Raw genomic sequence first — 57,671 nt, 5'->3', positions numbered from 1 at the left:
ATATTTAGTAGAAAAAAGATGAAAAACGTGATCATCGAAATGTCTAACAAAAAATTGTTAGAATGGCTTGGTATTGACCCCAATACACCGAAAGATAAACTTTCAGAGGTTACGTACTTTGCATGTATGAAAATATTGGCTGAAAGTTTGGGGAAGCTCCCCTTGAAAATGTACCAAAGCACGGAAAACGGAATAGTTAAAAGTGACAAATCTGATGCTTATAACATATTGAAATTAAGGCCGAATCCGTACATGACAAGTGCTATCTTTTGGTCAACTGTAGAAATGAATCGAAACCACTACGGTAATGCTTATGTCTGGTGTCGTTTTTCCGGACCGCAATTGAAAGATTTGTGGATTATGCCTAGCAAAGATGTGCGGTTAGTCTTTGATGATGATGGGATTTTTGGCGAAGAGGATAAAATTTATTATAGGTATACTGACAGTCGTACGAGAAAAGAGTATGTATTTGGCAGCCGCGAAGTCATGCATTTTAAAACATCAATGACGTTTGACGGTATAAGCGGAATTCCTGTTCGTGAAATTCTAGAAAGCACTGTGGACGGCGCTTTAGAGAGTCAAAAATTTATGAACAATCTTTATAAAACAGGACTCACAGGCAAGGCAGTCTTGGAGTACACCGGGGATTTAGATAAATCAGCAAAAGAAAGATTGGTCAAAGGTTTTGAGGATTTTGCTAATGGGTCAAAAAATGCGGGTAAAATCATTCCGGTACCGTTAGGAATGAAGTTGGTACCTCTCGATATCAAGTTAACGGATAGCCAATTTTTTGAGCTAAAAAAATACACAGCTTTGCAGATCGCGGCCGCATTTGGCATCAAACCAAACCAAATAAACGATTATGAAAAGTCAAGTTACGCCTCAGCTGAAGCGCAAAACTTGGCTTTTTATGTTGATACGCTTCTTTTTCCATTAAAGCACTACGAGGAAGAGATTACGTATAAAACCCTAAGCGAGAAACTTATCCAAAAAGGTTATTTTTGGAAGTTTAATGTTAATGTTATCCTCAGAGCGGACATTAAATCGCAAATGGAGGCTTTATCAAAAGGCGTAAATAACATGATATACACCCCTAATGAAGCAAGGGGTTATTTAGATTTGCCGGCTACAGAGGGAGGAGGTCAACTGTATGCCAACGGTAACTATATTCCTATTACCGACGTAGGCAAGCAATACCAGAAAGGAGGTGGTGATTAACAATGGCCAAACGCATAAAAGTAAAAGGTCCCATTATTTCAAGAGATGAAAAATGGATTTATGACTGGTTTGAATACGATAGTACAACAGTTGATGATATCGAAGGGGAATTACCTACTGACGGATCTCCTATCGAAGTCGCAATTAACAGTCCTGGCGGTTATGTTGACGAAGGCAGTGAAATTTATTATTTGTTAAAAAATTATAAAGGACATGTTACAACCGATATTGTGGGTACCGCTGCATCAGCTGCGTCTATTATAGCAATGGCGGGTGATACAGTCCGTATTTCACCGACAGGTCAAATCATGATCCATAACGTTTCAGGGGGAGCAAGAGGCGATTACCGAGATTTATATCACGAAGCAGGAGTCCTAGAGAATTTCAATAAATCAATTGCCAACGCATACAGGTTAAAAACTGGAATCTCCGAAAACGAATTACTAGATTTCATGAACAAGGAAACGTGGTTGAATGCCCAGCAAGCAAGGGAAATGGGATTTGTCGATGAAATCCTTTTTGACAACGGAAAATTAGTTGCAAGTGCTCAATCTGGAATGATTCCTATAGATGTTTTAAATAAAATGAAAAACATGAAAGACCAGTTGTCTATAGGAAATCAACCAGAAACTATCAACGAAAATAACCTGAATGATAACCAATTGGAATTTGCAAAAGCAAAATTAAAAAACACTATTTTAGGAGGCTATAAATATGCCAAAAAGCATTGAAATGAAACAAGAATTAGAGGCTTTGATTAATAAATCCAAGGTAATTCTTAATAACGCGGGCGCGACTCTTGAAGAAATTCAAGCAGTTAATAATGAAATCGAGGTTCTTCAAGCGAAAATTGCGGTACAAGAGAAAATTGAAGCCGATGAAAAGGCCGCTGCTGTAAATTTACCACCTGAGCCTGTTAAACAACCTCAAGCACAGGACAATGCCGTGAAAAAATTCATGAATGAAGTCCGTACCAAATTTAAGAATGCCATGAGTGAAGGCAGCAATGCCGATGGCGGTTATACAGTTCCGCAGGATATCCAAACGGAAATTAACGAGCTGCGAGAAAGCAAAGACGCTGCTCAAAATTTAATTACTGTTGAACCGGTAACAACATTAAGCGGTAGTCGAGTATTTAAAGCCCGCGCCCAGCAGACTGGTTTCGTTGAAGTTCCTGAAAACGGAAAAATCCCAGAAAAGAATACTCCACAATTCACGCAATTGGCTTATAAGGTTAAAAAATATGCGGGGTTCTTCAAGATGACAAACGAGGTTTTAAAAGACTCTGACCAGGCTTTACGATCCACTTTAGTTCGATGGATTGGCGATGAGTCCCGTGTAACTCGTAACAAATTAATTTTTGCTGAACTTGCAAAAAAGGCGAAAACTGCTATTACTGGCATTGACGGCATCAAAGATGTTTACAACGTTCAGTTAGACCCTGCTTTCCAGAGCACATCCGTAGTAGTAACCAACCAAGACGGATTTAATTGGCTGGATAAATTAAAGGATAGCGATGGTAGGTATTTATTACAACCAGATCCGACATCATCAACTAGCAAATTATTATTTGGAGTATTACCTGTTAAAGTGTATTCCAACAAAGATTTGGCAACCGATACTACTAGTGGGAAAAAGGCGCCGATAATCATTGGAGATTTGAAAGAGGCTGTTGTACTGTTTGACCGTCAAATTACAGAAATCATGGCATCTGACGTTGCCATGGATGCTTTTGAAACGGACAACACTCTTTTCCGTGCGATTGAACGTGAAGAAGTAAAAACTCGTGATGCAGAAGCGTTTGTATACGGACAAGTAGTAATTTCCTAATTTAAGAGGGTTTAATCGCCCTCTTTTATTTTTTATTGGAAGGAGGTAAACCTATGAATGTGCGAGCTCTGATTGATTGTGTCGGTTTAGATTATGATCTAAAGGCAGGCGATACTGCCAATCTAAAAAAGGACACGGCTGAAAAATTGATTACTTTTGGTTATGTGGAAAAAGAAAAAGTAGAAAAAGAAGTAGAAAAAGAAGTAGAAAAAGTAGAAAAAGAAGTAGAAAAAGAAGTAGAAAAAGTAGAAAAAGAAGAAGAAAAAAAGCCTAAGGAAACGAGGGCAAAAGAATGATCATAGAATTAGAGGAAACAAAATCATGGATGCGCATTGACGGCGCAGATGATGATCCAATTCTCGACATCATAATAGGAGCGGCGGAAGAGTATTTAGAAGGTGCTACGGGGCGGAAGTTTGACAGCACTGTTAACCGCGCAAAAATCTTCTGCTTTGTCCTGGCAACTGACTGGTTTGAGAATAGGGAGCTAATCGGTGTAGGACCGTCTGAAAAGATGCGCTTTTCCATTCAGTCCATGTTGGCCCAGCTGCAGTATGCGCCTGTGGAGGGTGAAAGCCAGTGAACCCAGGGAAACTAGATAAGCGCATAATCTTTTTGGAGAAGTCAAAAGAGAAACAAGCAGTCGGCGGCCATAAGAAAGATGAATGGAATGATGTGTGCAAGGTATGGGCTAATATCAAGCCTCTACAAGGCCGTGAATACTTTTGGGCTAAGCAAGTCCATGCTGAATTAACTATAAAGGTGACAATCCGTTATCGAACTGAAATCCTTCCTAGTATGAGAATCAAATATGGTGAACGAACTCTCGAAATTATCGCCCCTCCTATCAACATTGACGAGAAAAACTGCTTCCTTGAACTCTTATGTAAGGAAGTGATCTGATTTGGGTCGTTATGAAATTGAAGGTATGAAGCAGCTCGAAAAAACGATTAAGCAACTTGGAGAGTTGCCACAAAAGGTTGTTACCAAAGCCGCCAGACAAGGAGCAAGTGTAGCATTAAGAGCGGCTAGAGCAAATGCACCAATCGACAGTGGAGACCTTAAAAAGGGGCTAAAATTGGTCGGAGAGCGCTCGAAAATCAAAGGGAAAAAAGTCTATCAAGTATCATTTGATAAAAATAAAAATGATATTTTCGTTAAAGAATCTAAAGAAGGTAAAAGAGCCTATTATCCTGCCTCTCAAGAATACGGTTATCTCGACCGCGGAGGTGGATACGTACCGGGATTTAGATATTTAAGAAAATCGCTAGAGGATAATAAAAGGCAAGTTGAAGAAAAAACTGTTGAAGTGATGACAAAAGAAATCGATAAATTGAAGTGAGGTGCTTTACGTGTTCGAGCAAGCATTAGAAAGTGAATTAGGTCAAATCGATGACATAGAAGACAAAATTTACGCTTTAAATGCTGAAGAGGGCGTTAAAGCACCTTACATCATTTATGTGTCGTCTGATGGCTTACAGGATAAGAGTCTCTTAGGCTATTTGTCTAGTAGAGAGGTAGATTGTGAGATTAATGTTATCCACACTACTTATGCCGAAATGAAGGCTATAACCAAAGAGGTTCTAGCGAAAATCCTATCATTCCAGGGGCGTATAATCGGCGAAAATGGTCCGTTTATCCAGAATGTAACTTACCACAAACCAGTAGAACTATATGAACAAGAAGTAAATCTATACCGTTGTGTAATAGATTGCAATTTTAAATTTTAAGGAGTGATCACATGACTGCACAAGCAGCATTAGGAACAAAAATATTAGTCGGAGCGGCTAGTGTTGTTGATTTAACAAGTATCGGCGGTTTGGAGCTTAGCGCTGACACTAAAGAAACCACCACTCTTGACAGTGTGGATGGCTACAGAACATTTATGGGAGGGTTAAAGGACGGAGGAGATGTAAGTTTATCCGGATATTTTAATCCTGGTGATACAAACGGTCAGGTCGCTTTATATAATGCGTTCGGAACCAGTGCTCTTACGCCATTTACAATCCTATTTCCGTTCGGTGCATCTTGGACATTTAATGGTATTGTAACCGGGATTAAAACAGGAGCTGATTTAGAGGATCCAGCAAGTTTCGAAGCGACTGTAAAGGTTAGCGGAAAGCCAACACTAGGATTAACTCCTAGCGCTGGATTATCAGCTCTAACACTAACTGGCACAGGCGGAGCATTGACACCATCCTTTAATAAAGATGTGCCACTGTATGCTTTCAGCGGCGTAACAGCATCATCAGTGACCGTCACGGCGACCGGTGCTGGACAAACAATTGCCCTGTTTGTGGATGGAGTATTCCTCCAGAATCTAGTGAGCGGCACTGCATCCGGTGCAATTAATATCGCAACTGTCGGATCTAAAAAGGTTACTATTATCGCAAATGAACCAAGCAAAGCGCCAAAAATTTACGAGGTAACTTTGGTTAAAACAGCTTAAGGCTAGGGATTTATTTCTCTAGTCTTTTTATTTTGGAGGGATTAAATTGAAAGTCGAGATTAATATGGCATCCCCTGTTTCAGCAACTATAAAGGTTGATGATAAAGAACTTAAAGGGGTAACAGGTATTAAATTTGAAGCAGCCGTAGGATTAAATGTTCCATCTATAACACTTTCTTTAATTCCGAGTGAAATTAATATCGCAATTGAAAATGCAATGGTATTTGAAGAAAAAAATCTTGATCAGTATAGCCCAGAAGAATTACTAGAAATGGTTTCAAAAAAATTAACAGGAGTGAAATAAATGTCAGATAAAAACGATGTAATCATTATTAATCTTGACCGTCCACGTGTGCTTAGGTTTGGTCATAAAGCGTTAAAAAAAATGACTGCTACATTAGGTAAAGACCTTGACACAATAAATGTTAACGGCAACGACTTAGATGAACTTGAAAAAATCATGTACTTCGGATTACTCTCTGATGCAAAAGAGCACAATGAAAATCTTAAATTAGAAGACATGGAAGATTTGCTAGATAGAGTGGCAGTTTGGTCAGAAATCATGGAAAAAATGCAGCAGGCATTAAACGCTGCATTTGGACAGTTTGAAATAGACCCAAACTTGCAACGGGTTGCGGAGAAAAGCCAGAAAACCAAAAAGCAAAATGGAACTGGGAAGAAAGCTTAAAAACCGCAATCCATCTAGGAATCCGAATTTCAGAATATGAGGAAATGACTCCTCATGAATTGAGTCTGTTCATTGATCAACATAACGAAAAGATAAAGTTTGAAGTCGAAGAAAAAATCACACTTGTCTATCTGGGTGCATATTGGCACCGTGTTGAAAAAATGCCTAGCTTAGACAGTATTTTGAAGAAAACACAGCCTGCCAGAAAAAAAATGACTGACGAAGAAATGCTTAATAAAGTTAAACAGCTAAACGCAGCATTTGGAGGAACTACATACTAAAAACAGGGGGTGATTAATATCGCAGTAGTACGTAATCTCATGGTCCGCGCTGGCGCAGACTTTAGCGCCATGCGGACAGAAATGCAACGTGCGCAACAGAACATCGCGCAATTTAAAAATAAAGTTAATGGCATGATCAAAGGTATCGGAGCTATGATAGCGGCGATAGGAATCGGCAAAGCTATTAAAGATTCTCTCGATTTTTATGATTACCTTTCCACGCAAGAAAACAAGCTTGCCGTTATCATGCGACAACGGATGGGAGCTACAGCCGAGGCAACCGACAGTATTAAAAAGTTTATTTCCGCACAAGAAGCGCTTGGAGTTGTCGGCGTCGAAGTGCAAACTGCCGGGGCCCAGGAGTTAGCCACATATCTGGAAATGTCTGACTCTCTTAAAACGCTCATTCCAGTAATGAATGATATGGTTGTGCAGCAGTTTGGATTTAAAGCATCCGGTGAGCAAGCTGTAAGCATAGCAACAATGATGGGCAAGGTTATGGATGGTCAGGTAGGTGCGTTATCACGTTACGGATACACGTTTGATGAAGCACAAGAGAAAATCCTGAAATTCGGTAACGAGCAACAAAGAGCTGCTCTACTAGCTGAAATTGTCCGAGACAGTTTAGGTAACATGAACGAGGCGATGGCTAATACTCCACAGGGACGGGCGGCTCAGCTGGCCAACGAGTTTGCCGGTCTAAAATATGAAATCGGGGTTACCGCCTCGATATTTCGAGATATATTAATGCCAGTGCTCTCTAGAGTGATAAGCTTTGCAACAGCAGTAGCGGTGCGACTCCAACAGGTCGGACTGTTTTTTAATGCTTTGTTTGGCAAGTCATCTAAGTCGTCTACGGTTTCCCAAGCTAAGGCAACTAATGTACAGACGGCAGCCGTTGGTGGCCTAGGTAATGCGTATGATAAAACCGGCAAAAAGGCGAAAAAAGCAGGACAAGAAGCTAAAAAGGCAGCAGGATCAGTAGCGGGATTTGACCAAATTAACTCTCTTGCCGATAAATCAGCGTCATCCGGAAGCGGATCTGATACGGGTGCAGGCGGCGGGGCAGGCGGGGCAGACGGCGGAGATTTCAGCATGCCGGATACAGGGCCATTGGAAAGCAGTCTTCCAAAAATCAGCGAAAAAGTTCAAGCTTTGGCTGATAAGGTCAGAGGATTCTTTGGAGGAGTTAAAGACTTTTTTAAAGGGGTTGGCTCCTTTATCGCTGAACACAAAGATATCATCATTTCTGTTTTGGCAGGAATTGGTGCGGGGCTTGCAACGTTTGCAGTAGCGACGTATGGACCAACCGCAGCATTTGCGGTATTGAGTAATACATTAAAAGTAGGAGCTGCCATTATGAACGGTTTGAAAGTAGCTATGGCATTTTTACTTTCTCCGGTTGGCTTAATTGTAGTTGCTGTTGCAGCTTTAACAGCGGCATTTGTTTATTTTTACCGGACAAACGAGGGCTTTCGAGATTTTGTTAACAATATCTTAGATAAAATCAAAGATGCTGCAGTTTATTTGTGGCAGAACGTCTTGGTCCCGTTAGGCGAGTGGTTGGGGACAGTGTTTGTTGCAGCTTGGGATGCCATAACAGCATCAGCTACTTGGTATTGGAAAAATGTATTAGTACCCTTTGGTGCCTATTGTGTTAAATTTTACAATGAGGCATTGAAACCATTAGCGAAAATCCTCGCAGATGTTCTGGGTACAGCGTTTAAGACGGTTTCTGAGTTAGGTAAGTCCTTTTGGAAAAATGTAATGGTTCCATTAGGGGATTTCCTTAAGTCGAATTTTAAACCAGCAGTGGAGGCGATAAGTGCAGTACTTAATGTCTTATGGAAATATGCTATACAGCCTCTAGCTGAATACATTGGAAATGCGTTTATTATACAATTCAAAATTTTAACAGCTGTCGTTGAAAACCTATGGAAGAATGTTTTTAAACCATTAAGTTCATTTGTAACAGGTGCCTTAACAAGTGCCTTTCAATCTGCTGGTGAAACTATCGGTCATTTAAAGACCTATTTCAAAGGTTTAATGGACTTTATAACTGGAGTATTTACTGGTGACTGGTCACGAGCTTGGAATGGAGTAAAAGATACTTTCGCTTCTGCATTTGGGGCTTTATCAAGTATCGCTAAGACACCTCTTAATGCGATTATCGGTATGATTAATAAGGTAATTGATTCATTAAACGGGCTAAATATTAAGGTCCCAGATTGGATTCCGGGTATGGGCGGTAAGTCATTCGGGTTTAGCATTCCGCATATTCCACGCCTTGCTCGCGGTGGTATTGTCGATGGTGCAACTAATATGGGCAACTACATCGCCGGGGAGGCTGGAAAAGAAATGATTGTGCCTCTAGAGAATACAGGATTCGTTGATAAGTTAGCCTCTGCATTAGGCACTGCCGTTATGTCAGCAATGCAGTTTAATAAATCAGGTAATCAGCAGCAAGGTGATCTAGTAATTAAAATTGATGGCAGCACAATGGCAAGGGTGTTAAATCCCTATCTGGCCCAAGAAAAGAATAGAATCGGCAACACAATGATTAAAACAATATAAGGAGTTGGTAATGTGGCTCTTATAAGTATCGGCGGGGTTGATTTACCGACTCCTACCGATTTAGATGTGGGCATAATGGATTTGAGTAAAGCAGAGAGAAACGCAAACGGCACGATGATTATTGAGAGGATAGCTACTAAGCGAAAACTTGGTATCTCATATGCTTTTTTAACACGGTCAGAACTGAGTCAGGTACTTGGAGCGGTATCTCCAGTCTTTTTTTCGGTTACTTATCTGGACCCCCAAACAAATAATTACCGCACAGGCCAATTTTATTGTGGTGACAGAAATGTAGGGATGATGGACTTTATTAACAGTGTGCCACGCTATAAAGATATTAAATTTGATTTGATTGAAAAATAGGGAGGAGGTTGTAAATGTATCCAGTTAATCAGCAATATAAAGACGCCATTTACGCCACCTCTCGGCTTAATAAAGCTAAAGTGACCTTTGACATTACGGACAAAACGATGGACTCTGACACCGTCACAGCAACGGCTACAAGCCTATTTCCATTATGTAATTTGTCGCAAGTGACCAATAAGATGAAGGATGTCCAGTACAATTTCTCCACCTTAGAAAATGATAGATTTAAGCTTGATGGGACATTTTGCTTTGCCGATGGCGATTACAATTTTCGCGAGTACGGATGGTGGTCAGACACCTTGTGTGACGCAGCAGGCGTGTTTACCCCTAACCAGGTATTAACTCTTAGCTTTGGCAATATCCACTCTATTGCTGGCTTAACGTTTACTTTTGACATAGCAAACAATGAGTACGCAGTGGATTTTGACATTAAGATTTACAATTCGGCCGGTACATTAATATCTACTGAAAATGTGGTCGGGAATACTGAAACAGCCAAGACAGTTACAAAAGATTTTTCTAACTTTAAAAAGATAGAAATTATTATAAAAAAGTGGAGCAAGCCATATCGCCGTGTGCGGATCATCGAGGTAGAGTTTGGTGTTACTAAAGTCTATACAGATGATAATTTAGTTAGAGTCTCTCTTGTGGAGGAGCTTGATTTATCATCTGGTACACTCCCATCTGCAGAGTTTAAGTTTACGGTGGATAACTCAAATCGTGAGTTTAATATCTTGAATCCAACGGGCTTTTATAAATTCCTGCAAGAACGACAGACGGTTAGATTAGAGATTGGATTGGAGTATAACGGAGGCATTGAATATATCCCCGTTGGCCAGTATCTACTCAGTGAATGGGTAAGTAACGAGGACTCTCTCACTGCGTCATTTACGGCTAGGTCAAATTTAGATGCCCTGGCAGATTTTGAATATGAGAATCTAGTAGCAAAAACCGGATATAATCTTTCACGGCTTGCTCAAGATATTTTTAGCATTTGCAAAATAACAAATTACAGATTGGACTCATCATTGTCATCGATTAGCACAAAAGCACTTGTTAAAAAGACAAATTGCAAAAATGTTATTCAGATGATTGCGATTGCCGGCAGATGCGGAGTATTTATTGATAGACGTGGAAATTATGTTATCGCCAAGACTCCAAGTCTTATTAATCCTGTAGATACTATATCGCTTGATGCTATGTACACAGAGCCTAAGATTACACTTGAAAAACCTTTGAAATCCGTAACAGTAAAGTTTTACGAGGGTAGCGGCATGGAGATACCAACTGAGACAATGTCTGGCAATAACATCTTTCTTACTGGCGATAATGTGGTTGTTGATAACACTCTAATCAACGACTACATACAAGCCCAACTGATAGCGAATTGGCTGTTAAACCTGAAAAACAATCGAGCGGTTTACAGCGTAGATTGGCGAGGAAATCAAGCACACGAATTAAATGATGTGGTATCCATACAAAACTCTTACGGTGCCAATAAAAACGTTATAATCACAAAAAACGAGCTTAATTATGAAGGCTATCTGTCGGCGAAAATGGAAGCTAGAGGGGCGGTGACATAATGGCATGGATAACCCCGAAGACAAACTGGAAAGCCACTGACTATATTAATTTTACCGATTTTAATAGGATTGAAGACAATATTTTAGATGCAGCTAATTCATTAAGGGCGCTGGGATATAGCATCCCGGGATTTACGACAGTTTCAAATCGGACTAATAAAAGTTATGACGATTTAGCAAGTATTAACCGCATTGAAAACAATCTTCAGTTAATCCGCGCTAACTCCACTACACCGGCAGGGTGGCAGGATAAAAAAACATGGATTGTTGGGATGGCTTTTACTTTTAGTGATGCGAATAGAATCGAAAATAATACAAGACTGCTAAAATCAATAATTAAATCGCAAATTTACCAATCATACACTCGTCTATCAGATTTGACCACAAACGACGACTTTCAATACGCGCTGCCTTTTAACACTTATTATCATGACTCTAGGGCTCATTTTGTTATTGATAAAAGTGAACTAACAGGGATGGGGTTAGCTGCAGGCGATAAAATCACAGCACTGTCATTTTACATCACAGAGAGACCAGGGCGTGACATTAGTAAATTTACCATGGCATTAGCCCACACCAATAAAAATACAGCAGATGATTTTATTAATAAATCCCTCGATGAGTTTACGATTGTTTACGCTTCAGATCCTGTGATGTGGTATACATTTTTCGTAAATCAATGGCGAGAGTTTGTGTTTAGCACGCCGTTTATATGGGATGGGAATAGTAACATATTAGTCTGCTTAATAAAGGACGGTACAGACTACGCAATTGGCGGCAGAGTAAGGTATGTAAATGTTAGACCAAACATCATAACAGGATTTTTTAGTGACTCGTCTAAAATTTATCCTTTTGACAATGCGACCAATAGGCTGCCATCCACAAATTTTGTGCCAGACATGATGATTACAGCAAATAAAGCTTAAATTAAGGAGGTTTTTATATATGCCAAATCCAAATGATGCTTACCAGCCACGTACAGGTAAGGTATATAAAAGTGATGGGACGGTGGTAAATGAGGCTGATGGAATCCAGCCAGACGGCTCTCGGCTTATGCAACTAACTGGGAGAAAAGTTGGGTACCAGCGAGTTGGAGTAAACCAATCTTTACCAGCAAACGGAATTACCTCTATTGTTTTAAATGTAGGATTGGGCACTAAAGCAATACATTTATCATGGAAAGCTAGTGCTTCAATTAGTGTACAGCTTGTTGCATGTGATGCTAATGGTGCTGTCTATTTAAATGGTCCCGTTATTTCAGCTGCTGGTATAGCAGGATATACAAATGGTGGGTTTGTGGTTTCTGAGTATGGTGGTGCTCCATATGTCGCTATATTAATTCAAGATAAATCAGCATCGGCTAACACTATAAATTTAATTGATTTATGGACTACTAATGGCTAAAGGAGGCGATGACTTTGAAAATCGGTGATGTAGTTAATATTTTTGGAAATGATTATGTGATTATTGATATTCAAATCGATGAAAACGGAAACCAAATTGTTTCTTATGCTCCCGTAGAACATCCATAATTATATACAGCTTATGGCGTTCTTAAGTTGCATAAATGCGTATAAATAAGTATAAAATCATATACATGTGTATTGATATTTACTCGTCTTTGTAAGACAATTATTACCATGAGGGGGCGGTAATTGTGGCAGCAATGCAACGAGTAAATATCACAGTAGATCACGAAGTATTAGAGCAATTTTTTAAACTGGCAGAAAAGAAGGGAATCAAAATATCTCCCTTTGTAAATGCTAAGCTGAAGGAATTTATTGAAGACGAAAAATTGATAGAGGAATTAAAACGGAAGCACTCAAAATAATGGGTGCTTTTTAATTTGAATAAAAGGAGAAAATAAAATGTACTCACAAATCGAAAATAATTTTAAGTATCATCCACCAAAATCACAAGAAACGGTATTAGCACATGAAGCTGTTAGGAATGAGTGCAGGCATTTAGCAAACACTTTAGATACTTTATTACCAAACAGTCGTGAAAAATCTTTGGCTATGACTAAGTTAGAAGAAGTTATGATGTGGGCGAACGCTTCAATTGCAAGGAACTAATTAATGCAACTTATGGCGAATACGCACCTATAGGTAAAAACCCTCATAAACCCTTATGTATCAACGGTTTGAGCATTACTGCCCTGTACTTATAAAGACGTTCTTAAGCTGTATAAGAATTGATTCGAAAACATAAAAAATCCCGGCTGGTTAACAGTCGGGATCATCTTTATCCGAAACGATTATATCGCCAGGCTCAACTTGGAGATAGGTACAAAGCTTTCCGATAAGCTGCTTTGGGAAATGCTCCATGTCATCATTGTACATTTTTCTAACCGATTCAAAACGATATTCAATGTCTGTAGAGCACTTTCTTACCGATATTTCTCTTTCGTCTAAAAGAGCTTTTAAATTCGACTTTACTTTCATACACATTCCTCCTTTATTTCTTATTTTACTATACTCCAAAAAAGAGTCAATAGTCCTATTTACTCTTTTAAGGTGTCAGAATAAGATTAAGACAAGAAGTGACACCAAAAAGGAGTATAGGGGGAATAAAGGATGAAATTGTCAGAATCATGGGAGCATTACTTGCCAGATAAACAAATTGCTGGTTACTCGCCTAATACCTTAAAACAGTATAAGCTTCAGGTTAATTTAATGATCAGATACATGGGTGACATCAAAATTGAGTCAATTATTACACCGGATTTAAAACGTTATATCGCCCAAAGAAAAGACACCTTAAAGACCAATAATAGCCTGGCGCATACTATTAGATTTATCAGAGGTTTTTTCAGATGGGCTCATGAAGAAGGGTACATCGAAACAAATCCAGCGGGTAAAATTAAAGAACCTAAGGAAAGTAAGCGGGTACCAAAATTTATCCCAGAGGAAATTCTGTATCGACTGGATGCTGCATGTGAAGGGCCAAGAGAAAAAGCCTTAAACTCTTTGCTTTATGCGACAGGTTGCCGTGTTGGGGAAATACACCGTATGGACAAAAATCATATCAATTGGAGCGACAGGTCAATTATTGTACTTGGAAAAGGGGACAAAGAAAGAGAAGTATACTTTGATGTCAAAACGGCATACTGGCTTCAGGAGTATTTAGACACCAGGACAGATGATTGCGACTCTTTATTTGTTACTTTACGAGATCCACGGAGAGCAACTATCGATACGTTAAGACGGTGGATTAAAGACATTGCCAAACGCGCTAGAATCGATATTAACATATACCCTCATCGTTATCGTCATAGCTTTTGTACGCATCTAATCGACAGAGGAGCACCGATGGAGGTCATCAGCCAACTGGCAGGGCATAGCAGGATAGATACAACAAAAATTTACGCAGCCCTATCAGGGGAGCGCAGGAGAGAACTTTATAGAAAATATTTTTAGAGTCCTTCCCAGGGCTCTCTTTTTATTTTGAATCAGGAGAGTGAGTTATGTTTGGAAAATTAACAGATGTTTTTCAAAAAATGGTCATTAATAAAAGTCTTGTGTTGGGGGCTCTCACCGGTACGGTAGGGGCTTTTTTTGATGCTGTATTCGAGGCTAAAGGGTTCGAAAAAATGCACATGTATATAGCAGCCTTGCTGGCAATTGTTGTTGGTCTCGATTACGTCGTAGGGGTTCGCGTTGCAAAGAAAAATGACACATATAAAAGTAGTGTGGGCAACGATGCTGTTATCAGAGATGGGTTAATATTTGCAGTAGTGGCCATGGCGTGGATATTTGACCAGCTGCTCAATACCGGTGCTTTTGTCTTTGCTGTCCTGGCATTTGCTTTTATCTATCACAATTCGCAGTCATTTGCGGCAAATCTATATGTTTTAGGCTGGGACAAGTATTTTCCAATGTGGTTGTTTAAAATCTTGAAATCTGAGATCAACGCAAAAATAAAAAAATATAGCGATAGAGGAGAGGATAAGTAATGAAAATATTTCTTGATGCAGGACACGGTGGTAAAGATAGCGGTGCCGTAGGATTTGGCTTAAAAGAAAAGGATTTGACGTTAACAATCGTAAAAAAAATTGGTAAGTTATTAGCTGATTATGAAGGTGTAGAAGTGCTTTACAGCCGAACGGATGACAGATTTTTAGAGTTATCAGAGCGTGCAGCATTTGCAAATAAAGCAAATGCAGACTTTTGCCAGTCTATCCATATTAATGCGACGCCATCTGGTACCGGGTTTGAATCATTTGTCCATACAAGTGCAAGCGCTAAGTCGATTGCTTACCAAAATGAGATACATCCCGAGATCATGAGAGCTATTGGTGACGTACAGGACCGTGGTAAAAAGAATGCCAACTATGCAATGGTGCGCCAACCTAACATGCCATCTATCCTGACAGAAAGTTTGTTTATCGACAATCCTAATGATAACAAACTATTACAGCAAGATTCATTCTTGGATAAAGTTGCTCAAGGGCATGTCAATGGATACGTTAAAGCATTTGGGCTAAAGAAAAAGGCATCCGTTCAGCCACAAACACAGCCGGTGGTAACAACAAAAAACGGATGGAAAAAGGAAAACGATAAATGGTACTTTTATCAAAACGGCAATAAAAAGACTGGATGGCTCATGGATAAAGGCAGCTGGTACTACCTAGACGGCTATGGCGAAATGCTTACTGGATGGCAGTTCCTAAAAGGTAAATGGTATTATCTTAATCCGAACGGCGATATGCGAATTGGATGGCTACGTGTTAACGACAAGTGGTATTATCTCAATGAGGATGGCAGCATGGGCACCGGTGAGATTACTGTAAAAGGAAAAAAATATATATTGCGGGCGAATGGCTCACTGATTGTTACCACTCCAGATGGCGTGGTCATAGAGTAAATATCAAAGCCCCTTCTCTTAATTGAGAGGGGGCATTAGTAATTTGTTCGGAAGATGAACTATTGGTTTTTATATACAGGTTCGTGTCCATAGACATTTTCTGAATTGATTTTAGACATTTCTCGTGATATTGACTAAGCCCTTTTAATGGATATGCCACTTTCAACAATTTTCTTTCCGTTTTTGCTGATTTCAAATACTTGGTATTTATTCAAATCAAACATCCTTTCTTATTTCACAATATACGTCCAATTTAAAGTTTAATTACATCAAAAGGTTTACCCCAATCAGCGACCATCTCTGATTCATCTTCGATTTCTTCGTAATTATCCACTACATTCCAAACCACGTTGTACTCATTGCCCTCCGCATCGATGCCGACTGCTCGGTAGTATGGTTCTCTTCCTGGCACACCGTCGATGTAGGGGTCCTGAGTTAAAGTGATTTCCTTACCTTCAAATGTTACTGTCATTTTCTTTTCCTCCCTTTTATCGGTTAATCTTTCCATTCCTTCTTTAGTTACGAGCCAAACCTTCCCGCTTTTCCTTGCTTCGTGCGCTTCAAAACGACCACGGTTGCACCATTGCGTTACTGTATTTTCGGATAATCCCCACCTTTCCGCAGCCTCGCGTGAGGTAAAGACGACGAAAAGTGGATTAGTATTTTCTTGCATAAAATCCTCCTTTTTGTTTGTATTGTTTTCATTACATTTAATATACATCTATTTTGTATTGTTTGCAATACATTTATACAAATACTTTTAAAAGTTTCGTTCGACAAAAACAGACAAAACAAAAACCCCTCAATCACGAGGAGTTTCTATCTTTTGCTTTAGTCTATACGTTGCCACTTGCTTTGCCTGTTCCGGTGTGCTGCCGTAGCAGTGCCAAACTGTCCATTGTCCGTCAGATGCTGCGGCCATGTATGTATCTCCATAATCCCACACTACATATTTAATCTTCCCTCTACGATAATAATAAAGCCAGTACCAAAATTCGCGTATCCACCACGGTAATAAAAGCCACATTGATATCTCCTCACCTTCTCAATACAAAATTCGCCATGTTTACATCTGTTCCCTATTCGACTTTATGACTTATTAGTGACAAAAATAAAAAGCCCACAAAGGGCTTAAAAAGGTAAATCCTCACTTTCAGCAATTGCCTTTAAATGCTCGTGCTTTTCTAGATCCTTCACCAGCTGTGTTATGTCCTGGTTACCTTCCACAATCACTTTCTCCAATTCTACATGGTAGGACATATCCTTTTTGATTTGTTTCCAAAATTGTAGAGCCACATATTCAGGCTTTTTACCTCGCGGTTGAAAGGATCCTTTTTGATACATCCTACTGGCACCGATGTAATGTATCTCGATTATAATTGTCATCTCCCGAATATCCCGATCATAAGGGCCATAACTGCCCATATAGTTCCGAGGATCCTGTAGGGATTGTTGAGTTTTTTCCAAAAAACGGGTGTCATTATATAAGGCACAAAGATCCACCCCAGGACTTTTAATACCTGATTATTTTTTACAGGATCCTTTGAATGCTTTTCTTTAGTCTTATAGACAACAGGTTCGCTAAAAGTGCCCCGCAGAAATACTTCATAATATTGTCCATCCATTTTTACTAAAGATTCTTGGCCGTTCGAAAAATAGATAGCAACAAGCATTTCTTTTGAAGTAACTTCTTTTGTAATTGATTTATTTTTGCCCTTAGCTGTGGTAACCCCGGCACCTGCTCCAATCAGTGTACCGATGCCTGGCGCAATTGCCGTACCGATAACCGCACCAACAGCTCCTTTAGTGCCGGCACCGATCATGCTCTTTTTAGTATTACCTTTTGTGGTGCTGGTAGTGCTGCTATCCTCGGTCATGATTTCGTAGCGCTCCACAGTCTCTTTATTGATGTGGAAGTCGCCAATAAACATCCTACCCTTTAACACTTTGATTTTTTGTCCTTCGTAGGCCCCAGCGATTATTTTATTTATGTTCATTCTTCTTCCCCCTTAATTAAATCATCTATTTTTATATTAAGTACACGCGCTAAGTAAGCGGATTGTATTAAATCGGGTTGGGTTTCATTTTTTACCCACCTGGAAAAGGTCTGATCAGATACTCCGATTTGTTTCGCTACATATTTTTGTATTAATCCTCTTTCCTTTACCCAATATTTAATTCTGTTATAAAACATATGTATTCACCCACTTCTACTTTACCTATTCTAGACATTTTTGTTTTTTCCTTTGAAAAATTTTGAAAATAATTATAAACAAAAATATACATTTTAATTGTCATAAAACAGTATTACCGCTAATACCATATAGTAAATAAGCAAAGGAGGGATAAAGTTGAGTAAAAATAAAGTAGTTAAACCTGTTTCCCTAAATACTACGAAAGAGGAGGATGCCAAAATTTTAAGCTTTATTGCTAACTTGAATTTCAGTGGTTATGTAAAGGAATTGATTTTGGCTGATATTGACAAGAGAAACCAGCCGCTTAGAATCGTTCAAAAGAGTCAAAATGGGGGGATTAAGATTGTTGTGGGTAAGTAATACCCCTCCTCCATCCACAAGTGATGTGTAACACTGTAACACGGTTGACGCTGTCAATTGTCATGACGATTGGAAAGGGGATACGAAAGTATGATAGAAGGGAAAGGGTTAGGTGGAAAGAGAATCAATCGAATCAACGCATCGTTTACCAATAAAGAAGATGGAGATATACAAAAGTTGGCTACAGCCTGCAATATGAAACCTGCAGAGTTGGTATGGATATTATCTAGACGATGCCTGTATGATCCTGTAATTGTGGATGAGATGCAGAAGGAATATTGTACGCAATCAGCATATAAAATTGTCCTAGTAAATGGAGAGTATATATTAAGGGGGCGCGAGGACCTATGATATGGAGCAGTTTTATCATGGGCGGGATGACCGTTTTAATGACCTACGCTTTATTTTCAAGTGATCGTGACGAAGAAGATGAACTGGATCCAGAAGAAGTAGACAATATTGTAGTTAACGATTTTTCAGGCCGTCATGTTACATTATCTTGTCAGACCTGCAGGAAACTAAAAAAGCACAAAGAAGTTGAGCAGAATTTATATCAATGTACTAAGTGTAAAAGGCATGTGGACTTAAGAGCATCGTAAAGTAATTTTGATTCAAAAATTAATTTTGCACATATTTTGCATTTAGCGTTTAGGTTACATAGGTAGGGTGCAGTCATATCAACGTTTTGTTGAGTTGAGTATGAGAGCCACGCAGTCCCGCCAATTTTGAGGCTAATAATACATATTTAACCGCACGGTGAATTTTTTACCCGTGCGGTTTTTACCATTTTAATGAATAAATTTGCTCTTTGGCTTGTGAAACTTTTATGTGGAACAAGTTATTCGGGGTGTGACAGGCACTGTGCCATGGACGGAGATAATGCAGGATGAAAATGTTGACATGAAGGATCGGCTTCGGTCGTCTGAATATATCGCTAAAACAAATGGTGCATTTGTAAAGAAAAAGGAATTAAAAGCTGCACTTGACGGTAAAATTATTTTCGGATTTGAAGATCCTACAATAGATGATAGTTAATAGAATAGGCTGTAAAGTTAATATTAATATAAATTACAATAAATGTTAATCGGAAAGCATTGTTATACCTTTATGTATGTAAATGGAATCTCACTGCTTTTTTGTATTATCAAAATTAATATCAATGAACTTTGAGAATTGTCCAGCGCAAGTGCCCTTCGCTCTCCACCCTACGATAAGTCAACATCGGGCAGCAAAGCTCACCGTGTTTCCAATACTCACTTGGAACACTCCAGGCCATACGCTGCTGATCAGGGCGCTTGCGCTGTTCTTGTGCCGTGCCGGAAGGTTATGCAATTTTGATTAGCTTATTCAGGTTCTCATAAAATGACGTCTTGAAGAATTTCTATTTGGATGCAAGAAAGGAGAAATAGCATGGATTGAAGGGCAGCTTACATTTTTATAATGGGTAAGTTTAGATTGGTATGAAAATTGCAACTATTATAAATAATCTGATTCAAGTTTAAAATGATGGGAGGAACTAAACGAAAAATTCTCTTCATAAAAGGTAAATTGTAAGCACTTTCAAATGGAGCTGATAAATGAATATAGTGACTAAAGGAGAATTGATTGAATTGGAGAATACTACTCTTAAACGTTCACTTGGACTCTGGGCAATCGTTATGCTTGGTTTAGGATATATGACACCAACGATTGTGTTTGATACATTTGGAATCGTATCTAAAGAAACAAATGGTGTGGTACCGCTCGCGTATCTAGCGGCACTGGTTGTGATGTTGTTTACGGCGATTAGCTACGGGAAAATGGTACAAGTATTTCCAAGTGCGGGTTCCGCCTACACCTATACAAGAGAAACGATGAGTCCGCATCTTGGCTTCATTGTCGGCTGGGCAGCGCTGCTTGATTACATTTTACTTCCGATGGTAAACGCCTTAATTATTCGGATTTATATGGTATCGGTATTTCCGGATGTTCCGGCATGGATTTGGGTTGTCGGTTACGTTGCCGCAGTCACAGCTATTAATGCATGGAGTATGGGAAAAACATCCAGTTTAAACTCATTGCTGGTAATTTTTGAGGTCGTTCTGATTGCAGCTTTTATTGTCCTAGCATTTCTCCAGCTTTCCAAAGGGATGGGCCAAGGAACCATTTTCACAACAGAACCGATTTTCCATTCCAACGTCCACCTTGGAGCCATTTTGACGGGAGCAACAGTGGTTTGTTTCTCGTTTATTGGATTTGATGCTGTCACGATGTATGCGGAGGAAGCGATTGATCATAAAATAATGCCTAAAGCGATTATGTTGACGGTTTTTATTGGCGGCGCAATCTTCTTCATTTGCAGCTATTTTGCCCAAGCCTTATTTCCGGATGTTTCAGGTTTCAAGGTAACCGATGATACGTTACCGGAAATTGGCTTGTTTGTCGGTGGTACAATCTTTAAGTTGATTTTCCTTTCGGGGGCCTTTGCGGCAACAGTGGCTTCGGGACTTGCCTCCCATGCGAGTGTATCAAGGCTTTTGTATGTTATGGGAAGAAATGGTGTCCTGCCGAAAAAGGCCTTCGGCTACGTTCATCCAAAATACCGGACTCCGGTTTTCAATGTAATCCTCGTTGGAGTTGTATCACTGCTTGCTATTGCTCCGAGCCTAGAGTTAATTTCTTCCTTTATTAACTTTGGTGCTCTTATAGCGTTTACCTTTGTTAACTTATCGGTTATAGCGCATTTCGTCTTCCGTTTGAAAAAATACAAAACACCAAAGGATATTTTCTCTTACCTTATCATGCCAATTCTTGGTGCCGGTTTAACGGGAATTCTATGGTATAACTTACAAGCCGATGCACTCTTCGGGGGGATCGTTTGGATTGTGATCGGTGTCGTTTATATGGTTTTCCAGACAAAATTCTTTAAAATCAAAATTGCCGATTTAAATATTGATGATGCTGAAAAAACTTCATCGCTCTAAATTGGAATCCTACACAATTATGAAAGTTACCAGAGCCGGGCTTGATGCCTGGCTTTTTTGCTGTTTAGAAGGGTGGTCAGGAGGTTGTGAGTAATACGGTGAAGTGACAAGTAAATCGGCAAATCCGACGAGTAAAATGGAAAAGTAGAGGAGTAAACTCACCATTTAGACATAAATGTCAAAAGGGAAGTAGAATCGTTGGAAGTTCAGGAGGACGATAAGGTTATTCCTAGGATGGTACTTGCCTATATTAAGGAAGATATGTTTATTGCGGGAAGTAATTAAGACGTAAGGTCCCCTCCCTTCCTCTTTTTTTTGGATATTATTTCAAAAATTCTGAATTAAGTGGTAGTATTAGAGTGACAAGGTTTTAAGGGGGAAGTAGTGATGTTTTCCGTGGCGAAAGAAAAAATAAAGCCAATTATATCAGTGGCAGTGGATGAAAGTGAAGGGATTTTGCGCTCGACCTTAAGTAACCTTAAAGAACCATTTTTATTTTTAAAAAAAGAAAATCATTTATTTGCCTATGTGGTAATGGGGAAACTTGAAAAAGCGTCTTCATCGGTTGAACGCCTGCTTGAACACGCAAAGCCGCTCGAAAGTATCTGCCATCTCAATGAACATATTTCCTTGCCCGTTTTGTTTCAAATTATCGGGGAACCGTTTGCGATGATCAAGGGTGAGGATGAAAAACTCTTAGGTTACATTCGCAGAGAAGATGTTCTGGCAGAGCTTTTTAAACAGGAGAATAAAAGTGTCGACTTACTTAAAATCATACTTACCTCGATTCCGATGGGGATGTTTATTTTAGACAAAGAAAAACGAATCATTAATTGCAATGAGGCTGGTTTAAAAATGATTAAATCGACAGCAGAGAAGGTGTTAAATTTCCCCGCTGATACTATATTTAGCAGCGAACACATTAACAAAGTGTTTTCAAGCGGAAAGACGCTTCTTAATCACCTTGAAATAACCAATGGAATGGGGGTTCTCGTCGACTATAGTCCCATTTTGAACTACGAAAACGAAGTGGACGGGATTATCATTGTTGTGCAGGATTTGCCAATGATCGAGGAAATGGCGCTTGAAATTGAATATATAAAAGACTTGAATAAGGACTTAAACGCGATTCTTTCAAGTATTTATGATGAAATTCTAGTGGTGAATGCTAAAGGTGAACTGATTCGATTCAGTGAAAATATCATTCGGGATTTTTGGAATGTGGATTTAAATGAGCTAATTGGGAAAAACATTCTTGAACTTGAGGACTGTGGACTTTTTACTCCATCTGTCACAAGGCTCGTCATGGAAAAAAAGAAAAAGGTTTCCGTTGTCCAAGAGACACATAACGGCCGAAAAATACTTGCTGTTGGGAATCCTGTGTTTAATGAAAAAAATCAACTGGACCGGATTATCATCGCTTCACGCGATATTACCGAAACTACACGGCTGAAAAGCGAACTGCAGGAAATCAAAAAAATATCCGAACAATATAAGAAAGAATTAGATGATTTTAAGAGCAAGGACCGTTTTTTTAAAAAGTTGATTTATTGCAGTCCAAAAATGGAGAAAATCATGAATCAAGTAAGGAAAATTGCCGACTTTTCTTCGACCGTCCTGCTGCACGGAGAATCAGGGGTCGGAAAAGAGGTAATTGCCCAAGCGATTCATCAATTAGGGAAGCGCTCTCAAATGCCATTCCTGAAATTAAATTGCGGCGCGATCCCGGAAAATCTGCTTGAAAGTGAATTGTTTGGCTATGCGAAGGGTGCTTTTACAGGGGCCGATAAAAATGGAAAAGACGGTTATTTCAAACAGGCGGATGGAGGCATCCTGTTTCTCGATGAAATCGGTGAAATGCCTGTCCATTTGCAGGTAAAGCTACTGCGCGTCCTTCAGGAGCAGGAATTCATCCCTGTTGGCAGTACAACGACTACAAAAGTTAATATACAAATCATCGCGGCAACGAATAAAAATTTAGCGAAAATGGTGGAGGAAGGAAAGTTTCGGGAAGATTTATATTACCGCTTAAATGTCATTCCAATCTATATTCCGGCGCTAAGGGAGCGGACGGAGGACATTTCCCTGCTGGCATTTCATTTTCTTCAACAGCTGAATGAAAAATATGACCGAAAGTATCATTTAACCCCTGACGCCATTAATGTGCTTGAATTTTACCCATGGCCGGGTAATGTGAGGGAGCTTCAAAATATCATTGAAAGGTCGGTAGTGACCGCAGACCATACGGCAATTGATGCCGAATTTGTCAGTCAATTTTTATCATTAAGTTATGAACATAAAAAAATGAAGCCTGTGATTACCCGAGTGATTCCGCTCCAGGATGCCATCGATCATGTGGAGGAGCAGCTAATTATCATGGCGATGAACCAGTACAAAACAACGACAAAAGCAGCAAAAGCTTTAGGAATCAGCCAGTCCTCCGTCAGCAGAAAGTTTCAAAAAATAGTGACGGAGAAAAATAGAAAACTTGAAAACATGTCTACACTGTAATTCAAAGCTGTTTCAGATTTTTGAGACAGCTTTTGCTATGCATTGAGAAATAGGGTAATGCAATATTGAATAGTATTCATCGTCATTTTTACAAAAGACGCTATTTTGCTAGCTTTAAGAGTTGGCATGCTTTTTGCATTAATTGTTAGTGAGGGTGAATAAAGGAGGAATTTAAAATGGTAGAGATCAAAAAGCGTGTTGTTAACATTAAGATGTTTATTGATGGTGAGTGGAAGGATGCCGAAAATCTACAAACACGCCCAGTGATAAATCCTGCAAATGGAGAAGTGATTTCCTATGCCCCTGAAGGGACTGTAGCGGATGCTCGTGCGGCTATTTATGCGGCGCGCCATGCCTTTGAAGCTGGTGTTTGGTCAGGGATTTCCGCACAGGAAAGAGCCTCTTATTTATTCAAAATTGCTGACAAAATTGATGAATATGCTGCAGAGCTAACTGAACTCGAAACAATGGATAATGGGAAACCATTACGGGAAGCGGGTTTTGATGTCGCAGATGCGGCTGCATGTTTCCGCTATTATGCAGGACTGATTACGGCGCCTGATGGCCAGACCTACCATGTTGCCGATCCTATGCAGGCAATGGTTGTCCGGGAGCCTATTGGTGTATGTGGTTTGATTGTTCCTTGGAACTATCCGCTGTTAATGAGTGTTTGGAAAATTGCCCCAGCACTTGCAGCAGGAAATACGATTGTCTATAAACCATCTGAAGTAACCCCCATTACTCCGAAAAAGTTGTTTGAAATTCTTGAAGAAGTAGGGTTACCAAAAGGGGTTGCCAATATGGTGATGGGTGCTGGTCCTGTGGTCGGAAATGAAATCGCTTCCCATCCGGAAGTCGATATGGTCTCGTTTACAGGCGGTACTAAAACAGGCAAGCATATCATGAAAACAGCTGCCGATACGATGAAAAAGGTATCGCTCGAATTAGGCGGTAAATCACCGAATATTATTTTTGCTGATATGGATCTTGAATTAGCGGTCGATTATGCCTTGTTTGGTATTTATGCCGGTTCCGGTCAAGTATGTTCAGCGGGATCAAGAATTCTTGTTGAGGAAAGTGTATACGATCAATTTGTTAACCGATTTGTTGAACGGGCAAGGAAAATCCAAGTTGGCACAGGCAATGACTCGTCCACGGAAATGGGCCCGCTTGTGAGCGAACAGCATTTGGAAAAAGTGCTTCATTATATTGAACTTGGAAAACAGGAAGGGGCCACGCTTGCTTGCGGTGGAAATCGAATCGTACGAGATGGCTTGGATAAGGGCTACTTTGTCGAACCGACTGTTTTCATTGATGTGAAGCAAAAAATGAGAATTGTGCAAGAGGAAATCTTCGGACCGGTTGTCGTCATTCAAAAGTTCAAGGATGAAGAGGAGGCGATAAAACTTGCAAACGGAACCGTATATGGGTTAGCCGGTGCTGTTTTTACGAATGATGGCGCCAAAGCGTTACGGGTCGTTAAAAAGCTGCGTGCAGGGATTACATGGGTGAATTCCTATCATCCTACGTATAACGAAGCACCTTGGGGCGGCTATAAACAAAGCGGGGTTGGCCGAAGTCTTGGAACATTTGGACTCGAGGAATTCCAAGAGATTAAACAGATTAATATCAATTTGCAAGTCGAACCAGTTGGCTGGTTTTCAAACTAAAAGCTGATGTACGGTTTAGCAGCATGCACTAGCCCGCGCATAGGAAGCTGGAGCTAGACAAATTAATCACTAGGAGGAACAAGTCTATGAGAATGGATATAGATAATAAGCAAAAACAACAAGTAACTGAATATATTAATAAGGTTCTAGAGTTAATAGAAAAAGAGGAAATTAATGAAGCAGAAGCAGCATGGATTACGAAGGAAACGGTGGATGGTTTCCGCGAACACGTAAATCCAGGATTCCTTGAATACCGTAAAACCGTTACGGAGGGCGGTCAATTTGCGGCAGTCGAATGGTCGGATAATGGCTCCTGTTTTAAGGATGTAAATGGTAAAGAGTATATCGATTGTCTCGGCGGCTTTGGCATTTATAATGTAGGGCACCGCAATCCGAAGGTTGTTAAAGCGGTAACGGATCAGTTAAAACGGCAGGCCCTTCATAGCCAGGATTTACTTGATCCACTGCGGGCAATGCTGGCAAAAATTTTAGCGGACATTACCCCTGGCGATTTGAAGTATGCGTTTTTTACTAATAGCGGGACAGAAAGTGTCGAGGCTGCTCTTAAACTGGCAAAAATGTACAGCGAGCGAACGACATTTATTTCGACAACACGGGCCTTTCACGGAAAAAGCTTAGGTTCATTGTCAGGAACGGCAAAAGGAATGTTCCGTAAACCATTCCTGCCATTAATTCCAGGCTTCCGTCATGTGCCATTTGGCGATATCGACATGATGCGGAAAACATTCGAGGTATGTACAGCAGTTGGGGAAGATGTGGCAGCCGTTATTTTAGAGCCAATTCAAGGGGAAGGCGGAATCATCCTGCCTCCGGAAAACTATTTAAAACTAGTTCGCGAGCTTTGTGATCAATACGGATCATTGTTAATTTTTGATGAAGTGCAGACAGGTATGGGACGAACTGGAAAAATGTTTGCAGCTGAGTTGTATGATGTGGTTCCGGATATTATTTGTCTTGCCAAGGCGTTTGGCGGCGGTGTGATGCCTGCCGGGGCAATTGTCGCCAGAGAAGAGGTATTCAAAAGCTGGTTTCCGAATCCATTCATGCATACGACAACTTTTGGGGGAAATCCACTGGCATGTGCTGCTGCAATTGCGACAATTGGCGTGCTAATCGAAGATGATTTACCGGAAAGGGCCGGGGAAGTTGGCGCTTATTTCCTAGAAGAGTTGAAGCAGGCTTCAAAGGGTCATGAAGATAAAGTTCAGGAAATCCGCGGCCAAGGCTTAATGATTGGCATCGAATTCCACCAGGATGAAATCGGCTATGAAGTATCAAAGGGAATGTTTGACCACGGCATCCTTGTGGCAGGTACGCTGATTAACTCGAAGACCATACGCATCGAGCCTGCACTGACGATTTCTTATGATGAGGTTGATAAGGTGGTTAGCACGTATAAAGAGGTATTGAGGAATGTGAATTTATAGAAGAGAGCCATGTCAAGGCGGCAGGTGAGCGTGGTCTCATGTTACTTAGCGCCGGGCTTTATGGCAATGTCATACGCCTCCTTATGCCGTTAACCATCACAGATGACCAGCTTGAAGAAGGATTACAAATTCTTGAGGAAGCAGTGGAAATCATTTATCAAAATAATTCTGCATTATTGGTCGGGGGGGAATAAAAGTGGATGTCATCAAGCAAAATTATCAAATCTATCCGATGTATCTAAATGGCGATTGGGTTGGCAGTGGCTATGAAGTTTTTACCGAAATTATCAATCCCGCAACAAAAGAAGTGATTGGCGCTATACCAACGGGCGGCGCCTATGAAGCAAAGCAGGCCGTCGATGCGGCCCATAAAGCTTTCAAAATCTGGTCAAAAAAGACTGCTGAAGAGCGCTATCACCTTCTGATGAAATGGTTTTATTTAATAGAAGAAAACAAGCAAGAAATTGCTCGGATTATGACGATTGAGCAAGGAAAGCCATTAAAAGAGGCACTTGGAGAGGTTCAATACGCGAATGGTTTTATCTGCTGGTATGCGGAAGAAGGTAAACGGGTATACGGTGAAACGATTCCAGCCTCCCATCCCAATAAGAGAATACTTGTTAGGAAGGAACCGGTTGGTGTCATTGCGGCGATTACTCCGTGGAACTTCCCGGCAGCAATGATTACAAGAAAAGTAGCGCCAGCACTCGCAGCTGGATGCACTGCTGTAGTAAAACCAGCAAACCAAACGCCGCTAACGGCTTTAAAAATGGCGGAGCTTGCACATGAGGCGGGGATTCCTGCAGGTGTATTTAATGTGATTACGGGGCGGTCCTCAGAAATAGGCGATGTATGGCTGAAAGATCCACGCGTAACTAAGGTTACCTTTACAGGTTCAACCGAGGTCGGCAAAAAGTTGATGCGCGGCGCCGCTGAAAATGTAAAAAAGGTATCACTAGAGCTTGGCGGAAATGCCCCGTTTATAGTCATGGATGATGCCAATCTAGAGAAGGCCGCTGTCGGACTTGTCCAATCGAAATTCCGCAATGCCGGTCAGACTTGCATTTGTACGAATCGTGTGTATGTGCAGGAAAATGTAGCCGATAAATTCATTAAGCTTTTTCAAGCGGAATTAGAAAAGCTAAAGGTGGGTAACGGGCTTGAAGAAGGAACCGATATCGGGCCATTGATTGATAAAGCAGCCTATAAAAAGGTGGAGGGAATTGTTAAGGATGCACTGAAAAAAGGTGGAAAGGTCACATACAGCGGACTTAAACCTGCAGATGCCAACGGCTATTTCTACGTCCCGACCATTTTGACCGATATTCACGATGAGATGGAATGCATGAGGGATGAGATTTTTGGCCCGCTCGCGCCAATCTCAACCTTCAAAACGGAAGAGGAAGTCATCGAACGGGCTAACAATTCCAGTTACGGCTTGGCGGCCTATGTCTATACGGACAATTTAAGCCGCTCCTTCAGAATCATGGAGCAGCTGGAGTACGGAATTATTGGCTTAAATGATGCCCTGCCATCAGTCGTTCAAGCCCCATTTGGCGGCTACAAAGAGAGCGGTCTTGGCCGTGAAGGCGGGCACTACGGAATTGAAGAGTTTTTAGAAGTAAAGTATATATCGGTTGGGTTAGATATGTAAAAAACTAAATATAGCATATTTTGAAAAAGTAGCTGCCTAATTCGAACTATGAGCGAAGCGGCAGCTCTTGAATTTCTAAGAGATTGTGGACAATTTAAAGTGTATTACAAGCAACTTTTCGGAATTGAAGTAAAATCTTTTGTTACAGAAGATAAACATTTTAAGAAGGTAAAAAATATGTGTAACCAATTTCATTCCAATGGAATCTACCGTTAATAAATATGAAGCAGTCATTGCGACTGTTTTTCTTAATGCGTTAATATAAGATGTTTAAGAAAAGCAATATACATTTAATAATGCCTATCCAGCGAGATACAAAGAAGGCGCAAGGTTCTTCATGTGAGCGTTTTTTTAGCCGAAGTTTGTCTTAAATAATATTTTAAATATAAATAATGCAAAATTATTTAATACAAAGAAAGGATGATAATCTATGGCTCATACCCGTTTGTTTGAAGATCTTATCAAAGCAGTGTCACTAGCTAAAAATAATGACCAGGAAGGAGAGCAAAATAAAGTATCTAGGAGAGATTTTTTGGCTAAAGCGGCAGTCACTGGAACAGCACTCATGCTTCCAAGTTTTGTTTGGAGCACGGTTACCACTGCCGCACAAAGGTCATTAGCCCCACGGATTGTTATAATTGGTGCGGGGCTTGCGGGTTTGACCTGCGGATATCGCCTTAAACAAGCTGGATACAACACACAAATATATGAGGCATCAAATCGGTTGGGCGGAAGATGCTGGACATTAAGAGATTATTTCGAGCAAGGGCAAATCGCCGAGCATGGTGGAGAACTAATCGATCAAGAACATAAGGAGATACGGCAGCTTGTCCAAGAACTGGGGCTGAAATTAGATAATCTTGTCCAAGCAGAGCCCAATGACACAAAAATAATAAGTTACATCAATGGAAGTCCCTACACATTTAAACAAGCTACGGACGATATTAAAGGAATATGGCAGCAGATTCACGGTGATTTGGTTGCAGCAGGGTATCCGACCACGTATAAAAGCTATACGAAAAGAGGCTGGGATCTTGATCATATATCAATCCTTGATTGGATAAGAAAGTACGTTCCAGGAGGTGTAAATTCAAACCTCGGAAAGTTGCTGGATATTGCGTACAATATCGAGTACGGTGCCGATTCAAGCGAACAAAGCGCTTTGAATTTGATTTATTTACTAGCATTCTCAGGGCAGGGACAAATGAGATTATTCGGGCCTTCCAACGAAAAGTACCGTGTACGCGGAGGAAATGATCAAATTGTAAGTTTATTAGCCCAACAACTGGAAAGCCAAATCCAGCTAAATTCAGAATTAACCTCTATTAAACTTTCAAAGGACAATACTTATATACTGACGTTTAAAAAAGATTCAGGCTATGTTGATGTAATAGCCGATCAAGTCGTTGTTGCCATCCCATTTTCAAAGTTGCGAAATGTGGATTATTCAAAAGCGAATTTTAAGCCAGTAAAACAGATTGCCATTCAAGAATTGCAAATGGGAACAAACACAAAGTTACAGGTTCAATTTACGAAACGATATTGGCAGCAATTCAATTGCAATGGAGATACTATTTCTGATACGGGTTATCAAAATACCTGGGAAGTTTCAAGATCTCAATCTGGTGATTATGGGATTTTAGTTAACTATACAGGTGGGAAAATCGCAGCGAAAAAAAGTAACTGGACCAACCCGATAAATGCAGCCAATCAATTTTTAAATCAACTGGAACCAGTGCTGCCGGGTATTACCAATACGATGAATAAAAAGGTGGTACCAACAATTGATTATTGGACGGGAAACCCGTATACCTTAGGTGCTTACTCCTATTGGGGAGTTGGACAGTATACGAAATTTGCTGGAGTAGAAGGAGAGCCTGAAGGAAACTGTTATTTTGCGGGGGAACATACTTCAATTGATTTCCAAGGCTTTTTAAATGGTGCCGTAGAATCCGGGCAGCGCACTGCACAAGAAATACTTAAATATATTAAGATTACTAAATAATATAAAGTAGTTCCAAGTTGAATTTAGAAGTATGGATATGCTCCATGAATCATAGGACTCCACCGTAATTAAAGAGGTATTTATTGAAATAAACCCATTTCTAGTTTAATTAGGAGGAAATTTATGCTAGAACGGAGCCCATCGGTATTAACTTGGAAGTTTATGACAAGGGTATTTCAACATTTTAAGGAAGGGGTCATTATAATAGATCCCGAGGGAGAAGTGCTTATTTTAAATACAGCTGCAAGGAAAATGTTGGAGATTGATCATGCCGTTCATACCATAAAAGAGCTGCCAAGTGAGATTCAACATATGTGGGAACATCGTCACCAGCGTTTCTCCAATATGCATGCTCTTGAAGTTGAAGTGGATGTAATCCCTGGTTTTGGTGACGGTATGGCACTCATAATGAGAAAACCGAACCAATCTATACCAAAAGGGCAGGTAGGGAATCAAGATGAATTCCAGGTACTGATGGATTTATCCGTTGATGACATCATGATTGCAGATGGACAAGGTAAAATCCTTCGAGTCAATGATCGGTGTGAACAGTACTATAATTGTTCGAAGGAGCAATTGATTGGTAGAAATGTACGGGATTTAGAGTCTGAAGGAGTTTTTTTTCCTTCTGCCATCTCCCTGGCTATCGGGAAAAAAGAAAACATTACTATTCTTCAGGAAACGGTTAATAGAAAGCGTCTACTCGTGCAAGTTAATATCCTATGGGAGAAAAACGGCGAAATCAGCCGCCTGATTTGTACCTCAAAAGACATTTCAACGATACACCTTCAATCCATCCTTCCATCCTTACAAAGTCATCTTGACTTTATAGAGTTTCTAAGACAGGAGAATTTCGTCATAAAGAGTGGGAGAATGAGGACCTTTTTCAAATTTGCTTCGAAAGTCGCTCAAACAGATTCTACCATTTTGCTATTGGGAGAGTCGGGGAATGGAAAATCGGAACTGGCAAGGCTTATTCATAAAATGAGCAAAAGACAACATCAACCATTCATTTCTATAAACTGTGCCGCAATACCTGAAACGCTAATGGAAAGTGAAATGTTTGGTTATGTGGAAGGGGCTTTTACGGGTACAAAACGCCAAGGAAAGAAGGGTTTTTTTGAGCAGGCAAACGGAGGAACGATTTTTCTAGATGAAGTAGCGGAACTTCCCTTGTCACTTCAAGCAAAACTTTTGCACGTTCTTCAGAATAAATCTTTTTACCGCGTTGGCGGTTCTGATCTCATTCAGGTTAATATTAGGGTGATGGCTGCTACAAATCACAATTTAGAAGAATTAGTCGAAAGTGGAAAATTTAGAAAAGATCTTTATTATCGACTTCATGTCATTCCATTAGCGGTTCCAACATTAAGAGAACGCCCAGAGGATATTATCCCTCTCCTTCTAACAACATTAGAGATGTTAAATGCTAGAGAAGGTGTTGAGAAGCAATTTTCAACTGACGTGTTGTCTTTATTAAGCAGATATCACTGGCCTGGGAATGTAAGAGAGTTGCAAAATATGGTAGAGTGGTTATATATTGCTTCCGAAGGAGAAAACATAGAAGTAGATGCGCTGCCGTCTAAAATTAAAGAGTCGCTCCTTGGCATTAGTGAGGAATTGCCGATTATTATTAAAAAGATTATTCCTTTAAAAGATGCAATCGACTTGGTTGAAAAAGAATTAATCAAAAAAGCACAAACGATGGTAACAAGCACCTATAAAATTGCTGATCTTTTAAAAATTAATCAATCTACGGTAGTTCGAAAGTTAAACAAAATGGATATGTTATAATGCTTTGCGGTATTATTGCTAATGCACAGTAAAAGAGACGTCCACTATGCCTTTCGCATACGTTTTATTATTTTCATGATGTGGAAACGCATTAAAAAACTATTACAATATTAAGATATAAAGCACAAAATCCCCAAGGATTCTGTGTTTTTTTATTTCTCTTATGATTGGCACGAATCTTGCGTGTAGGTAGTTATATGAATTAAAGGAGGGAACTTTATGAAAAACAAAAAACGATGGTGGAATGTTTTTGTTGTTTTAAGTATTGTACTGGCGTTAACAGCCTGCAGCGGAGATAAACAATCCGCAACTACACCAAAGAGTGGTGGAAAAACGCTTAACCTGCTTACATGGGAGGGGTATGCCGATCCGCTATTTGTGAAGGGATTTGAAGAAAAATATGGGGTAAAAGTTACCGCAACCTATTTCGGGTCTAGCGATGAGCTTGTCTCCAAATTAAAAGGCGGTGGCGGTAACGTATACGATGTCATTTCTCCATCCTCCGATGTTGCCGGTTATCTTGTAAACGAGGGTCTAGTCTCACCCATCAATTTAGATCACGTCCCAAACTATCAAAACTTAGCTTCTAAACTCGTCGATATGAACGATGTCAAAAAGGATGGAAAAATATACGGCATTCCGTTTACTTGGGGACCTGATTCGTTAATTTATGATGCAGATGCCATAAAGGATCCGCCGGATAGCTGGAATATTTTTTGGGATCCAAAATATAAAGGCAAAGTTACTTTGTGGGATGATATTTCGAATATTTATCTCATCGGCCAAATGAATGGGCTAGATAAGAATGATCCATCGGCTGTTTACAATATGACGGATCAACAACTGCAGGATGCAAAGAAAAAATTAATTGAATTAAAGCCGCAGATTCGTAAATATTGGGCGACAGGCGGTGAGCTTAACGATCTCTTTTCAAATAAAGAAGTTGTCTTAGCTGTCGGTTGGCCGCTTACTCCGACAACAGTCAATGCTTCAGGAAGACACTTAAAGGAAGTGATTCCAAAAGAGGGCATTACTGGGTGGATTGACAGATTGATGATTGTTAAATCTTCACCGAATAAGGAGCTCGCAGAAAAGTATATCAATTATGTAACGGATGCCCAAACACAAAAGTTGGTTAGCGATGCAACAGGATATGGGGTTGCAAATAAAGATGCGGCAAAATACATGTCGAAAGAGCAAGCAGAGGCCATTCATATTGATGATATGGAGAATTATATGAAGAAAATTAATTTTTGGCAAATTGTGAAAGACCGCAACAAGTACAATGAGATTTGGAATGAAGTCAAAGCACAGTAAAGACAAAATACAATCTAATTTTTTGATAGTCAGACCGCTAGTTTCAGCTCACTGAAGGGAGTTGCGTTATGTCCGTTAACCTATCAACACAGGTTGGTCAGACAACCGTTCGCCAAAAAAAGAAACGCCTGCGACTTAACCCAAGGTTATTGTTGTTGCTTATACCACCTTTAATCTGGTTGTCTGTATTTTTATTTGCTCCCTATTTCACCCTTTTTTTGAACAGTTTTTGGAAGGTGGATTTTGGCACCATTGTTCATGACTTTACCTGGGACAATTATAAAAAATTTTTTACTAATGAATTGTACTACGGGACACTCTTGAAAACGTTAAAAATAGCTTCATTCGTCACCATCTTTAGTGTTTTGCTCAGTTTTCCTCTGGCCTACTTCATTTGCTTTAAGGTCAAGAAAAATAAACAGCTCATGTATACACTGGTGATTATTCCTCTTTGGGTCAGTTATTTAGTAAGGGCCTATGCATGGAAAATTGTCCTTGGCCAAGATGGAATTTTAAACAATGTGTTAATTAGCATAGGTATTATACACAAACCACTTGAAATCTTTTTATACAGCCCATATGCCGTTGTCCTTGCGTTAACACACATTTATACCCCGTGGGTGCTCATGTCTATTTATACTTCGTTAGAGCATATTCCCAGGAACTTGCAAGAGGCATCAAAGGACTTGGGGGCTGGCAGGTTTCAAACATTTTTTAAAATAATTTTGCCGCTAAGCTTGCCAGGCGTAATTGCTGGAGCAACATTTGCTTTCGTGTTGACGATGGGAGATTTTCTGGCGCCACAATTGTTAGGCGGAACAAGCAGCATGATGATCTCAAATGTCGTATATAGTCTTTTCGGGGTTGCCAACAACTGGCCGCTGGGTTCAACCATTGGAATCGTGACTCTTTTCTTAGTTCTCCTGATTCTAGAGGTTACCCATCGATTGGAAAAAAGGACTTCTAGTTTTGAAAATGGCAAAGAAAATAAGGGGGTGTAATTATGGGGAAGACATCACGTTTCGATTGGATTTCTTCAAGTCTTAGAGCTTCCTCTGCGCTCATCTTTCTGTTTATTTATCTGCCGATGATAGTTGTGGTGGTTTATTCTTTTAACGGCAATGCTGTAAATACTTTTCCTATACAAACCTGGTCCACAAAATGGTACGGTGTCATGCTGCAAGATAGCGCTCTGTTGGCGTCATTAAAAAACAGTGTTTTAGTAGCTGTCCTAGGTACCATTATTGGGTTATTTCTTGGTATTCCTGCCGCCTTTGTGGTTGATCGTTTCCGTTTTCCAGGAAAAATCATCTTTGAGCGGATTGTCCTTTTGCCGATGATTTTACCTGGAATTATCACAGGTGTGGCGATGATGAGTGTCTTTATAATGATGCGGCTTGAATTGTCGTTAACAACGATTTTCATCGGTCATGGTACCTTCCTTATCGCAGTGGTGATGACGCAGGTGTATGCTCGGCTCAAGAGATTAGACCAGGCTATCGAGGAAGCATCAATGGATTTAGGGGCTACAAGGATGAAGACGTTTTTCTATGTTACACTGCCTAACATCAAAACAGCGGTGATTGGAGCAACTTTACTATCATTTACCCTATCGTTTGATGAAATCGCTGTTAGTTATTTCTTGACAGGAAGGGACTTGACCCTGCCTGTCCAGATATGGGCCATGCTTCGCAGAGGAATTACACCCGAAGTGAATGCAATTTCGACGCTCATCTTCCTTTTTTCAGTGGCTATGATTGTTATTGTTACGATATTGAATCGAGAAGTTGAAAAGTAGGAAGGAGTATGGAGATTGGATTATATTGTGAAAATTCAACGAGTGGAAAAGGGGTTCGGAAAAGAGCTTGTTGTCAAAGGGATCAATCTTGACATCAACCGGGGAGAATTTCTAACCTTGCTTGGTCCAAGCGGATGCGGAAAAACAACAACCCTTCGAATGATTGCCGGGTTTGAGGAACCGGATGCCGGAGAGATTTGGATAGATGGGAAACCTGTCTCTGGTACTCCTCCCTATAAACGGGACGTAAATACCGTCTTTCAAAATTATGCTTTATTTCCGCATATGACCATCAATGAAAATATTGCTTATGGATTAAAAATGAAAGGTGTTCCAAAGACGGAGCGAGCGGCCAGGGTAAAAGAAGCATTAAGACTCGTTCAACTTGAGTCCTTTGGGGATAGAAAACCGCGTCAGCTAAGCGGGGGTCAGCAGCAGCGTGTAGCTGTGGCACGGGCTTTAATCAATAATCCAAAGGTATTACTCCTTGATGAGCCTTTGGGCGCGCTTGATTTGAAGTTAAGAAAGCAAATGCAAATCGAACTGAAACATCTACAGCAGAAATTAGAAATTACCTTTATCTATGTAACGCATGATCAAGAAGAGGCACTTACCATTTCAGACCGCATTGCCGTCATGAATAAAGGGGTGATCGAACAGGTTGCAGCCCCAAAAGAAATCTATGAAAGTCCTTCTACCAAATTCGTTGCAGATTTCATTGGGGACACCAACTTGTTTGAGATTGAAGTGTCACCAACAATGGAAAATGTTGTTTTCCTCGATTTGTTAGGAACAAAGGTGGGCGGAAGGATTCGGGATCGGCACTCTCTAACCAAACGGAATTATTTGTCGGTTCGGCCAGAAAGGGTAAGGATTCTGGCCATCGGTGAAGAGGCTCCATACTTTCTAACAGGGACAGTAGAAGAACTCATTTATGTAGGTTCCTTTATTCGAACGGTGGTACAGCTGCCACAAGGACAGAGAATAGTAGCTATGTGGCAGAGCAAAGGAGATCAGACTTGCCAACCCGGTGATCAAGTGAGGGTCACATGGAAAGAGGAAGATGGGATAGTCGTCGGTCAGTAAGAAAAAGAAAGACCACTTGCCTAATTGATACTTACCACTCGGTTTCCAGCCTTTAAGTCTAGCTCGAAGCGCAGCAAGCGATAACTGCTGGGATATCAGGTTTAAAAAGAAATTTTGGGTTTTTTAAAAAATACTTGAACTATTCAGAAAACTATTATAAAATGAAAATCAACTTCATCCGATCCGCTTAAACAGCTGAAGGCTAGTGAAGTATAGATTGAAACATTCATCATATTGACTGATAAGTTTCCACTCCCGGCCTTAGCAGGTTGGTTTAAATGGAGCGCAAGCCAGTCCAAAACACATTTTTGTGTATTTGGGCTGGCTTTTTATGTTTTTGTATACAAATTTTTAATAAGTGGAGGAGGCAGTATGGGAGGAGCGTTAGAAGGTGTAAAAGTACTAGATTTAACAAGGGTGCTGGCTGGTCCTCATTGTACGATGATTTTAGCAGACCTCGGCGCAGATGTCATTAAAGTAGAAGGCCCTGGGGGCAGCGATGAGACGAGAAGCTGGGGGCCTCCGTTTCAAAATGATGTTAGTGCCTATTATTTATGTGCCAATCGTAATAAGCGGAGCATCACTGTCAATCTGAAAACGGAAGAAGGAAGGGAAATTATTCGGACATTGGCTAAAGAGGCGGATGTTCTCATTCACAATTTTAAGACGGGATCAATGGAAAAATGGCTGCTAGACTATGATTCTTTGAAAAAAATTAACCCGCAGCTCGTATATTGTTCCATCACAGGATTTGGGGAAACAGGACCGTTCCAGCATTTACCAGGCTATGACTATATTATCCAAGGTATGAGCGGACTGATGAGCATAACTGGGAGTGAAGAGAGTGGGCCTATAAAAATAGGCGTGGCAATGGTTGATCTTTTGACAGGTCTGTATTCTGCTATTTCGATTGAAGCGGCGTTGTATGAAAGGGAAAAGTCCGGTCAGGGTCAAAAAATTGACATGTCACTTATGGATACAGCCGTTAGCTCGCTTGCGAATGTAGCTAGTAATTATCTCATTTCAGGAAATGTTCCACGGAGAATTGGAAATGATCACCCTAACATCGTTCCTTATTCAACATTTAAAGCACTAGATGGTGAAATCATAATCGCAGTGGGGAATAACCGGCAGTTTGTCTCATTATGTGAAGTGGTGGGATATAGGGAGCTAGCGGAGGATGAAAAATTTCGTACAAATGAAGCTAGAGTTAAAAATAAAGAAGAACTGACAAGAATTTTGGGGAATCTGTTGCAAGTGAAATCTGCTGATGAGTGGATGGAGCTATTTTTGGAAAAAAACATCCCATGTGGTCCGATTCATTCCATGGATCAAGTGTTTGAACATCCGCAGGTTACCGCTCGTGATATGGTCGTTCAAGTCAATCACCCGGAAGCAGGGTTAGTAAAACTTGTCGGTTCACCTATTAAACTATCAAGAACAAAGGTGAAAATGGAACGACACCCTCCGATGGCAGGGGAACATAACAGTGAGGTTCTTCAACAAGCTGGGTTCTCTTTAGAGGAGATAACACAATTAAAAGTAAATAATATCATTTAAAAAACCAGGAGGTATTAGCTATGAATTTTGATTTCACAGAAGAGCAAGAGATGTTAAGAAAAATGGTGAGAAGTTTTGTCGATAAGGAAATCATCCCCAATATGAAGGATTGGGATAAACAGGGACATTTTGACCCTATTATTTGGAAGCGTTTAAGTGAATTAGATCTGATGGGGGTTTGTATCCCTGAACAATATGGCGGGAGCGGTATGGATTATAACTCCCTTGCCATTGTTTGTGAAGAACTGGAAAGAGGCGACACAGCCTTTCGTACGGCAGTATCCGTTCATATCGGGTTAAACAGCCTAACTCTATTGCAATGGGGAACTGAGGAACAAAAGCAAAAATATCTCGTTCCACAGGCCAAAGGTGAAAAAATTGCTGCTTTTGGATTAACAGAACCAGGGGCTGGTTCAGACGTGGCATCCCTCTCGACAACGGCCATTAGGGACGGTGATGATTATATTCTAAATGGGTCAAAAACATGGATATCCTTATGTGACATTGCCGATTATTTTATCGTATTTGCCTATACAGATAAAGACAAAAAACATCACGGGATTTCCGCATTTATTGTGGAGCGCACCATGCTTGGCTTTTCTTCTAAAGCAATAAAAGGGAAATTAGGAATCCGATCTGGAAATACAGGTGAATTGTTCTTTGACCAGGTAAGAGTTCCAAAGGAAAATTTACTTGGCAAAGAGGGGGAAGGATTCAAAATTGCTATGGCCGCACTTGATAATGGCCGCTTTACGGTTGCCGCTGGGGCTGTTGGTCTGATTATGGCAAGCTTAGAGGAAAGTGTAAACTATTGTCATGAACGAAAAACATTTGGTAAAGAAATTGGAAAACACCAGCTGGTTCAGCAAATGATTGCCAACATGGAGGCGGGATTGCAAATGAGCCGTTTATTGGTTTATCGTGCGGGCGAGCTTAAAAATAACGGGAAGCGGAATACAAGGGAAACCTCTCTTGCAAAATGGCAGGCATGTGATTTTGCAAATAAGGCGGCTGATGATGCCGTACAAATTCATGGGGCATACGGTTATTCAAGTGAATACCCTGTTGAACGATTCCTTAGAAATTCAAAAGCACCTGTTATTTACGAAGGAACAAGGGAAATCCATACGATTATGCAGGCAGAATATGTACTTGGTTACCGTGCAGATAAAGTCTTAAACAACATGCTGCCAGCATGGCCATTTGAAAAGGAAACCGTAAATAACAGTTAAATGTAGGGCTCCTTGATTGGAGCCCTTATTTCGAAACGATGATTCATTTAGTAAGTGATTCATATTGTTTATATAAGTCTTTTAGGGCAGCAATCAGGGCATTATTTGCCTTTCCTAAATAGCCTGTTTTTAACTGATCAAGAGGAAGTTCGATTCCATTCCGTAAGCTATGACCTTTTAGAAGCCTGTTGATAAAATCCCTGCCATGTTCAGTAGCCAAGGTACAAGACGCATCCACAATTACACCATAATGTTTATCGATTTCTGCAGTAATGGTTAAGGTTTCGAAAACATTTTTGGCAGCCATCCCTGTTGGCAGCTTGGCATGTCCGGCGATAAAAATTGTATTCAATCATCCCACTCCTAAATAGCATTTATTTTTAGAGTAATATAAAAAAAGTAAAATAGGTAGACATAAATGAAAATGATCAATTAATTAAAGCTTTTGATAGAGTCATTAATGGAAGGGAGAAACCGAAAAATGACATTAACCACTTTGAACTTTATTAATGGAGAATGGGTTTCTGCACAAAATGGTGGTTTCATAAGGAGTATTAACCCTAGTGATTTTAATGAGGTAGTTGGAACCATTGCTGATTCAACTATCGAGGATTTAGATGATGCAGTTCAGGCGGCAAAGAGAGCGGGAGTAAGCTGGATGAAATTATCAGCAGTTGACCGAGGAAACTTTCTCCATAAAGCGGCTGATATATTGGAAAACAATGTGGATGAAATTGCGGAAATTGCTACAAGAGAAATGGGGAAAGTTTTACACGAAATGAAAGGGGAAGTAAAGAGGGGAGTTGCCATTTTAAGGTACTTTGCGCAGGAAGGAATGCGGCAAACCGGTGAAGTATTGCCATCTGCTCAAAGTAATAATTTCTTATATACAAAAAGGGTACCGATTGGAGTTGTTGGGATCATTACGCCTTGGAATTTTCCAGTCGCGATCCCACTATGGAAAATAGCCCCAGCTCTGATTTATGGAAATACGGTAGTATTCAAGTCAGCATCAGAAACAGGAATAACTGCCGCAAAATTGGTTGAAGTTTTCAAAAAGGCAGGCATACCGGCAGGTGTCATAAATTTTATAAACGGAAAAGGATCCGTTATTGGACAAGGAATGGTAGAGCATAACGATATTCAGGCCATTTCTTTTACTGGTTCGAATGAAGTTGGTAAACAGATTGCTGTCGGTATGGCAGCCCGCGGAGCAAAATACCAGCTGGAAATGGGTGGGAAAAACCCTGTCATTGTTCTAGAAGATGCTGATTTGGATCTTGCTGCGAATCTTACGGTGTCAGGAGCTATGAAACAAACAGGGCAAAGATGTACAGCTACCAGTAAAGCATTTGTTCATAGCTCTGTTTATGACAGGTTTAAAGAGCGAGTAATAGAAAAAGTTCAATCATTGAAGGTAGGACCTGGTCTTTTCAATAAAATTGACATGGGTCCATTAGCATCTAAAAATCAACTTGATTCAGTCGTTGACTATATTGATAAAGGATTAACAGAAGGAGCTACCCTTTTGGCAGGGGGAAGGATTCCTGTGGAAAGTGAATATACAAATGGCTTTTTCATTGAACCTACTGTTTTTGGGAATGTAACCAATAACATGGTTATTGCAAAAGAGGAAATCTTTGGTCCGGTTTTATGTTTGATAAAGGTGGAAAGCTTTAATGAAGCCATCGAGCTTGCAAATGATAATATGTTTGGGCTTAGTGCTTCACTGTTCACTAAAGATTTAGCAAAAGCGTTCATCTTTGCGGATCAAATTGAAGCAGGCCTTGTTCAAGTCAATGGTGAAACAGGCGGTGCGGAACCACAGGCGCCATTTGGCGGAATGAAGGCATCAAGTTCACATTCCAGGGAACAAGGGCAGGCGGCGAAGGAATTTTTTACAACGATAAAAACAATCACGATTACTCCTTGAATGAAAAAACGAAAATAATTAAAATATAGAAAAAACAAGGCTCTTACGTTGTGTATATGTACACATCCGTAAGAGCCTTGTTTGAATTTCATGTTAAAAGAATTCTTCAAAAAATGTATTTCGCAAGTAAAAAATTCATTCTATCTTTTTGTTGTGAGAATCTAAAGATTTCCTATAGATAAATATTTAGTTTCCAAGTAGGGTTCAATCCCTTCGAGCCCGCCTTCGCGGCCAATTCCACTTTCCTTCATGCCGCCGAATGGAATGTGAGCTCCGGATGGTGCCCCGTCATTCCAGCCGATAATGCCAAAGTCCAGATTTTCACTTAAATATGTTCCGGTTTTATAGTTATTGGTAAAGAAATAGGCAGCTAAACCATATGGAGTACTATTGGCAATCTCTACTGCTTCCTCTAAATGTTTAAAGGTAATAATCGGAGCGACCGGACCAAACGTTTCTTCCTTCATAATGTTCATATCAAGCGTAACATTTGATAAGACAGTAGGGGAGACGAAGAAGTAACCTTGCTCCTTATCGGCGTTGAATTGATTTCCAGCTAGGACCATTGCCCCTTTTTCAATCGCATCATTTATTTGGTCGACGATTTTGTTGAAGCCCTTTTCGTTAATAATAGGTCCTACCTGTGTATCTTTATCAAGTCCATTGCCAACTTTTAATTTTTTTGTGGCTTCTGCTAATTTGGTAGAGAAAGCCTCAGCAAACGTTTCATGGACAATGATCCGGTTTGCACACACGCATGTTTGTCCCGCATTCCGAAACTTAGTGAGGAGCGTTTGCTGGACAGCAAAATCCAGGTCCGCATCTTCGGCAACGATAAGAGGAGCGTGCCCGCCTAATTCCATCGTTACATGTTTCACCGTATTAGCGCTGTTTTTGATTAATTGCTTTCCGACAGGAGTAGACCCAGTAAACGTAATTTTGCGAACATATTCACTGCTTGTAAAAAGGTCGCCGACCATCGAGCCAGAACCATTTACGTATTGGATGACATTAGTAGGAATTCCAGCTTCGTGGGCAAGTTCAATTAATCTGATCGTTGTTAAAGGTGTTTCGACTGCCGGTTTTACAATAAATGGGCATCCAGCCGCCAAAGCAGGTGCTGCTTTTCTTGTCATCATCGCCGCCGGGAAATTCCACGGCGTAATCGCAGCCACTAAACCAATCGGCTGTTTGGTAACAGCGATTCTTTTTGTTTCAGAAGACGCAGGGACTGTTCTTCCGTAAATGCGTTTTGCCTCTTCTGCATACCAATCAATGTAGCTTGTGGCATAATCTACTTCACCGAGTGATTCACTCAACGGCTTGCCATTTTCCAATGTCATGATTTCAGCGATTTCTGCTTTATGGTCTTGAATGATTTGTGACCAGTTTCTTAATAATCGGGAACGTTCATGGGCATTCACCTTTGCCCATTTTTTAAAGTTGTCATGCCCGGCTTTTAGTGCTTGCTTGATTTCTTCTTTTGTATTAATGCGGATTTCTTTAATAACTTGACCTGTTGCCGGATTCTTCACTTGTAATAGATCTGCCATTATATACACCACCCAATGTTTTTATGAAGATAACCCGATCCTTCCAATACCGGACCGGGTGTCTCTAATTCTTATTCAAAAGCCTTTTCCAAAATCGCTAATCCTTTTGCTAATTCTTCATCTGTAATTACTAATGGGGCTAAGAAACGAATTACATTGCTCTTTATTCCGGCTGAAAGGAGTAATAGTCCATTTTCGTTTGCATAATTGATAATCTGTGATGTTTTCGTCTTGTTTGGTTTTTTGCTGGAACGGTCTTCCACTATCTCACAAGCAACCATCGCACCCAAACGGCGAATATCACCTATAAAGTCATGTTTTGTGCTGAGGTCTTGTAATTTCGCTTCAATTTTTTGCCCAAGGATTTCAGCTTTCCCCACTAAGTTTTCTTCGTCCACAATATCAATTACGGCTAAAGCTGCAGCACAGGCGACAGGACTTCCTGAATAAGTACCGCCAAGCTCACCGGGATCCGCAACATTTAGGATTTCTGTTTTTCCAACAACCCCACTTAACGGCAGACCAGCCGCCAACGATTTTGAAACCGTGATTAAATCAGGAATTACATCAAAATGTTCGATGGCAAATAATTTGCCAGTACGGCCAAATCCAGTTTGAATTTCATCGGCTACAAACACAATTCCATTGTCCTTACAGAAACGGCTCACACCTTGTATAAACTTTTTCGGTGGAATAATAAAACCGCCTTCGCCTTGAACAGGCTCCATGACTACACAAGCAACCATTTCCGGAGCAACTGTTGAGATAAAGAAATCTTCAAAGTCTGAAATGACCTGATCCACATAATCTTCTTCTGTCATCCCGGCTGGTTTATGGTACATGTACGGAAATGGTGCTTGGTAGATTTCCGGAGCAAAGGGACCAAACCCAAATTTATACGGCTTTACCTTGCTTGTCATGCCCATTGTTAAGTTAGTTCGTCCATGGTAGCCGCGGACAAACGAAACAACTGCGGGTCTTTTCGTGTAACGGCGGGAAATTTTAATCGCATTTTCCACTGCTTCTGCACCTGAGTTAAAGAAAATCGCTTGTTTGTCAAAATCCCCAGGAGTGATTTGGCATAACTTTTCAGCAAGATTAATATAACTTTCATACATGATAACATTGAATCCAGGATGTAAAAACTTATCTACTTGGTTCTTGACTGCTTCGGTTACCTTTGGATGACTGTGGCCTACATTTAACGTCCCAATTGCCCCTGCAAAGTCAATCCATTCATTGTTATCAATATCTGTTACGGTTGCCCCGGAGGCATGCTGGGCAAAGTTTAAATTACCGTTGCTTACACCCTTTGGGACATATTTTTTTCTTTTTTCTTGTAATTTTGCTGTTTGTGAATAAGAAACTGGCATCCTGATCGCCCCTTCATTTACTTTCTGAATTATAAGAAAAGTATCACAAGAATCTGGTATAATGAAAAGTACCAAAATTGAAAAAAATAGGTACCAGATGGGGAGTAATAGAATGTTCATACTCATCGATAAACAGAGTGGTTCGAATTATATTTACCAACAAATATACGAAGGGATCAAAGAAAATATTTTAACAGGAAAGCTAAAATCAAATGAAAAGCTTCCTTCAAAAAGGTCATTAGCCAAACAATTAAATGTCAGTATTAATTCCGTCAGCTTTGGCTATGAACAGCTGCTTGCTGAGGGGTATATCTATACGATTGAACGAAGCGGATACTTTGTTGAAAATATTACTGAGTTTATTGAACAAGAGAAACATTGGAAACAAAAGCTGCCAAGTGAACTAAAGGAGGAACCTGTCGACAGAAATGGGTGGGTTTCACTGTCCCATATGGCATCAGATACTTCTTTATTTCCTTTTAAGGAATGGCTGAAGTGTCAAGAGAAAGCAATTAAATCGTATAAAAGAGAACTCTCGGAATTGTCTTATTCCCAAGGGCCGTATGTTGTAAGAGAGACGATTTGCCGCATGATTGCTTTGACCCGGGGAGTCAATTGTGAGCCGGAGCAAATCATCATGGGGGCAGGAACACAGTTATTGGTAGGTCAATTGATGGAAATGAAAAGCAAAGGAACAATTGTTGCAATCGAAAACCCGGGGTATGCCCGCTTTTACCAGCTCCTGAAAAAGATGAATTTAACTGTTCACCCTGTTTCATTGGATGATCAAGGTATTAAGATGACCGTGATTGAGTCTGTAAAGGCAAATGTGGTGTTTGTCACCCCGTCCCACCAATTCCCTACAGGTAAAATTATGCCAATCTCCCGACGAATCGAGCTGTTAAACTGGGCAGCTCAACGCGAAAACAGATACATTGTTGAAGATGACTATGATAGCGAATTTAAATATGGAACAGACAATATTCCATCCTTGCAAAGTTTAGACCGAAACCAAAGAGTCATCTACATGGGGACTTTTTCAAAAACAGTACTGCCAGGCCTGCGGATTAGTTATATGGTTTTGCCACCTGAGTTCTTAAGGGAATACAGGGAGCATTATTCAAACTTCATCCAATACAGTAACTCTCTTATGTTATTCACGTTGCAGTTTTTCATTGAAAGCGGTGAATATGCAAGACACGTAAAACGGATGAACCATCAGTATGATACACGAAGAAAATTGTTAATCACGGAGCTTCAACAGCGTTTTCGAGAGGAAATCGATATTGAAGATGTTTCGGCAGGCCTTCATTTTCTCGCCCATTTTCATACGGGGAAAGGGTATCAGGAAATAGAAGAGAGCGCCTTACGGTTAAAGCTTGAAATCTATTCGATGCGGCGGTTTATGTTAGAAAAGAGCGTTAATTACGAAAACAGGATTAGTTTAGTTTTAGGATTTGCTAATCTTAGGGAAGAAAATGTAGCTGGAGCTGTGGAGAGATTGTATGATGTTTTTCATTAAATGTTGCTATTGAAATGAGTAGGCTATGCCATGGATAAAGGACATTATGTGGTCCAAGGTAGTACTTATCTATTGCAAGCAAAGGGGTGGTTTCTTTGCTCACAAAACAAGCAAAAGAAACACCCCCTTGATATCTGCTCGTTTACAATCCAGATAAATGGGGATATAGCCACTTCAGTTTTCACAATCTAAATCCAGCATTTAAATCTGGTAATCCAATTACAATCTATGAGATTTTACATGTTTCTCAATAATATAATGCATTGAATTTACTAAAATAGCACGGGGGTTCAATATGATCCTAGAACAATTAATATTAGAAACGAATCAGATTGCTGAGCTTAAACATTTTTATAAATACGTTTTGGATTTACAAGTACCCGAGGAATCGTGGAATAGTTTTATAATAAAGGTTGGTTTTACCCAATTAATGTTTACGGAAACAAAACATAATAACGAACCATTCTACCATTTTGCTATTAATATCCCCTCAAATAAGTTAGAAAAGGCAAAAGCATGGATAACAGAACGTGGTGTCGAACTGAATATAGAAGATGATAAGGATGAGGTCTTTTTTCAAAGTTGGAATGCCAATTCAATCTATTTTGAGGATCCAGCGGGTAATATTGTCGAGCTGATTGCGCGTCATAATTTACCTAATGCCAGGGAAGGCAAATTTACTTCAGATGATATGTTGAATGTTAGTGAAATAGGTATTGCCAGAGAACAAGTCCTTCCATTAGTTAGGGTATTAAATGAAAAGGGAATCCCAAGCTGGAGAGAAGAGGATGAAGATTTTACTCCAGTTGGTAATGAAGAGGGCCTAATAATTGTAGTGAAAAGAGGCCGTCCCTGGTACTTTTCAAGTAAAAATGCGGAAATATATCCAGTAACTCTTTTCATCAAGGAAGTTGGGGAGTTACATCTTTAATAGATATAAGAAATGTATAGCCAAGGGATATGCCCCTTGGCTATACATTTCTTACAGGCGGTAACTATAAACACTCGATAATAGCCTTTGTAAAATTATTTTGTGAGTGATGCAATCTTTAGAAATCGCCGAAATTACCTTACTCTAGAAACATATATATTGCACAAGGTGTTTTAAATTTAATGTCATTCATAACAACGCTAATTTTCCAATCGAGATCTTATACAAGATTAACTCCAAAGTGCATAAATCCCTTGATATCCAAAATATATACCAAACACGATTAATGAAACACCAGAAACAATAGAGATAGCCATTAAACTCCTAAGATTTAGAAGTTTTCGAAATCCCGAAATAAGTGATGCAATAAATAAATCCCAAAAGATAAGCCCAAGAAAGATCATACTACTATACAACAAGATCATTTTAGTACCGTCCGTTTGGATTGTTTTAGCTAAGATCGAACCATAGATCCCCAACCAAAATAATATCGATAAAGGGTTTGTAATCGATAGGATAAACCCAGTGAGAAAGCACTTAAATAACGACTCCTTTTTTCTGCTGTAATTCAATGTAATGTTATTTGAATTTTTAATACTTTCTATTCCTGAATAAATGAGAACAAATCCCCCAAATAGCCAGAGAAAGATTTGGATCATAGGAATATCTAGAAATTGAACCATCCCTAAATAAACCAACAACATAAAAATTACATCCGCTATCAAGGCTCCTGTCCCAACAATCCACGAGTGCCAGAAGCCATTTTTAACGCCTTTATCCAAACGGGCAGAATTAACGGGTCCAATTGGAGCGGCTAATGTAAATCCTAAAATTAAGTAACTAATCAATATGCTTATGCTCAAAAAAGATCACTCCACGCCAATTGATTAACGAACTTGTACATTTTATGAGAAAAATTTAGACTCATGTCCAAAAAATTTTTTTCTTATAAAACGAGATTTATTCACTAGCACTTTTTAGATATAGAAATGCCAAATTGCTCCCAAAATCTAGCAACCTTTGGGTCGTGTCGGTTACCGCACCTTCTGGTGGGGAAAATGGCATCTGTCGATTGATTGTCCCTTGGATCGATACGGCTTCCAAAGGGATGCCTTGCCGTGTCCATCCCCTACCGGAGCCCCAAGAGAGGGGATGAATGTCGATCCTACTATTGCTGACCTGTTTATCAATTGGCTGGAAGGGTACGACGACGTAAAGCCTTGGTGCACGACGGTCAGTCTGGTCAATCCGCACGACATTCAGAGGTTTTCTAAGTATTCGAAACAGACAACGGGAGAGGACTCCCCGCCGCCAATTCCCCAGTTTCATGAGGGATTGCCGACTAATATCGAGCGGTGGCCCGATGCGTTGTTTTAGCAGAATAAACCAAGAGCGCAGGCGGCATGGTCCCTTATTTGCGATCTACTCTTTGGTGACATGCCGTACCGTGGTCCCGATTTTGAGGAGCTGTGGTATGAGTTACTCGATCTGTACTATCTCACAACAAAGTACGTCGACGAGCAGATTGGGCGGGTGCTGCGGGCATTGGAACAAAGTGACTACGCTAAAAACACCATCGTTATTTTCACGGCAGACCACGGTGAGTATGGTGGTGCAAACGGCCTGCGTGGCAAGGCGTTTGCAGTGTATGAGGGCCGCATCCATGTCCCTCTTTATGTAAAGGATCCTACAGGAAGGTTTTTACCGCCGGATCAAGCCGGCACGAGCCGTGATGGGCTTACCTCCCATGTCGATATTTTACCACTATTTTAAGCCATCATTAAAAAACGATACACATAGTGGTTTTGCCGTACAGGGTTTTTTACTGGTGCGTTTTTTTTCGTGTTCTAACTTTCATTGGCAACATTGCAAAGATATTTAACTGAAAATTCGAATGTATTTACATCACATATAATAAAGTTAATGTAGACGGGCGTAAAATGGTCTTCAACCGGAAAACAGTCCGAGAGATTTCGATATTGAAATTTAGTAATAGTATCATCCGTTTTTATGAAAAGGAGGGGTAAAATGCTGCATATTGTGGCATGTATCAAACAGGTGCCTGACACCAAAATTATCAAGATGAATCCAAAGACAAACACAATGGACCGGAGGACGGCGCCTGCAATCTTAAATCCGTATGATGCCCATGCGGTGGAAGAGGCGGTGCGCATCAAGAATAGATACGGAGGGATTGTATCCGTTGTCACGATGGGGCCGCCACCAGCGGTAACGGCGATTAAAAAATGTATTGAAATCGGTGCTGATGAGGGGTATTTGATTACCGACCGCAGATTTGCGGGAGCAGATACATTGGCAACGAGCTATGCCGTGACAAAGGCGATTGAAAAAATCTCAAAACAACAGCCTGTTGATTTGATTATTTGCGGAAAAATGTCCATCGATGGTGATACCGGGCAAGTCGGACCCGGAATTGCAAGGAGACTCGATATTCCACCGCTTACGTCTGTTAACAAAGTAATGGAAATCAATCAAGAAGAGGGATATGCCATCGTTCATCGCAAATTGGAGGACGGATATGAAGTCGTGCAATCCACATTGCCATGTTTATTTTCCGTTGAAAAAACAATCAATGAGGTTCCTTACTCTCCACTTCCAAATGTGATCAGAGCTGCCAGATATAAACCCCATGTCTGGTCAGTTGATGACTTGGAAGGAGTAGATATAAAACAGCTTGGTTTGAAGGGATCGCCAACGATTGTTTCCAAAGTATGGGCCCCGCAAAAACCGGCAGGGGGAACGCTGCTGGAAGGTAGTTCAATAGAACAAGTGGAGCAGTTGCTTTCTGTCCTGTTTGAAAAGAAAGAGCTGTTTGAGACAAAGGAGGAAATATAATTGGATTTCCGTGATTACAAAGGTGTTTGGGTGTTCATTGAACATAATGATGGGGCGGTTGCATCGGTTTCCCTCGAACTTTTGGGTGCCGGAAGAAAGTTGGCAGATAAACGGGGCGTGGAATTGGCGGGCATTTTAATCGGCGAGAATGTTAAACATTTAACAAAAACCGTTTTTGAATATGGGGCAGATACGGTGTATGTATACGATCAACCCATCTTCAAACATTACCGGACCGAAACATACATGAAGGCACTGTTGGAATGCTCGGAAAAATATAAACCGGAAATTATCCTCTATGGAGCCACCTCAACGGGAAAAGACCTGGCAAGCGCGGTGGCCACCGATCTGCCGACAGGTTTGACGGCGGATACAACGGAGCTGGATGTTGAGGAAGAAACAGGGTTGTTATTGGCGAGCCGTCCGGCTTTTGGTGGAAATATTATGGCAACGATATTATGTAAAAAATACCGACCGCAAATGGCGACAGTACGTGCAAAAGTCATGAAGGCACTGCCCCCCGAATCTGGTAGAACAGGCAATGTGGTTGAAGAAACGATTTCCCTGAAGGAAGAAGATATTCGGACAAAAGTCTTGGAAATTGTCAAGGCAACGGTTAAGAAAGTCAGAATCGACGAAGCGGACATCATTGTAGCCGGCGGTAAAGGTTTAGGAAGCTTTGAGGGATTTCAGTTAATTCACAAATTGGCGGAAACACTAGGAGGAGCAGTTGGTGCCAGCAGGGATGTGGTGGAAGCGGGTTGGATTGACCATCCCCATCAAGTAGGACAAACCGGTGTGACGGTAACGCCTAAAATTTACCTTGCGATTGGAATTTCCGGTGCGATTCAACATATAGTCGGAATGAAAAATTCCGGATTAATTATTGCCATTAATAAGGACAAAGAAGCCCCCATTTTTCAGGCCAGTCATTATGGAATAGTTGGTGATGCCTTTGAGATTGTTCCAATCCTAATCGAACAGTTTAAAAAGGCTTTATCCAGAGAGAAAATAGACAATACTAGTAAAAGTTGAAATAATATTCGCCAAACTCCGGTAAATTAAGAGTTTGGCGAGTTCGATGGGCTATTATTTTGTTTCAATCATCTTATATGGGAAAAAAGAAGCGTTTTAGGTAATAATAAATTATTTTGAATGCAACAAAAAGGATGAACCGGGGAAGAGGCAGAATACCTAATAAAGGAAAATAGCTTGGTTTGCTTTTTGTGATTTATCGATTAAGCCGAATGTATAAATCATGGAACAACTTCAAAAACAGTACCTTGGTTAAAATCAGTCACTTTCATTGAGCCATGAACCCCTAAATATAGTCTACTTTGATCCAGATTTGTTCCCAAACTAACATAATATGCTGACCCGGACCCAAAATTATAATCGGTTTCAATAATACTAAAATCATTTAGTTTACCATCTGTTCTTACCTTGGTATATGCTAAAACCCCTCTAACCGGAGGCCCGGATTCTTCATTCCGGGCAATATCGGTAAACACAACACTTCCCGTTAAAGCAGGGATTTCTTTCCCCATAAAGGCTTGCACTCCTGTAAGTGCAGTTCCCCCAAACTTATCGGGGCGGGGATCTGTATGAAAATAACTAGTTAGCGGCTGAAGACGTTTCACTGAAGTTGTTACTGCTTCATTGTAAAAAGCAATTGTTTTCGCATCCAAAGTCGAATTTTCAGAGCAGCCCTTTATAGTCGAAGTAGGAAAAGCACCTTCCCACCCTCGCCAGCCAAGGTTTATAAATCCTTTTTGTTTAGGTTCAGTGTTTCGTAAAGAAGCTTGGACAAGCTGCGTAACCGGTATTGGTTTATAATGAACGAATGAAAAGATGGTCTCAGCTAAATCCTGTCCGACATTGCCCACGTATTTGATATACTGATTATAAAACCTTTGATATGAAATGCCTGATATATTGCGGACCCCTTTGGCAATTACCGTAAGTGTATCTTGAATTGGTACGGGAAGTTCATTAAAACGTGTGACTACGGGTGGATTACCGATAAATGTATTCTTAACTAAGTCAATTTCTATTATTTTTCCGGCTATTTCCATATTATCCTGGCTTAAATTAAATGGATCATAGCCTGCTCCGCCATCTCCGGTTGTTAAAACAAGTTTTCCTGTTTCAGGTGAAAAGTTTAAGCTATTGACACCATTATGATTGAAAAATGGTCTTCTTAAGTTAAGTAATGTCCGTCGTTTTTGAGGCTGCCCATTCGATTGTAAAATCCATTCTTCAACTGTATCAATATGATTATATAGAGTTTCCCTATTTGTCCACCTTAAGTTTAAGGTTTTTGGATCACACGGGTCAGGCTTAAAATGTTTAGTCAGAGCACCCGGACCTTGTGTTCCAGCGACAGAATAATGAAGATAAAATAGACCGTTATAAGTAAATTGGGGATGAAACGCCAGCCCCAGCAATCCCCGTTCATCATATCCACCACGAGAAACTCCTGGTTCAGAAGTACCTAGTTTTATGATTTGCGGGCGTATATCTAAAAAAGTCCGTATGACTCCATTGTCTATGTAAAAGATCTCTCCTACCTGGGTTGCAATAAATAATTTTTCAATTGAGTCACCTGGAAGTATAGTTGTTTTCAAAACAGTGGGCAAATTGATCTTACTAACAATGGGCCGTAAACGAACCTTAACTTTTATCACCTAACTTTCCACTCCTTCTAATGGTTTTTTTTATAAGAATATGAGTAGAATGGTTCTATTAGTACCAAATTAGGCCGGGCTGATAAGGCATAATACATATTTAACCGCACGGTGAATTTCTCATCCGTGCGGTTTTTATGATTTAATGAGTTAATTTTCACTTTGGCTTGTGGAACTTTGATGTGGAACAAGATTTTTCGGGTGGCACTGCATTAGATCACTGCCTTTCGCAGTAAGCGGTAGGAACCAAGCAGGTAGAGCAGCGTGAAAGGGACAAGCCAATAGGCGATTTGTACAGCTGTACGACTGGTAAACCAACTAAAGATACTACTCCAAACTTCGTATTGGTTCATATAGAAGAACAATATACTTCCAATCAGAAGGAAGGCCAGCGAGGAAATAAACATTCCTTTGCCGCCAAAACGCCGTGCAAAACTCGATATTATAAAGCCTAGGAAGAACAAATTGAGAAGTAGAATCATGTAGAGAATAAATTGTTCCAAGAGCGTACCATCATTAACATATGGTAAGTGAAAAAAGTGGAGTCTAGTGCCCCAGCCATTTGTCTGTTTTTCCAAAAGCGCTAATAATAAAACCAAACTGGCAATGAGCGTGCTGTTGATTGTTCCAATTAATGTGGAGCCGATAAAATAATCGATTCTTCTGATTGACATTTCAATAGCAAAAGTAAATGGTTTCGCAACTACGGCAATCCCTGCTACAAAGGTGTAGATGAAAATAGAAGAAACACCACCAGTGTATATTCCTTTTTGACTAGTCACCAAGAAACTGATGATCAGATTAACGGCGAAACTTGAAAACAGAATAATCGCTGGAATATAAATCCATCCCCATTTATCTCGATAATGAAGTTTTAATACACCGGGAATTCTTTTCACTTCGCAATCGCTCCTTTTTGCTTAGATTTTCCATTTGTCAAATAGATGACAAGCTGCTGCAAGGATACAGGTGTGATCTCGAGTCCGATTGCCGCCGCCTGTTTTTGATCAGAGTCATTTTGGACGCGAATGACAGTGGCAGATAGCAATCCCCCAAACGGTTCACGATGCACGACTTCTTTTCCAATGAGGAACGCTTCTACCTTAGATGTTTGCCCCGTGACTGTGAAAGCCAAATCCCGTAATTCTTCAGCTTCTTGATCAATAATCAGTTTCCCGTTGTCAATGACTAAAATATGTTCAAGCAGGCTACTCACTTCATCAATCAAATGAGTAGACAGAATCACCGTTCGTGGATGTTCAGCGTAATCCTCCATCAGTCGATCGTAAAATATCCCTCTTGAAACGGCATCGAGTCCCAGGTATGGTTCATCAAAAATGGTTAGAGGAGCTCGACTGGCAAGCCCTATCACGATTCCCACTGCAGAAAGCATCCCTCGAGAAAGCTTCTTGATTCTTCGATTCAAAGGTAAATTAAAATCCTTAATAAGCGACAGCGAAAAATTGACATCCCAATTCGGAAATATAGATTTAGAAACTTCTAACACATCAAGGATATTGTAAAGATCAGGGTATTTCTGGCTCTCTTTAATAAAGCAAATTTGGCTAAGGACTTTCGCATTTTCATAAGGATTTTCCCCAAATACCTTCAAATCGCCACTCGTTGGAAAAATTTGTGCTGTAATCATCTTCATTAAAGTCGTTTTACCTGCACCGTTTCTGCCAAGAAGACCATAGATTTTATCTGCTTGAACGGAGAAACTAGTGTTGTGAACAGCTTTAAATGTTCCGTACGATTTATCCAGCTGTTTTACTTCAATCACGTTTTTCATCGTTTTTTATCTCCTCTCTGAATCATATCAGTCAACTGTTCTGCTGTAATACCAAGCCTTTCTGCTTCACGAATCATCGTGACCACATACTGTTCGAAAAATTGTTCCTTCCGTTTTTCAATTACCAATGAACGTGCCCCTTCGGCAACAAACATCCCAATCCCCCGCTTTTTGTATAAAATGCCTTCATCCACCAACAAATTGACGCCCTTTGCAGCAGTTGCAGGATTAATTTTGTAAAATACGGCGAACTGATTCGTTGAGGGAACTTGTGTTTCTTCTGGAAGCCCACCTTCAATAATGTCATCTTCAATCCGTTCTGCGATTTGGACAAAAATAGGCCGGCCATCGTCTATTAAGTTTTTCACTCCATCACCACCACATCGGTTAGTTACTTATGTAATTAACCATATAACGTATAAAGAGGTATGTCAATAACTAAAATAGAGAAATGTAAAAAATAGGTGTTTTTCTGCCTTCAATCGAGTGTATGGAAATAAGGAAGGTCAATCTTAAGTTGTAAGGGAAAAGGAAATTCCGAATGTTGATCGACCATTTCCATTCTTGTTGTATAATAATTATCAGAAAATGAAGGAGGAATTACTATGCCAAACTCAAATCAAAAAATCGTTCCGCATTTATGGTATGACAAGGAGGCAAAAGAAGCTGCCGAGTATTACACTTTCATTTTCCCAGACTCAAAAATTACAGATGTAACATCAATCCACGACACACCCTCAGGAGACTCTGATATCGTCACTTTTGAGCTTTGGGGACAGAAGTTCATGGCAATCAGCGCGGGACCTTATTTCAAAATCAATCCGTCGATATCATTCGTCGTTAATTTTGATCCATCGCGAGAAAAAGATGCAAGAGAAAAAATAGATGAGGTTTGGAACAAAATGTCCGAAGGCGGTACAGTGTTAATGCCGCTTGATCAGTATCCGTTCAGTGAGAGATATGGCTGGATTCAGGACAAGTATGGTTTGTCCTGGCAGTTAATCCTAACCAAACCAGAAGGTGAAGAGCGACCTGCAATAGTGCCATCATTTTTGTTTGTCGGTGATAAATGTGGTATTGCGGAAGAGGCGATTAGTTTTTATTTATCCGTATTTAAGAACGCAAATCAGGGACTTATCGTCCGCTACCCTAAAGGCATGGAACCTGACAAAGAAGGATCGATCATGTTCTCTGATTTTAGCATAGAAAATCAGTGGTTTGCCGCAATGGATAGCGCGCACGAGCATAAATTCAGTTTTAACGAGGCAATCTCATTTATAGTGTACTGCGACACGCAAGAAGAGATTGATTACTACTGGGAAAAGCTCTCGGCGGTTCCTGAAGCCGAGCAATGTGGCTGGCTAAAAGATAAGTTTGGTATATCCTGGCAGATTGTGCCAAGTGAGATGGACGCGATGATGAGCAAGGGCACACCTGAGCAACTTGCGCGCGTAACGAAAGCATTTCTTAAAATGAAGAAATTTGATCTTGTGGAATTACAGAAAGCATACAAGGGTGAATAAAACATTAAACGTTAATTTAACTAAAAAGCGAACATCTATTTAAAGATGTTCGCTTCCATTTTAGGGGCTTTATAAGGGAAAATCTTGTTTTACTTTGCTTTGAATTTGTGCTATTTTGATGATGATGTCGGGTAGTGTAAAAAGTCCTATCGGAAAGGAAGATCTAAATGATAGTATTGCAAGCGGACCAGATTCTTGATTCCGAAGCTGAGGTTCATTACGCTTACCATCGATCCTTAAAAACTGTAACCGGCCTGCACGCTCACGATTTTTTCGAAATCTTTCTGATTACGAAAGGGTCCGTCTATCATTTGGTAAATGGAAAAAGTATACACCTCGTCGAGGGCTCCATTGTTCTGATTCGTCCTGATGATATTCATGGTTATGAAAATGACGGAACCCTGGAATGCGAGCTGTTGAACTTAGCTTTTCCTAAAACAACATTGGCAGCGCTGTTCGCTTATTTAGGTGAGGGATTCGATGGAGAAAGGCTGTTGTATTGCGAAAGCCCTCCGTGTAACATCATTAAAAAACACGAAATTGAAAACGTTAAAGCAAGATTTCAGGTATTGACAACCTTCCCAAGTTATTCAAAAAAAGTAATCCGGTCGGAAGCCAGGGCATTGCTGGCTGATTTGTTCATTCGATTTTTTTCCGGACATGCCAAGGAAATGGAGTATACCATGCCAGAGTGGCTGAAGGGTGTAGTTCGTGAAATGAAAAACAAAGAGAACTTTACTGTCGGTCTCACCAGGTTGTATGAGCTTTCTCGGAAAAGTCCTGAGCATGTCACCCGTATGATCCGAAAGCATCTTGGCATGACCCCAACAGAATGGATCAATGAGCTTAAGCTGCAATACGCAGCTAATTTGCTTTTGCACACTGACGAATCAATCTTGTCTATTTGTCTGGAAGCAGGCTTCGAAAACCTCAGCCATTTTTATCACAGGTTTCGAAAATACTTTCAGCTCTCCCCGGCAAAATACCGTAAACTAAACCGGAAAATCGTCATTCCGCAAAGTCATTAAACAGCGCCAAAGATTGGTTGCCCGTAAGTTTGTGATTCATAAGGGAAGCCGGGAATCCATGTTTTGCCTTGAAACGTTGCAAAAGCGTCTCAAGTTGAAATTCAGGGACGGTGGATTGGGATTGTCATATAAGACCTGCTCGATACTTTTACCATATTTTATAAGAAAAGTGTTATGATCAATAAAAATGAAGAGATGGGAAGGATTAGAATGACGAATCGATTTGAGACTATCGTGATTGGTGCCGGTTCTATGGGAATGTCCACTGGATATTTTTTGGCGAAACGAGGCGTGAAAACACTACTTATTGACGCTTTTGATCCACCGCATACATATGGAAGTCATCATGGCGACACACGAATGATTCGGCATGCGTATGGAGAGGGGGCATCCTATGTTCCACTGGTTTTACAAGCGCAGAAGCTTTGGGGGGAATTGGAAGAAGAGGCAGGAGAACGTTTATTCTATCAAACGGGTGTGTTAAATATCGGAAAATCGGATTTACCATTTGTACAAGAGGTGGTTCATTCTGCCGAGACTCATTCTTTATCCCTTGAATATTTCAAACCTGACGAAATTATGAGAGAATGGCCGGGGATCCACGTTCCGGAAGATTATGTTGGCTGTTATGAATCAAGTTCCGGAGTCCTGCTTAGTGAAACGGCTATCGCAGCATACCGTAAGCAAGCTCAAGAGTATGGGGCAGAGTTACGCACCCATTCAAAGGTGCGCGATATTCAGATCCGGAATCACGAGGTCCAAGTCAAAACAGATACTCATACGTATTATGCAGATTCCCTGGTACTTACGGCAGGAGCTTGGATGGGCAAAATCTTGGCGGATACTGGCTTATCGATTCCTGTGAGACCGATTCGAAAGACCATCTCCTGGTTTGCCTGCAACGAAGAAATGTACAAATCTGATGTTTTTCCTGCGTTTAATTACCACTTTGGTGGTGAAATCTATTATGGTTTTCCAAGTTTTGATCATTCAGGACTAAAGGTCGGAAGACACGATCAGGGGAT

The 57,671-nt window shown here is 40.3% G+C and carries 63 protein-coding genes and 2 pseudogenes (1 of these 65 cut by a window edge); 51 read left to right on the top strand and 14 right to left on the bottom strand.

The features are described from left to right. Positions 1-18 precede the first annotated feature (18 nt). From ACIQCO_RS01085 to ACIQCO_RS00995, 19 genes are all read left to right on the top strand, one after another. On the top strand, positions 19-1,218 hold the full coding sequence (locus ACIQCO_RS01085) for a phage portal protein (protein ID WP_400425892.1): 1,200 nt from the start codon (positions 19-21) through the stop codon (positions 1,216-1,218). Positions 1,219-1,220: 2 nt separating this feature from the next. Next, positions 1,221-1,949 carry a head maturation protease, ClpP-related gene (locus ACIQCO_RS01080; protein ID WP_400424796.1) on the top strand — a complete coding sequence of 243 codons (729 nt, stop codon included), beginning with the start codon at positions 1,221-1,223 and terminating at the stop codon, positions 1,947-1,949. Then, positions 1,933-3,048 (top strand): phage major capsid protein, encoded by a 1,116-nt coding sequence (locus ACIQCO_RS01075; protein WP_400424793.1) that lies wholly within the window; start codon positions 1,933-1,935, stop codon positions 3,046-3,048. Before ACIQCO_RS01080 ends, ACIQCO_RS01075 begins: the two co-directional genes overlap by 17 nt. 53 nt (positions 3,049-3,101) lie before the next feature. Further along, the gene (locus ACIQCO_RS01070; protein WP_400424790.1) at positions 3,102-3,344 is read left to right on the top strand and encodes a hypothetical protein; all 243 of its coding nucleotides are present in this window, start codon (positions 3,102-3,104) and stop codon (positions 3,342-3,344) included. Continuing rightward, complete coding sequence (locus ACIQCO_RS01065) at positions 3,341-3,631, top strand: head-tail connector protein (RefSeq protein WP_400424787.1); 291 nt, start codon at positions 3,341-3,343, stop codon at positions 3,629-3,631. The genes ACIQCO_RS01070 and ACIQCO_RS01065 overlap by 4 nt, the downstream gene beginning before the upstream one ends. Next, positions 3,628-3,951: a phage head closure protein gene (locus tag ACIQCO_RS01060; RefSeq protein ID WP_400424784.1), complete on the top strand. Its 324-nt coding sequence runs from the start codon at positions 3,628-3,630 to the stop codon at positions 3,949-3,951. Before ACIQCO_RS01065 ends, ACIQCO_RS01060 begins: the two co-directional genes overlap by 4 nt. A gap of 1 nt (position 3,952) precedes the next feature. After that, positions 3,953-4,390: an HK97 gp10 family phage protein gene (locus tag ACIQCO_RS01055; protein ID WP_400424781.1), complete on the top strand. Its 438-nt coding sequence runs from the start codon at positions 3,953-3,955 to the stop codon at positions 4,388-4,390. 10 nt (positions 4,391-4,400) lie between these two features. After that, complete coding sequence (locus tag ACIQCO_RS01050; RefSeq protein WP_400424779.1) at positions 4,401-4,778, top strand: DUF3168 domain-containing protein; 378 nt, start codon at positions 4,401-4,403, stop codon at positions 4,776-4,778. 11 nt (positions 4,779-4,789) lie between these two features. Then, on the top strand, positions 4,790-5,497 hold the full coding sequence (locus ACIQCO_RS01045) for a phage tail tube protein (RefSeq protein WP_400424777.1): 708 nt from the start codon (positions 4,790-4,792) through the stop codon (positions 5,495-5,497). Positions 5,498-5,543: 46 nt separating this feature from the next. Continuing rightward, positions 5,544-5,801 (top strand): hypothetical protein, encoded by a 258-nt coding sequence (locus ACIQCO_RS01040; RefSeq protein WP_400424774.1) that lies wholly within the window; start codon positions 5,544-5,546, stop codon positions 5,799-5,801. Then, on the top strand, positions 5,802-6,185 hold the full coding sequence (locus ACIQCO_RS01035; protein WP_400424771.1) for a hypothetical protein: 384 nt from the start codon (positions 5,802-5,804) through the stop codon (positions 6,183-6,185). 59 nt (positions 6,186-6,244) lie between these two features. Next, complete coding sequence (locus tag ACIQCO_RS01030) at positions 6,245-6,466, top strand: hypothetical protein (protein WP_400424768.1); 222 nt, start codon at positions 6,245-6,247, stop codon at positions 6,464-6,466. Between the two features lie 39 nt (positions 6,467-6,505). Next, a complete protein-coding gene (locus ACIQCO_RS01025; RefSeq protein ID WP_400424765.1) occupies positions 6,506-9,040 on the top strand; it encodes a phage tail protein in 2,535 nt (844 codons plus the stop codon). Positions 9,041-9,052: 12 nt separating this feature from the next. Continuing rightward, positions 9,053-9,403 (top strand): DUF6711 family protein, encoded by a 351-nt coding sequence (locus ACIQCO_RS01020; protein WP_400424762.1) that lies wholly within the window; start codon positions 9,053-9,055, stop codon positions 9,401-9,403. Positions 9,404-9,483: 80 nt separating this feature from the next. Beyond that, a complete protein-coding gene (locus ACIQCO_RS01015; protein ID WP_400424760.1) occupies positions 9,484-10,989 on the top strand; it encodes a hypothetical protein in 1,506 nt (501 codons plus the stop codon). After that, positions 10,989-11,915: a hypothetical protein gene (locus tag ACIQCO_RS01010; RefSeq protein WP_400424757.1), complete on the top strand. Its 927-nt coding sequence runs from the start codon at positions 10,989-10,991 to the stop codon at positions 11,913-11,915. The genes ACIQCO_RS01015 and ACIQCO_RS01010 overlap by 1 nt, the downstream gene beginning before the upstream one ends. A 19-nt stretch (positions 11,916-11,934) precedes the next feature. Then, positions 11,935-12,393 carry a hypothetical protein gene (locus tag ACIQCO_RS01005; protein ID WP_400424754.1) on the top strand — a complete coding sequence of 153 codons (459 nt, stop codon included), beginning with the start codon at positions 11,935-11,937 and terminating at the stop codon, positions 12,391-12,393. Positions 12,394-12,646: 253 nt separating this feature from the next. Then, positions 12,647-12,820 carry a hypothetical protein gene (locus tag ACIQCO_RS01000; protein WP_400424751.1) on the top strand — a complete coding sequence of 58 codons (174 nt, stop codon included), beginning with the start codon at positions 12,647-12,649 and terminating at the stop codon, positions 12,818-12,820. A gap of 37 nt (positions 12,821-12,857) precedes the next feature. Beyond that, positions 12,858-13,064 carry an Acb2/Tad1 domain-containing protein gene (locus ACIQCO_RS00995; RefSeq protein WP_400424749.1) on the top strand — a complete coding sequence of 69 codons (207 nt, stop codon included), beginning with the start codon at positions 12,858-12,860 and terminating at the stop codon, positions 13,062-13,064. A 150-nt stretch (positions 13,065-13,214) separates the two neighbouring features. Here the strand turns inward: ACIQCO_RS00995 and ACIQCO_RS00990 are convergent, their stop codons facing one another. Further along, on the bottom strand, positions 13,215-13,433 hold the full coding sequence (locus tag ACIQCO_RS00990; RefSeq protein WP_400424746.1) for a helix-turn-helix domain-containing protein: 219 nt from the start codon (positions 13,431-13,433) through the stop codon (positions 13,215-13,217). A gap of 132 nt (positions 13,434-13,565) precedes the next feature. On the opposite strand from ACIQCO_RS00990, the gene ACIQCO_RS00985 reads away from it, so the two are divergent. The 3 genes from ACIQCO_RS00985 to ACIQCO_RS00975 are packed head-to-tail and all read left to right on the top strand — an operon-like array spanning position 13,566 to position 15,855. Further along, positions 13,566-14,408 carry a tyrosine-type recombinase/integrase gene (locus ACIQCO_RS00985; protein WP_400424743.1) on the top strand — a complete coding sequence of 281 codons (843 nt, stop codon included), beginning with the start codon at positions 13,566-13,568 and terminating at the stop codon, positions 14,406-14,408. Positions 14,409-14,455: 47 nt separating this feature from the next. Then, positions 14,456-14,944, top strand: a complete 489-nt coding sequence (locus ACIQCO_RS00980; protein ID WP_400424740.1) for a phage holin family protein — start codon at positions 14,456-14,458, stop codon at positions 14,942-14,944. Then, positions 14,944-15,855, top strand: coding sequence for an N-acetylmuramoyl-L-alanine amidase (locus ACIQCO_RS00975; protein ID WP_400424737.1), 912 nt, complete (start codon positions 14,944-14,946; stop codon positions 15,853-15,855). The genes ACIQCO_RS00980 and ACIQCO_RS00975 overlap by 1 nt, the downstream gene beginning before the upstream one ends. A 253-nt stretch (positions 15,856-16,108) precedes the next feature. Here ACIQCO_RS00975 and ACIQCO_RS00970 read toward each other — a convergent pair whose 3' ends face one another. From ACIQCO_RS00970 to ACIQCO_RS00950, 5 genes are all read right to left on the bottom strand, one after another. After that, positions 16,109-16,528, bottom strand: coding sequence for a helix-turn-helix domain-containing protein (locus ACIQCO_RS00970; RefSeq protein ID WP_400424734.1), 420 nt, complete (start codon positions 16,526-16,528; stop codon positions 16,109-16,111). 129 nt (positions 16,529-16,657) lie between these two features. After that, positions 16,658-16,882: a hypothetical protein gene (locus tag ACIQCO_RS00965; protein WP_400424731.1), complete on the bottom strand. Its 225-nt coding sequence runs from the start codon at positions 16,880-16,882 to the stop codon at positions 16,658-16,660. A 104-nt stretch (positions 16,883-16,986) separates the two neighbouring features. Continuing rightward, on the bottom strand, positions 16,987-17,241 hold the full coding sequence (locus ACIQCO_RS00960; protein WP_400424728.1) for a hypothetical protein: 255 nt from the start codon (positions 17,239-17,241) through the stop codon (positions 16,987-16,989). After that, positions 17,238-17,852: a hypothetical protein gene (locus tag ACIQCO_RS00955; protein WP_400424725.1), complete on the bottom strand. Its 615-nt coding sequence runs from the start codon at positions 17,850-17,852 to the stop codon at positions 17,238-17,240. The genes ACIQCO_RS00960 and ACIQCO_RS00955 overlap by 4 nt, the downstream gene beginning before the upstream one ends. Then, positions 17,849-18,049, bottom strand: coding sequence for a helix-turn-helix transcriptional regulator (locus ACIQCO_RS00950; protein WP_400424722.1), 201 nt, complete (start codon positions 18,047-18,049; stop codon positions 17,849-17,851). Before ACIQCO_RS00950 ends, ACIQCO_RS00955 begins: the two co-directional genes overlap by 4 nt. A gap of 157 nt (positions 18,050-18,206) precedes the next feature. On the opposite strand from ACIQCO_RS00950, the gene ACIQCO_RS00945 reads away from it, so the two are divergent. The 19 genes and pseudogenes from ACIQCO_RS00945 to ACIQCO_RS00860 all read left to right on the top strand — a co-directional run bounded on the left by ACIQCO_RS00945 (position 18,207) and on the right by ACIQCO_RS00860 (position 39,448). Continuing rightward, a complete protein-coding gene (locus tag ACIQCO_RS00945; protein WP_400424719.1) occupies positions 18,207-18,410 on the top strand; it encodes a hypothetical protein in 204 nt (67 codons plus the stop codon). 90 nt (positions 18,411-18,500) lie between these two features. Continuing rightward, positions 18,501-18,761: a hypothetical protein gene (locus ACIQCO_RS00940; protein WP_400424716.1), complete on the top strand. Its 261-nt coding sequence runs from the start codon at positions 18,501-18,503 to the stop codon at positions 18,759-18,761. Beyond that, positions 18,758-19,009 (top strand): hypothetical protein, encoded by a 252-nt coding sequence (locus ACIQCO_RS00935; RefSeq protein ID WP_400424714.1) that lies wholly within the window; start codon positions 18,758-18,760, stop codon positions 19,007-19,009. Before ACIQCO_RS00940 ends, ACIQCO_RS00935 begins: the two co-directional genes overlap by 4 nt. Positions 19,010-19,238: 229 nt before the next feature. Continuing rightward, complete coding sequence (locus ACIQCO_RS00930; RefSeq protein ID WP_400424711.1) at positions 19,239-19,445, top strand: hypothetical protein; 207 nt, start codon at positions 19,239-19,241, stop codon at positions 19,443-19,445. A 542-nt stretch (positions 19,446-19,987) separates the two neighbouring features. After that, on the top strand, positions 19,988-21,373 hold the full coding sequence (locus tag ACIQCO_RS00925; RefSeq protein WP_400424709.1) for an APC family permease: 1,386 nt from the start codon (positions 19,988-19,990) through the stop codon (positions 21,371-21,373). Between the two features lie 186 nt (positions 21,374-21,559). Further along, a pseudogene (locus ACIQCO_RS28190) lies at positions 21,560-21,658 on the top strand (biotin/lipoyl attachment domain-containing protein); the annotation flags it as partial. Between the two features lie 102 nt (positions 21,659-21,760). Next, entirely contained in the window at positions 21,761-23,884 is a 2,124-nt protein-coding gene (locus tag ACIQCO_RS00920; RefSeq protein WP_400424706.1) for a sigma 54-interacting transcriptional regulator, read from the top strand. Between the two features lie 176 nt (positions 23,885-24,060). Beyond that, a complete protein-coding gene (locus ACIQCO_RS00915) occupies positions 24,061-25,554 on the top strand; it encodes an aldehyde dehydrogenase family protein (RefSeq protein WP_400424703.1) in 1,494 nt (497 codons plus the stop codon). Positions 25,555-25,640: 86 nt separating this feature from the next. Beyond that, positions 25,641-27,002, top strand: a complete 1,362-nt coding sequence (locus ACIQCO_RS00910) for a putrescine aminotransferase (protein WP_400424700.1) — start codon at positions 25,641-25,643, stop codon at positions 27,000-27,002. Between the two features lie 20 nt (positions 27,003-27,022). After that, positions 27,023-27,196: pseudogene (locus tag ACIQCO_RS00905) on the top strand (4-aminobutyrate--2-oxoglutarate transaminase); the annotation flags it as partial. Between the two features lie 38 nt (positions 27,197-27,234). Then, positions 27,235-28,656, top strand: coding sequence for an NAD-dependent succinate-semialdehyde dehydrogenase (locus tag ACIQCO_RS00900; protein WP_400425890.1), 1,422 nt, complete (start codon positions 27,235-27,237; stop codon positions 28,654-28,656). A gap of 430 nt (positions 28,657-29,086) precedes the next feature. After that, positions 29,087-30,661, top strand: a complete 1,575-nt coding sequence (locus tag ACIQCO_RS00895) for a flavin monoamine oxidase family protein (protein WP_400424697.1) — start codon at positions 29,087-29,089, stop codon at positions 30,659-30,661. A gap of 123 nt (positions 30,662-30,784) precedes the next feature. Next, complete coding sequence (locus tag ACIQCO_RS00890) at positions 30,785-32,455, top strand: sigma-54 interaction domain-containing protein (protein WP_400424694.1); 1,671 nt, start codon at positions 30,785-30,787, stop codon at positions 32,453-32,455. A 219-nt stretch (positions 32,456-32,674) separates the two neighbouring features. After that, positions 32,675-33,772: an ABC transporter substrate-binding protein gene (locus ACIQCO_RS00885; RefSeq protein ID WP_400424691.1), complete on the top strand. Its 1,098-nt coding sequence runs from the start codon at positions 32,675-32,677 to the stop codon at positions 33,770-33,772. A 68-nt stretch (positions 33,773-33,840) separates the two neighbouring features. Then, positions 33,841-34,773: an ABC transporter permease gene (locus ACIQCO_RS00880; RefSeq protein ID WP_400424689.1), complete on the top strand. Its 933-nt coding sequence runs from the start codon at positions 33,841-33,843 to the stop codon at positions 34,771-34,773. A gap of 2 nt (positions 34,774-34,775) precedes the next feature. Next, on the top strand, positions 34,776-35,570 hold the full coding sequence (locus tag ACIQCO_RS00875) for an ABC transporter permease (RefSeq protein WP_400424686.1): 795 nt from the start codon (positions 34,776-34,778) through the stop codon (positions 35,568-35,570). A gap of 15 nt (positions 35,571-35,585) precedes the next feature. Beyond that, the gene (locus ACIQCO_RS00870; RefSeq protein WP_400424683.1) at positions 35,586-36,656 is read left to right on the top strand and encodes an ABC transporter ATP-binding protein; all 1,071 of its coding nucleotides are present in this window, start codon (positions 35,586-35,588) and stop codon (positions 36,654-36,656) included. Positions 36,657-37,028: 372 nt separating this feature from the next. Continuing rightward, a complete protein-coding gene (locus ACIQCO_RS00865; protein WP_400424681.1) occupies positions 37,029-38,216 on the top strand; it encodes a CaiB/BaiF CoA transferase family protein in 1,188 nt (395 codons plus the stop codon). A gap of 20 nt (positions 38,217-38,236) precedes the next feature. Then, on the top strand, positions 38,237-39,448 hold the full coding sequence (locus tag ACIQCO_RS00860; protein WP_400424665.1) for an acyl-CoA dehydrogenase family protein: 1,212 nt from the start codon (positions 38,237-38,239) through the stop codon (positions 39,446-39,448). Between the two features lie 43 nt (positions 39,449-39,491). Here ACIQCO_RS00860 and ACIQCO_RS00855 read toward each other — a convergent pair whose 3' ends face one another. After that, positions 39,492-39,800, bottom strand: a complete 309-nt coding sequence (locus ACIQCO_RS00855; RefSeq protein WP_400424662.1) for a DUF3870 domain-containing protein — start codon at positions 39,798-39,800, stop codon at positions 39,492-39,494. Positions 39,801-39,929: 129 nt separating this feature from the next. Between ACIQCO_RS00855 and gucD the strand changes: the two genes are divergently transcribed. Next, entirely contained in the window at positions 39,930-41,381 is a 1,452-nt protein-coding gene (gucD, locus tag ACIQCO_RS00850) for an alpha-ketoglutaric semialdehyde dehydrogenase GucD (protein ID WP_400424659.1), read from the top strand. Positions 41,382-41,542: 161 nt separating this feature from the next. Here the strand turns inward: gucD and ACIQCO_RS00845 are convergent, their stop codons facing one another. Together ACIQCO_RS00845 and gabT are read right to left on the bottom strand one after the other, a co-directional pair. Then, the gene (locus tag ACIQCO_RS00845) at positions 41,543-42,934 is read right to left on the bottom strand and encodes an NAD-dependent succinate-semialdehyde dehydrogenase (RefSeq protein WP_400424658.1); all 1,392 of its coding nucleotides are present in this window, start codon (positions 42,932-42,934) and stop codon (positions 41,543-41,545) included. 71 nt (positions 42,935-43,005) lie between these two features. After that, positions 43,006-44,307: a 4-aminobutyrate--2-oxoglutarate transaminase gene (gene gabT / locus ACIQCO_RS00840; RefSeq protein ID WP_400424655.1), complete on the bottom strand. Its 1,302-nt coding sequence runs from the start codon at positions 44,305-44,307 to the stop codon at positions 43,006-43,008. Positions 44,308-44,419: 112 nt separating this feature from the next. Here gabT and gabR point away from each other — a divergent pair, with 112 nt between their 5' ends. From gabR to ACIQCO_RS00825, 3 genes are all read left to right on the top strand, one after another. Beyond that, positions 44,420-45,829: a MocR-like transcriptional regulator GabR gene (gabR, locus tag ACIQCO_RS00835; RefSeq protein WP_400424652.1), complete on the top strand. Its 1,410-nt coding sequence runs from the start codon at positions 44,420-44,422 to the stop codon at positions 45,827-45,829. A gap of 134 nt (positions 45,830-45,963) precedes the next feature. Beyond that, positions 45,964-46,083, top strand: coding sequence for a DUF4865 family protein (locus ACIQCO_RS00830; protein ID WP_400425888.1), 120 nt, complete (start codon positions 45,964-45,966; stop codon positions 46,081-46,083). 41 nt (positions 46,084-46,124) lie between these two features. Then, complete coding sequence (locus ACIQCO_RS00825; RefSeq protein WP_400424649.1) at positions 46,125-46,760, top strand: VOC family protein; 636 nt, start codon at positions 46,125-46,127, stop codon at positions 46,758-46,760. 230 nt (positions 46,761-46,990) lie between these two features. On the opposite strand, the gene ACIQCO_RS00820 is transcribed toward ACIQCO_RS00825, so the two are convergent. Further along, the gene (locus ACIQCO_RS00820; RefSeq protein ID WP_400424647.1) at positions 46,991-47,623 is read right to left on the bottom strand and encodes a LysE family transporter; all 633 of its coding nucleotides are present in this window, start codon (positions 47,621-47,623) and stop codon (positions 46,991-46,993) included. Positions 47,624-48,197: 574 nt separating this feature from the next. On the opposite strand from ACIQCO_RS00820, the gene ACIQCO_RS00815 reads away from it, so the two are divergent. The 3 genes from ACIQCO_RS00815 to ACIQCO_RS00805 all read left to right on the top strand — a co-directional run bounded on the left by ACIQCO_RS00815 (position 48,198) and on the right by ACIQCO_RS00805 (position 50,651). Beyond that, complete coding sequence (locus tag ACIQCO_RS00815) at positions 48,198-48,533, top strand: sulfatase-like hydrolase/transferase (protein WP_400424644.1); 336 nt, start codon at positions 48,198-48,200, stop codon at positions 48,531-48,533. Positions 48,534-48,788: 255 nt separating this feature from the next. Continuing rightward, a complete protein-coding gene (locus ACIQCO_RS00810; RefSeq protein ID WP_400424641.1) occupies positions 48,789-49,616 on the top strand; it encodes an electron transfer flavoprotein subunit beta/FixA family protein in 828 nt (275 codons plus the stop codon). Then, on the top strand, positions 49,617-50,651 hold the full coding sequence (locus tag ACIQCO_RS00805) for an electron transfer flavoprotein subunit alpha/FixB family protein (RefSeq protein WP_400424639.1): 1,035 nt from the start codon (positions 49,617-49,619) through the stop codon (positions 50,649-50,651). 221 nt (positions 50,652-50,872) lie between these two features. On the opposite strand, the gene ACIQCO_RS00800 is transcribed toward ACIQCO_RS00805, so the two are convergent. From ACIQCO_RS00800 to ACIQCO_RS00785, 4 genes are all read right to left on the bottom strand, one after another. Next, a complete protein-coding gene (locus tag ACIQCO_RS00800; RefSeq protein WP_400424637.1) occupies positions 50,873-52,303 on the bottom strand; it encodes a PQQ-dependent sugar dehydrogenase in 1,431 nt (476 codons plus the stop codon). A 212-nt stretch (positions 52,304-52,515) separates the two neighbouring features. Beyond that, complete coding sequence (locus ACIQCO_RS00795) at positions 52,516-53,202, bottom strand: hypothetical protein (protein ID WP_400424634.1); 687 nt, start codon at positions 53,200-53,202, stop codon at positions 52,516-52,518. After that, positions 53,199-54,095: an ABC transporter ATP-binding protein gene (locus ACIQCO_RS00790; RefSeq protein WP_400424631.1), complete on the bottom strand. Its 897-nt coding sequence runs from the start codon at positions 54,093-54,095 to the stop codon at positions 53,199-53,201. The genes ACIQCO_RS00795 and ACIQCO_RS00790 overlap by 4 nt, the downstream gene beginning before the upstream one ends. Then, positions 54,092-54,463, bottom strand: a complete 372-nt coding sequence (locus ACIQCO_RS00785) for a GntR family transcriptional regulator (RefSeq protein WP_400424628.1) — start codon at positions 54,461-54,463, stop codon at positions 54,092-54,094. The genes ACIQCO_RS00790 and ACIQCO_RS00785 overlap by 4 nt, the downstream gene beginning before the upstream one ends. A 237-nt stretch (positions 54,464-54,700) precedes the next feature. Between ACIQCO_RS00785 and ACIQCO_RS00780 the strand changes: the two genes are divergently transcribed. The 3 genes from ACIQCO_RS00780 to solA form a co-directional block, all read left to right on the top strand. After that, a complete protein-coding gene (locus tag ACIQCO_RS00780) occupies positions 54,701-55,618 on the top strand; it encodes a VOC family protein (protein ID WP_400424626.1) in 918 nt (305 codons plus the stop codon). Between the two features lie 167 nt (positions 55,619-55,785). Beyond that, positions 55,786-56,646 (top strand): helix-turn-helix domain-containing protein, encoded by an 861-nt coding sequence (locus ACIQCO_RS00775; protein ID WP_400424623.1) that lies wholly within the window; start codon positions 55,786-55,788, stop codon positions 56,644-56,646. A 210-nt stretch (positions 56,647-56,856) separates the two neighbouring features. Beyond that, positions 56,857-57,671, top strand: the 5' portion of a protein-coding gene (gene solA, locus ACIQCO_RS00770) for an N-methyl-L-tryptophan oxidase (RefSeq protein WP_400424619.1). The gene runs 331 nt beyond the window's last position; the window shows 815 of its 1,146 coding nt (coding positions 1-815); its start codon is at positions 56,857-56,859; the stop codon falls past the right edge of the window.

Origin of the sequence: Neobacillus sp. NPDC093127 (assembly GCF_044754175.1) — a bacterium.
GTDB lineage: Bacteria > Bacillota > Bacilli > Bacillales > Cytobacillaceae > Neobacillus.
The sequence above is the reverse complement of the archived record's forward strand: the minus strand, read 5'-3'. Positions and strand labels throughout refer to the sequence as shown.

Bases quoted from the DNA above. Each gene is read 5' to 3' on its own strand.
- ACIQCO_RS00880 (WP_400424689.1), top strand. From the start codon at position 33,841: ATGTCCGTTAACCTATCAACACAGGTTGGTCAGACAACCGTTCGCCAA.
- ACIQCO_RS01065 (WP_400424787.1), top strand. From the start codon at position 3,341: ATGATCATAGAATTAGAGGAAACAAAATCATGGATGCGCATTGACGGC.
- ACIQCO_RS00990 (WP_400424746.1), bottom strand. From the start codon at position 13,433: ATGAAAGTAAAGTCGAATTTAAAAGCTCTTTTAGACGAAAGAGAAATA.
- ACIQCO_RS00920 (WP_400424706.1), top strand. From the start codon at position 21,761: ATGTTTTCCGTGGCGAAAGAAAAAATAAAGCCAATTATATCAGTGGCA.
- ACIQCO_RS00775 (WP_400424623.1), top strand. From the start codon at position 55,786: ATGATAGTATTGCAAGCGGACCAGATTCTTGATTCCGAAGCTGAGGTT.
- gucD (WP_400424659.1), top strand. From the start codon at position 39,930: ATGACATTAACCACTTTGAACTTTATTAATGGAGAATGGGTTTCTGCA.
- ACIQCO_RS00910 (WP_400424700.1), top strand. From the start codon at position 25,641: ATGAGAATGGATATAGATAATAAGCAAAAACAACAAGTAACTGAATAT.
- ACIQCO_RS01085 (WP_400425892.1), top strand. From the start codon at position 19: ATGAAAAACGTGATCATCGAAATGTCTAACAAAAAATTGTTAGAATGG.
- ACIQCO_RS00935 (WP_400424714.1), top strand. From the start codon at position 18,758: ATGATATGGAGCAGTTTTATCATGGGCGGGATGACCGTTTTAATGACC.
- ACIQCO_RS00865 (WP_400424681.1), top strand. From the start codon at position 37,029: ATGGGAGGAGCGTTAGAAGGTGTAAAAGTACTAGATTTAACAAGGGTG.
- ACIQCO_RS00940 (WP_400424716.1), top strand. From the start codon at position 18,501: ATGATAGAAGGGAAAGGGTTAGGTGGAAAGAGAATCAATCGAATCAAC.
- ACIQCO_RS01075 (WP_400424793.1), top strand. From the start codon at position 1,933: ATGCCAAAAAGCATTGAAATGAAACAAGAATTAGAGGCTTTGATTAAT.
- ACIQCO_RS00900 (WP_400425890.1), top strand. From the start codon at position 27,235: ATGTATCTAAATGGCGATTGGGTTGGCAGTGGCTATGAAGTTTTTACC.
- ACIQCO_RS00890 (WP_400424694.1), top strand. From the start codon at position 30,785: ATGCTAGAACGGAGCCCATCGGTATTAACTTGGAAGTTTATGACAAGG.
- ACIQCO_RS00875 (WP_400424686.1), top strand. From the start codon at position 34,776: ATGGGGAAGACATCACGTTTCGATTGGATTTCTTCAAGTCTTAGAGCT.
- ACIQCO_RS00885 (WP_400424691.1), top strand. From the start codon at position 32,675: ATGAAAAACAAAAAACGATGGTGGAATGTTTTTGTTGTTTTAAGTATT.
- ACIQCO_RS00915 (WP_400424703.1), top strand. From the start codon at position 24,061: ATGGTAGAGATCAAAAAGCGTGTTGTTAACATTAAGATGTTTATTGAT.
- ACIQCO_RS00845 (WP_400424658.1), bottom strand. From the start codon at position 42,934: ATGGCAGATCTATTACAAGTGAAGAATCCGGCAACAGGTCAAGTTATT.
- ACIQCO_RS00860 (WP_400424665.1), top strand. From the start codon at position 38,237: ATGAATTTTGATTTCACAGAAGAGCAAGAGATGTTAAGAAAAATGGTG.
- ACIQCO_RS00970 (WP_400424734.1), bottom strand. From the start codon at position 16,528: ATGCAAGAAAATACTAATCCACTTTTCGTCGTCTTTACCTCACGCGAG.
- ACIQCO_RS01080 (WP_400424796.1), top strand. From the start codon at position 1,221: ATGGCCAAACGCATAAAAGTAAAAGGTCCCATTATTTCAAGAGATGAA.
- gabT (WP_400424655.1), bottom strand. From the start codon at position 44,307: ATGCCAGTTTCTTATTCACAAACAGCAAAATTACAAGAAAAAAGAAAA.
- ACIQCO_RS00950 (WP_400424722.1), bottom strand. From the start codon at position 18,049: ATGTTTTATAACAGAATTAAATATTGGGTAAAGGAAAGAGGATTAATA.
- ACIQCO_RS00995 (WP_400424749.1), top strand. From the start codon at position 12,858: ATGTACTCACAAATCGAAAATAATTTTAAGTATCATCCACCAAAATCA.
- ACIQCO_RS00965 (WP_400424731.1), bottom strand. From the start codon at position 16,882: ATGTGGCTTTTATTACCGTGGTGGATACGCGAATTTTGGTACTGGCTT.
- ACIQCO_RS01010 (WP_400424757.1), top strand. From the start codon at position 10,989: ATGGCATGGATAACCCCGAAGACAAACTGGAAAGCCACTGACTATATT.
- ACIQCO_RS00825 (WP_400424649.1), top strand. From the start codon at position 46,125: ATGATCCTAGAACAATTAATATTAGAAACGAATCAGATTGCTGAGCTT.
- ACIQCO_RS00780 (WP_400424626.1), top strand. From the start codon at position 54,701: ATGCCAAACTCAAATCAAAAAATCGTTCCGCATTTATGGTATGACAAG.
- ACIQCO_RS00985 (WP_400424743.1), top strand. From the start codon at position 13,566: ATGAAATTGTCAGAATCATGGGAGCATTACTTGCCAGATAAACAAATT.
- ACIQCO_RS00925 (WP_400424709.1), top strand. From the start codon at position 19,988: ATGAATATAGTGACTAAAGGAGAATTGATTGAATTGGAGAATACTACT.
- ACIQCO_RS00975 (WP_400424737.1), top strand. From the start codon at position 14,944: ATGAAAATATTTCTTGATGCAGGACACGGTGGTAAAGATAGCGGTGCC.
- ACIQCO_RS01025 (WP_400424765.1), top strand. From the start codon at position 6,506: ATGGTCCGCGCTGGCGCAGACTTTAGCGCCATGCGGACAGAAATGCAA.
- ACIQCO_RS01005 (WP_400424754.1), top strand. From the start codon at position 11,935: ATGCCAAATCCAAATGATGCTTACCAGCCACGTACAGGTAAGGTATAT.
- ACIQCO_RS00895 (WP_400424697.1), top strand. From the start codon at position 29,087: ATGGCTCATACCCGTTTGTTTGAAGATCTTATCAAAGCAGTGTCACTA.
- ACIQCO_RS01045 (WP_400424777.1), top strand. From the start codon at position 4,790: ATGACTGCACAAGCAGCATTAGGAACAAAAATATTAGTCGGAGCGGCT.
- ACIQCO_RS01070 (WP_400424790.1), top strand. From the start codon at position 3,102: ATGAATGTGCGAGCTCTGATTGATTGTGTCGGTTTAGATTATGATCTA.
- ACIQCO_RS00955 (WP_400424725.1), bottom strand. From the start codon at position 17,852: ATGAACATAAATAAAATAATCGCTGGGGCCTACGAAGGACAAAAAATC.
- ACIQCO_RS00810 (WP_400424641.1), top strand. From the start codon at position 48,789: ATGCTGCATATTGTGGCATGTATCAAACAGGTGCCTGACACCAAAATT.
- ACIQCO_RS00815 (WP_400424644.1), top strand. From the start codon at position 48,198: ATGCCGTACCGTGGTCCCGATTTTGAGGAGCTGTGGTATGAGTTACTC.
- ACIQCO_RS01035 (WP_400424771.1), top strand. From the start codon at position 5,802: ATGTCAGATAAAAACGATGTAATCATTATTAATCTTGACCGTCCACGT.
- ACIQCO_RS00980 (WP_400424740.1), top strand. From the start codon at position 14,456: ATGTTTGGAAAATTAACAGATGTTTTTCAAAAAATGGTCATTAATAAA.
- ACIQCO_RS00790 (WP_400424631.1), bottom strand. From the start codon at position 54,095: ATGAAAAACGTGATTGAAGTAAAACAGCTGGATAAATCGTACGGAACA.
- gabR (WP_400424652.1), top strand. From the start codon at position 44,420: ATGTTCATACTCATCGATAAACAGAGTGGTTCGAATTATATTTACCAA.
- ACIQCO_RS00960 (WP_400424728.1), bottom strand. From the start codon at position 17,241: ATGACAATTATAATCGAGATACATTACATCGGTGCCAGTAGGATGTAT.